Source organism: Phytoactinopolyspora mesophila (assembly GCF_010122465.1).
Classification (GTDB): Bacteria; Actinomycetota; Actinomycetes; order Jiangellales; family Jiangellaceae; genus Phytoactinopolyspora; species Phytoactinopolyspora mesophila.
Genome location: NZ_WLZY01000007.1, coordinates 57,672 through 100,923 on the forward strand (window position 1 = coordinate 57,672; position 43,252 = coordinate 100,923).

The window sequence follows — 43,252 nt, forward strand, 5'->3', positions numbered from 1 at the left end:
GATGTTCGCTTGGGGCGGCAGCCATAGAGCGAGCGAGTCGACGTCTCCGCCTTCGCCACCGCCGCAGGCCGTCAGCCCGACAGTGCCGATGACGGCGGCGCTAAGCATCGTTGATCGGCTGCGCTTCATTGTTTCCTCCTAGTCGCGGGCAACCGCTTGCAGCGAGGGCGCTTCTCTTCATCTTTTCGTTGCACCCTACAACGACTATCGGGTCTTGACGCCTATTTCTGATCGAAATTTGCAGTCCGGCATCAGCTTTGAGCAGTCCCGACTCGGCCCTAGCGACATGTTGGCGTTTCGCCGAAAGCTAATCTGCGCTGCCCATTTGCCCACATGGACAGGGGACCGCGCGCGACAATGCCTGTTACTTGATGATTTAGCCGTCAATCAGTCAACTACCGTCATGTAGTGTGATCGAGCGTGGAGGAGATGGAGAACCTTGGCCACACGCCGCCTGAGGCGTCGGCACTCAGGCTCAGGACGCGCAGGGCACCCCCGCGGCTCACGCCTAAGCCGTCCAGCCTCTCCGGAGGGCCACTCCCAGCTTCTTTCCCAGCCACGTCAGATGTGACCACGAGTGGCAAGCACTAGCCGGCAACGGCGGATGAGGCCGCGCGGGCGAGACTGGATGCCTCGGTTACCGCGCGGCCTCATCACCAGCGGACGCGTCAGGGGGTCTTATTCGGAGCCGGGGCCTGGTTTCTGCCAGGCCCCGGGTGTCTATTCGCTAGCTGCAGCCGCTAGTGGAACCGCAGCCTTCGCAGACGTAGCAGCTTCCCGCCGGGCGCATCTTCGTGCCACAGGTGACGCAGAGCGGCGCGTCGGTGCTGGTGCCCTGGAGGACTTCCAGCAACTCAGCTGACGTGTGGGCCTGGGCCGGAGCGGGTTTCGCGGCTTTCTCCTCGACCCTGCCAAGCGTTTCCACCGCTTCCGTCTCCGCAGCTGGCACCACGGGTGCGGACTGACGGAATGACTCGACCTCGACGTCGTCTTCGTCCACCGGCGCGTACTCGCCGGTCTGAAGTTGCTGCGTCCGCTCGGCAGCAGTGTGTATGCCGAGCGCGGACCTGGTCTCGAACGGCATGTGATCCAGCGCGAGACGGCGGAAGATGTAGTCCACCACACTCTGAGCCATTCGCACGTCTGGATCATCGGTGACGCCGGACGGCTCGAACCGCATGTTGGTGAACTTCTGCACGTACGTTTCGAGTGGGACGCCGTACTGCAGCGCTATGGAGATGGCGATGGAGAACGCATCCATCACACCGGCCAACGTGGAACCCTGCTTGCCGAGCTTGAGGAAGACTTCGCCCAGGCCGTCGTCCGGATACGAACCGGCCGTCACGTACCCCTCAGCACCTCCGACGGTGAACGACGTCGTGCGACTCGGACGCGATTTGGGCAGCCGCTTACGGATCGGCCGGTATTCAACCACGACTTCCCGCTCGGCTTCCTTACCCGACTTACGGGTGCTGCCGTCGGACAACGGCTGGCCCACCTTGCAGTTGTCACGATAGACGGCCAGCGCCTTCAGGCCGAGTTTCCAGCCCTGCAGATAGACGTTCTCGATCTCGTCGATCGTGGCCGATTCCGGCATGTTCACCGTCTTGCTGATGGCCCCGCTCAAGAAAGGCTGCACAGCGGCCATCATCTTGACATGGCCCATCGGCTCGATGGCTCGGGGCTGACCAGCCGCGCAGTCGAAGACCGAATAGTGCTCCGGCTTCAGGCCAGGGGCATCAACAACATTGCCGTGCTCGGCGATGTACTCGACGACCGCCTCGACGGTCTCCTCCGCGTAGCCGAGCTTGCGCAAGGCCTCAGGCACCGTGTGGTTGACGATCTGCATCGAGCCGCCACCCACCAGCTTCTTGAACTTCACCAGGGAGAAGTCAGGCTCGATGCCCGTGGTGTCGCAGTCCATCATGAAACCGATGGTGCCGGTAGGCGCCAGCAGACTCGCTTGGGCGTTCCGCCAGCCGTTCTTCTCACCGATCTTGTTGCCCTCTTGCCAGTATCGTGTCGCGACCTTCTGCACATCCCCGTCGAGTGCGAAGTAGGTCCGCAAGGCATCGTTGGCAGCGGCGTGCTTTCGCATCACCCTGGCGTGTGCATCGGCGTTGCGGGCATACCCCTCGTAGGGTCCCACCACACCGGCCAGTTCAGCCGAACGCTTGTAGGCGGCGCCAGTCATCAACGACGTGATCGCCGCGGCCAGGGCCCGGCCGGCGTCGGAGTCGTAAGCCAGGCCCGACGCCATGAGGAGCGCGCCGAGATTGGCATAACCGATGCCGAGCTGGCGGTAGGCCCGGGTGGTCTCGGTGATCTTCTCCGTCGGGAAATCGGCGAAGCTGATGGAGATGTCCATCGCGGTGATGATCAGCTCGACCGCGCGCGCGAACGTCTCTCCGTCGAAGCTGCCGTCGTCCTTCAGGAACTTCAGCAGGTTGAGGCTTGCCAGGTTGCAGCTGGAGTTGTCCAGGCTCATGTACTCCGAGCACGGATTGGACGCTGTGATCCGGCCGGTCTCAGGATTGGTGTGCCAGTCGTTGATGATGTCGTCGTACTGGATGCCGGGATCGGCGCACTCCCAGGCGGCCTTCGCCATCTTGCGGAAGAGCTCACGCGCATCAACGGTCTCGACGGTTTCACCGGTCATCCGCGCCCGAAGGTCGAACGGAGTGCCGTCCTCGACGGCGCGCATGAACTCGTCGGATACCCGAACTGAGTTGTTCGCGTTCTGGTACTGCACCGACACGATGTCTTTGCCGCCGAGGTCCATCTCGAATCCGGCATCACGCAACGCACGGATCTTGTCTTCCTCGCGAGACTTCGTTTCGATGAATTCCTCGATGTCGGGATGGTCCACGTCCAGCACGACCATCTTCGCCGCCCGTCGGGTGGCACCGCCGGACTTGATGGTTCCCGCCGACGCGTCAGCTCCGCGCATGAAGCTGACAGGTCCCGAAGCGGTGCCCCCCGAAGAGAGCAACTCCTTGCTGGAGCGGATCCTGGACAGGTTGAGACCAGCCCCGGAGCCACCCTTGAAGATCATTCCTTCTTCGCGATACCAGTTCAGGATGGACTCCATCGAGTCATCCACCGAGAGAATGAAGCAGGCGCTCACCTGCTGAGGCGATGCGGTACCGACGTTGAACCACACTGGGGAGTTGAAGCTGAATACCTGGTGGAGGAGCATCCAGGTCAGCTCGTGTTCGAACACCTCCGCGTCATCCGGGGTGGCAAAGTACCCGAATTTCTCCCCGGCCTGACGGTACGACTTGACCACACGGTCGATGAGCTGACGCAGGCTCCACTCACGGGCATCGGTCCCGACCGCGCCACGGAAGTACTTCGTCGTCACGATGGTCGAAGCGTTCAGGGTCCAGAAGTCCGGGAACTCAACGCCCTTCTGCTCGAAGAACGTCTCCCCCGTCTGCCAGTTCTGCTGGCTGACGTCACGGCGTTCCCAGGCCACCTCGTCGTAGGGGTGCACACCAGCCGTCGTGAACATCCGCTCGATGGTGATTCCCCGTGCGGCGCCCTTGGCCTTGGCCTTCCCGGCGCCCCTGGCTCCGGTACCGCCACGACTAGTGCCGCTCACCGTCTCTGTCATGTATCTCTCCCGTTTGTGTCTTGTTCCCCCGTGGCCGCTGCCGAGTCAATGACTCCCGTCAGCGGATGGAGAGCCCGCTCTTCGGTTCCTGCTGTATCCACAGCGATGGCATCTAGTGCAATTGGGAAGCATCCTCGACCCGGCCGCCCCGCAACACCGCGATCTCAGCCTCGAAGTCGGCCAGCGTGTCGAAACTGCGGTACACACTGGCGAACCTCAGATAGGCGACCTCGTCTAGCTCACGTAGCGGTTCGAGAATGGCCAAGCCGACCTCATGGCTCGGGATCTCGGCGCACCCGGCAGCTCGAAAATGCTCTTCAACCTGCTGAGCCAGCCGGGCCAGTGAGTCATCCCCGACGCCGCGCCCCTGACACGCTTTCCGGACTCCGAGGATGACCTTGTCCCGGCTGAACGGCTCGGTAGCGCCTGATCTCTTCACCACGGCCAGCGTCAGCTGTTCAACCGTGGTAAACCGCCGCTCACAAGACGGACATTGCCGACGCCGCCGGATGGCCGCGCCGTCGTCAGCTGTTCTGCTGTCAACCACACGACTGTCCGGGTGACGACAGAAGGGACAGTTCACGCGCGCTCCCCCTTCCAGCGGGTCCGGGGCTGTGGAATAGCTGGGGACAACCTGTGCATGGCCAACCACAACCTGTGGACTACTTACACATATGTAACTACTAGATATAGGGGTAACCGTACGTCGCGGTCGCGACGTTCGCAACCACAATGGTCGGATACGGGCCACGCAGCTTGTCTCTGCAGGTCACGGCACGTCATGAGGCCACCTCTCGGCGAGTCGCCTCGCACGCGCCAGCTGCCCGAAAATCAGACCGGAAGGTCCGCCGTCAGCCCAGCCCTAGCGGAACCAGCAGCGTATCCCCAGGATGGATGTCGCTACCGGATCGGAGGCCGTTCAGCTCGATGATCGCGTCGACCAGTGGGCGTGGATCTGCATCCGGGTTGACCGCCCGGGCAACGTGCCACAGCGTATCTCCGGCTTCGACCGGGACCGAAACCGTCTGGGCATCGGAGCCGGCGCCGTTGCCCTGCTGCGCGAACGGCAGGGCCGCCGCAGCGATCAGCACAACCCAGATGAGCGCCACGACGATCCGGCCCCGCCTGGTGAGCCTGGAGCCGTGCATACTGGGCGCTGCCGCCGACGAACACGAGCGCACCGCCGCCCTGCCGGGCGACACGCGCCGGACACCGACGGGCTGACGGTCACCAAGCTGACGGTCACCAATCGGAGCCGGCCGGACACGTCGCACGCGCACTGGAGCCTCGCTGGCAGCCTCCTCCACAGGCGCCGCACCCGGGCCGGCGACACGCCCGGACGCCCGGCCGAGCATCACGACACGCCGGCCGTGCTCACGCGTGGCCCCGCGGGACTCCCCGGCTGCCTGGGCCTCCGTCTTCCGCACAGTGGCTGCTGTGATGATCGCCATTACCTCTACCTCCGGTTCTTCGCGATCAGACTGCCCGAGGACCGAACAGCCGTTCGATAGAACATCCGTGCGAATAGTTCTACACGGAGGCACTGACAATGTCGAGAAAATCTCGAACAGATGTTTGATCGTGTCGCTGTTTCGGGCTAACCTGACACCGTCAGCACATGACGCACGGAGGGCCGGTCCGCAGCTTTGAGCATCCATCGCCGGCCGTGCGGTACAAGTAATCGGAGGTAGCGTCGTGGCCAGGCAAGGCAGCAAGGAACAAGGGTCGGGCAAACAGACCACTGCGCGGGGCGCCTCTATTCATCAGTTTCCGGACCCCACCACGGGCGGCAGGCCCATCCTCACGCCGCGCCAGTGGAAGGTGCTCGAGGTCATCCGTGACTCGGTCGAGCGACGGGGTTACCCGCCGAGCATGCGAGAGATCGGCGAGGCAGCCGGCCTGGCCAGTCCGTCCAGCGTCTCGCACCAACTCACCGTCTTGGAAGCCAAGGGGTACATCCGCAGAGATCCGCACCGGCCCCGCGCGCTCGAGGTACTCGCCCCGCCGCCCGCGGAGGACGGCGGTGTTGATGCCGAAGCACCGATCGCCGCAGATGAGCCGTCGCTTCCAACCCCGTCGTACGTGCCGCTCGTCGGCCGCATCGCCGCCGGAGGTCCGGTCCTCGCCGAGCAAGCTGTTGAAGACGTCTTCCCGCTCCCCCGTGAGCTGGTCGGTGAAGGCAACCTGTTCATGCTGAACGTCACCGGCGATTCGATGCTCGATGCCGCCATTTGTGATGGCGACTGGGTCGTCGTACGTCAGCAAGATGTGGCAGAGAACGGCGAGATCGTCGCAGCCATGCTCGACGGAGAAGCCACGGTGAAAACGTACAAGCAACGTGATGGCCACGTTTGGCTACTGCCTCACAATGACTCGTACGAGCCGATTCCTGGTGACTCTGCCACCATCCTCGGTCGCGTCGTAGCCGTAATGCGCCGCATCTAGCTACTCCGAGACCGCCGGTCAGGGCTCGGGCGGGCATCGGCGAGCGAGGAACAAGCGAGTCCGCGGGCAGACCCTTGCTCCCCCAGCCGAGCCGACGAACCACCCACACAGCGTGCATCCAGCACCACCGGTCAGGGCTCGGGCGGGCATCGGCGAGCGAGGAACAAGCGAGTCCGCGGGCGGGACCGGTGGTGCTGGATGCACGCTGTGTTCTAACCGGAGTTCAAGCGGCTCAGCGCCCCTGTCACGACACTACGATCCGCCGTGAACCACATGGGGGGCAACGATGCCCGTAGGTAGCTGCCGTAGCGCGCGGTCACCAGTCGTGGGTCGAGTACGGCAACGACACCACGGTCCGTTGATCGGCGGATCAGGCGCCCCGATCCCTGTGCGAGAAGCAACGCGGCGTGGTTGGCCGCCACGGTCATGAACCCGTTGCCTCCATTCTTCTCCACCCACCGTTGGCGGGCTGAGCTGAGCGGTTCGTCGGGTCGTGGGAACGGTATGCGGTCGATCACGACCAGATGGCACGCATCGCCCGGCACGTCAACGCCTTGCCACAGCGACAACGTGCCGAACAGGCTGGAGCTGGTGTCCTCGGTGAACTGACGGATCAGCGTCGGCACAATGTCCTCGCCTTGGCACAGGATGGACATCTTCGGCAGACGTTCGCGCACCGCGGCCGCTGCTTCCTCCGCCGCCCGGCGTGAGGAGAACAATCCCAGAGTTCGCCCTCCGGCCGCTGACACCAGCTCGACGAGCGCGTCCACCGCTTCTGGCCGAAGCCCGTCCCGGCCTGGTGGTGGAAGGTCGCGTGCGACGTAGAGGATGGCCTGCTGGGCGTAGTCGAACGGCGAGCCAACGTCCAGTCCCCGCCATCGTGGTGCCTTCTCACCGGTCAGTCCGAACGCTCCGGCGGCGGCGTCGAACGACCCGCCGAGTTCGAGTGTCGCGGATGTCGCCACGACCGTTGTCTCGCCGAAGAGCTTCTCCCGCAGAAGTCCAGCCACTGACAACGGCGCCACTCGAAGTATCCGCCCGCCTCGCTCGCGTTCTTCGATCCACACCACGTCATGTTCGTTGTCGGCCACCATCCGCTCTGCGGTGGCGAAGATGTCGTCCACCATCGTCTTCGCAGCTCGACGGGCCGCCTCGACGTCTGGCTCACGGTCCTGGCCGGATCCGCTGCCGGTGAACCCCGAGGCGACGGCTCGCGCGGCGTCGCGCACGTCGACCAGCGCGGCCCGGAGACGGTCGGGCAGCTCGTCCACCCGGCCAGGTGGTGCCTCGTCGAGCGCTTGGCGCAGCCGCTCCCCGGTCAGTCTCAGCTCTCCCGCATCCCCTTCACCGACGTGCGACCTGCTGCGGGTCGCAGCCCGATCTATCACGCCCGGCCACAAGTCGGCGGCCGCGACGCTGGTCACGCGGGCAGCAAGCTCGTGCCCCTCGTCGACGATGGCGACATCGTGTTCGGGAAGCACCGGCACGCCTTCAAGAGCGTTGATCGCCAGCAACGCGTGGTTTGTCACGACGATGTCGGCGTCGCTGGCCCGATGCCGCGCCCGTTCGGCGAAGCACTCCGTGCCGTACGGACAACGGGTCGCGCCCAGGCATTCGCGCGCGTTGACCGAAACCTGTGCCCAGGCACGGTCGCTGACGCCCGGTTCGAGGCGGTCGCGGTCACCGGTAGCACCCAGTTCGGCCTGTTCTTCAGCCCATTCCCGGACCCGGACGACGTCGGCGCCGAGCGAGCCGCTGACCATGTCCTCGGCCGCGACCAGCTCACCTTGGTCGTCCGGCGCTCCGTCGCGAACGCGGTGCAGACACGCGTAGTTGGCACGGCCCTTCAACGTGGCCCACTTCGGCTTTCGCCCGATCACCGGCTCGGCCGCGTCGGCCAGCAGTGGAAGATCACGGTCGACCAGTTGAGCTTGGAGCGCCAGCGTGGCGGTGGCGACGATCACCGGCTCATCAGTCGTGACCGAATGCAGCAGAGCCGGCACCAGATACGCCAACGACTTCCCGGTGCCGGTGCCGGCCTGGACCAACAGGTGTTCCCGGGTTCCGATGGCCGAATCGACGGCCTCGGCCATCTCGAGCTGTCCTGGGCGATGCGTACCGCCGAGGTGTTCGACAACTGCGGTGAGCAGTTCCTTCGGACTCATGTCGGCCACGGAAGACTGCTCGCTCATCCTGGCGAGGCTACACCGCCGCCGCGCCCGCTCTCGAGCATGGCAGGCGCACATGATGGAATCGAGTCATGAGCTATGACGCCGTACCGTTGATCCCCCGCGATGTCTTGTTCGGCAACCCCGAACGGATGTCTCCGAGCTTGTCCCCAGACGGCACCCGGCTTGGATTCGTGGCACCACTCGACGGCGTTCTCAACGTCTGGGTTGGACCCGCCGATGACCCCGCCGCGGCCCGGCCGGTGACGTTCGACCAGGACCGCGGCATCCGGGTCTACGATTTCTGCCACGACGACAAAACCCTCGTCTATTTGCAAGACACCGACGGTGACGAAGACTGGCGGCTCTACGCGCTGGATCTGGAAAGCGGTGAGTCGCAGCTCGTCACACCCCAGACGGGCGTGACAGCTGGGATTCTGGCTCACAATAGGTGGCACCCGAACACCATGCTGGTTGCGCTCAACGCCGACAATCCCGCGCTGCACGACATCTACCGTCTCGATCTTGCCACCCGCCAGATCGAGAAGATCGAGACGAATCCCGGATACGCCGCGTGGATGGTCGACTCCGACCTGCAAGTCCGTGGCGGCATCGCCATGACAGAAGACGGCGGCGCTGTAACCTATCTTCGCAACCTGGAGACAGGCGCCGACGAGCCGTGGATGGAGATCGGCCCAGACGACGTCGCCTCCACCGGCGTCTTCAGTTTCAGCCGCGACGGCAAGTCCGCGTTGGTGCTCTCCAGCATCGGTGTCAACGCCTCCCGCCTGCTTCGCGTCGATCTCTCGACAGGCGAGCAATCCGTGCTGGCCGAAGATGAGTCCTACGACGTAGGCGGCATAGCCCTGAACCCTGAGACACTCGAGCCACAGGGCGTCACGTTCATCAAGGAGCGCAAAGTCTGGGTCCATCTCGACCCCGAGTTCGGCGCGGAAGTGGACCATCTCCGCTCTCAGCTGCGAGGCGAGATCGGAATCAGCCGGGCCGTGCGGGACGACCGACGTTGGATGGTGCACGACGTGCTGTCCGACGGCCCGGTCCGGTACTACGTGTACGACCTCGACACCCGCGAACTGACGTACTTGTTCTCGCACCGGCCCGAGCTCGAGGAGTACGAGCTCTCCGAGATGGAGCCGTTCAGCTACACGACGCGGGACGGCCTGACGGTCCATGGCTACTTGAGCTTCCCGGCCGGAGTCGAGCGCAAAGACCTGCCAGCGGTCCTCAACGTGCACGGCGGCCCGTGGGCGCGAGACACCTGGGGGTACCACCCGGAGGCGCAATGGCTGACCAACCGCGGTTATGTCTGCGTCCAGATCAACTTCCGCGGTTCCACCGGATACGGCAAGGCCTTCGGCAACGCCGGCAACAAACAGTGGGCCAAGGCGATGCACACCGACCTGCTCGACGCCATCGATTACCTCGTAGGCAAGGGGTGGATCGACCGCCAGCGCGTGGGCATCTACGGCGGCTCCTACGGCGGGTACGCAGCGCTGGTCGGAGCCGCGTTCACTCCGGATGTGTTCCGTTGCGCGGTCGACCTCGTCGGCCCGTCCAACCTGCTGACGCTCCTGACCTCTATTCCCGAGTACTGGAAGCCGCAGATCGCCTTCATGTACTCGCGAGTGGGAAATCCCGAGACCGAGAAGGACTTTCTCTGGGAAGCGTCGCCGCTCTCCCGGGTGGATGACATCCGCATTCCGATCTTGGTCGCGCAAGGTAAGAACGATCCCCGGGTGAAAGAGGCCGAGGCCGAGCAGATTGTCAACGCGCTGATCGACAAAGGTATCGACCACGAGTACCTGCTATTCGAGGACGAAGGCCACGGTTTGGCCAAGCCGGAGAACCGGGAGCGCTTCTACGCCGTTGCCGAGGCTTTCCTCGCCCAACACCTCGGCGGCCGCTCGGCAAACTAGTGTCACGGACCGGGAGCCCGCGACACTGGGTGTCGCGGGCTCCCGCAATCCGGCACACGAGCTCGGTCCGCTGTGTCACCTGATCGTCGGCCGTGGAAAGGCTCACCCGACAACCGGCTTTCAGGTGACGACCGGACAGCCAAACGTCAGCGCGAGAACGGGGCCAATGCCGCGGCGAGGCTCTGCGAGACGCGGGCGCGCACGCGTGTCCCTTCGGCTTCGTGCTCGAGCGACATCACATCGCCAGCGGTGTGCAGCTTGGACAGCAGCTCACCACGTTCATACGGAACCAGCGCGTCCACCTCGACAGGTGGCCTGGGTAGTTCGTCCTCGATGCGGGCTCGTAACTCGTCGATGCCTAGCCCCGTACGGGCGGAGACGGCTACCGAACGCGCTTCGGCGCGCAATATCCGGGTGACGTCGAGCGAGTCGGCGTCGTCGATCTTGTTGACCGCGATCAGTTCCGGCACGGAGCTGGCACCGATCTCGGCAAGTACTTCGCGCACCGCTGTGATCTGGCCCTCCGGATCCGGGTGTGAACCGTCGACCACGTGTAGCAGGAGATCGGCGTCGCCGGCTTCTTCCAGCGTGGAACGGAACGACTCCACGAGCTCGTGTGGCAGATGCCGGACGAACCCAACGGTGTCGGTGAAGGTGTACTCCCGGCCGTCGGACGTCTGCGCACGCCGCACGGTGGGGTCCAGGGTGGCGAACAACGCGTCCTCGACGAGAACCCCAGCACCGGTCAGCCGGTTCAGTAGCGAGGACTTCCCGGCGTTGGTATAGCCGACGATGGCCACCGAGGGAACGGCGTTGCGCCGCCGGTTGGCTCGCTTGGTCTCGCGGGCGGTGCGCATGCCATCCAGCTCGCGGCGGAGCTTGGCCATCCGGGTACGGATACGGCGGCGATCGGTCTCAAGCTTGGTTTCACCGGGGCCACGTGTTCCGACGCCTCCACCGGCGCCACCCGCACGCCCACCGGCCTGCCTGGACAAGCTGTCACCCCAGCCGCGCAGCCGCTGCGAGAGGTAGTCGAGCTGGGCGAGCTCGACCTGGGCCTTTCCCTCGCGGCTCTTGGCATGCTGGGCAAAGATGTCGAGGATGAGCATGGTCCGGTCGACGACCTTGACCTTGACCCGGTCTTCCAGGTTCCGCAGCTGGGAGGCGGTCAGCTCGCCGTCACAGATGACGGTGTCGGCCCCGGTGGCGGTGACCACCTCACGTAGCTCTTCCACCTTGCCAGAGCCGATGTAGGTGGCCGGATCCGGATGGTTACGGCGCTGGACCAGACCTTCGAGAACCACCGAGCCGGCTGTCTTGGCCAGCGCTGCCAGTTCGACGATGGAGTTCTCGGCATCGGCAGAGTTTCCGCCGGACCAGACTCCCGCCAGCACCACCCGCTCGAGGCGCAACTTGCGGTATTCGACCTCGGTGACTTCTTCGAGCTCAGTGGACAAACCCGCCACTCGGCGCAACGAATGCCGATCTTCAAGATCAAAGTCACCCGTGGTGCCGTCGAGGCCGGGCCGTTGGCTCGTTTCCGCGGCGCTGTCTTCTTCACCAACCGGCCGGCCAGTTTCGTTGCCGGCCCACGATGGGTCAACGGCTTCGGACGGCGCAGCATACGGTTCGAACGTGGTAGCCGATTCTGGTGTGGTCGTCATGCTCCTTCTTCCGCCCCGTGACCGGGGCTGTCTCTCAACCAGCTTACTCGTGGTTCAACACAGAAACGGCGCCCGCGCATCCCCGGTTTCAAGGATGCCACGGGCGCCGCCGGGGATCATCTGAGTTTTGAAGGTCTTGCGACCACTCACCTCATAGCTCCCGTCAAGCCGGATCTTCAACCACGGAGGTGAATTCTCATCGTGTTCTGTGACCCGCCGACGCGGCCAGGCGAAGCGCGGACACACTTCGAGCGGACACGGCCCGTCTGCCCCTCCGCCCGGCCGCACGCCGGCGGGAGCGCAAGGCCGCCGCCCTCAGCACAAGTTCACGACGCTCGGTTTCGATGCTCGCCATCCCGTCACCTCTCCAACCATGGTGGCCGTCCCCCGCGGATGGCCACCACTGACGACGATATGTGGCGATCACGAGCATGTAGTCAGCCCGTAGTCGCCCTTCGCCGTCGTTCTATAGGAGGAGACGTCCCGGACACCCATCAGGATTCTGTGACGTGCGTCACACGCTCTTGCTCGAGCGTCATTCGGGGTTCCAGCGCCTGGTCACAGCACAATCGAGCCGCGTGCACCCAGCTCGGCCGGACCAGTCAGCAACAGCTCACCGTCCGCGCGCTCGGTCACCCTCAACCGGCCACCTGGCACGTCGACGGTGTATGCGGCCCCGGTAGCACCGTCGCGGCGCATCGCCGCCCACGCGGCCGCGCACACCCCGGTGCCGCACGACCGCGTCTCCCCCACACCCCGCTCCCAGACGCGTAGCGCAATGTGCCGTTCGGCGCGATCAACCACGAACTCCACGTTGGCTCCGTCGGGGAAAACCGGCTCCGGGCTCAACGTCGGGACGGTGGTCAGCATGCCCAGATCGGCAAGGGCACCGATCTCGGTGACCGGGAGGCCCGGCGCCGCCGGATCCGGCACGTCGGCACGGTCCGCGTCCTCGCCACTGCCAGTGCGGTTCACACCGTCGAGGTGATCGAGGAACACGACGGCGTGCGGGTTCGGCACCGCCACCGCCGTCGCCGGCCAGCTGCGATCATTCATGCCGACGGTGACCTCCGGCCAGCGGTGGCCGCTGTCGAGTTCCGGTGCCCCGGCACCAGTCATCTCCCTCGCCGTGCCCATCTCGACGGTGTACTGCCCGTCAGGTTCCGCGTGCACGATCCGGGCGCCTCCGCGGGTTGCCAGAGTCAGCGAGCTGCCGTCGGCGAAACCGTGCTCGAAGAGGTACTTCGCCATGACCCGCACCCCGTTGCCACACATTTCCGCCACGGTGCCGTCGGCGTTGCGGTAATCCATGAACCACTCGGCGGCATCGGCTTGATCCTCGGCCTCCGGGACGTCAACCGTACGGACGATCCGGATCAGGCCGTCCCCGCCGATCCCGGAGTATCGGTCGGTCAGGCGCCGGACCGTCTGCCCGCCCAGATACTGCCCCACGGTGCCGTCCGGGTCGGGCAGCAAGATGAAGTCGTTCTCGGTGCCATGCCCTTTGATGAACTCAGCTCGCGTACTCATCTCATCCATTCTCAGCGGGTGCCGCCACCGACGGCACCGCACCCCGCTCGGGATCCCCTATACGCCGCCGCGACGCGCTCAACGGCCATGTACATCATGTACCCGATCCGCGGCCGTTGAGCACACAGATCCGGTCTCGGCGATCGCGCGTTCGGTGCGGTCCTCGGCGTCAAAGGGAACCCAGCTGATCCGCTCGTCCTTCCGGAACCACGAGTCTTGTCGCCGCGCGAAGCGGCGAGTGGCTCGGATGACCTCTTCGCGGGCCTCGTCCTCGCTGCGTTCACCGGCCAGGAATTCGAGCACCTGCGCGTATCCGAGCGCGCGGCTGGCAGTACGGCCGGCTTCCAACCCTTGCGCCCGAAGTGCCCGCACCTCATCCACCAGCCCCGCCGCCCACATCGCGTGTACTCGCTGCTCGATGCGCTGGTCCAATACCGGTCTCGGCACATCCAGCCCGATCTGCGCCACGTGGTCGAACGCATAGCGACGAGGTGGGAGCGCCGCCGCGAACGGACGGCCGGTGAGTTCGATGACCTCCAGCGCACGCACTATCCGCCGGCCGTTGCTCGGCAGGATGGCCTCTGCCGCAGCCGGATCGCGTTCCGCCAGGCGGGCGTGCATGCGCGCCGGACCGAGCGTGGCGAGCTCGCCCTCGAGCCGTGCCCGAATCTCGTGGTCAGTGCCCGGGAACTCGAATTGGTCGAGGATCGCGCGGATGTAGAGTGCGCTGCCGCCGACGACGACCGGCACGGCACCACGCTCCCGGCAGTCGGCGATGGCCGAACGCGCCATGGACTGGAACTCGGCGACCGTAGCCGGTTCAGTGACGTCGAGCACGTCGAGCAGGTGATGCCTGACACCACGTCGCTGGTCCGGAGGGACTTTGGCGGTGCCGATGTCCATTCCGCGATAGACCTGCATCGAATCGGCGTTGATCACCTCGCCGCCGAGATGGACAGCCAGGTCGATCGCCGTCTCACTCTTACCCGCGGCCGTGGGCCCCACGACCGCGAGGATCGGCACCTCTTCCGTTCCGTTCACCTCTCCAGTCTCACATGCAACCACATGTGGCCTGGCCAGCAATACGCTGGCCAGGCCACACATCGTGAACTCAGGCTGCGCGCGGAAGTCTTCCGCGCGCAACCAGCGTCAGCAACCTCTGACGCATGCCGCTAGCTCAGTAGCGGTAGTGATCCGGCTTGTACGGGCCCTCCACGTCAACGCCGATGTACTCGGCCTGGTCCTTGCGGAGCTTGGTGAGCTTGCCGCCAAGCGCCTCGAGGTGCACCCGCGCAACCTTCTCGTCCAGGTGCTTCGGCAGCAGGTACACCTGGTCGGTGCCGTATTCGCCCTGCTTGGTGAAGAGCTCGATCTGCGCGATCGTCTGGTCCGAGAAGGAGTTGGACATGACGAACGACGGGTGCCCGGTGGCGTTGCCGAGGTTCAGCAGCCGGCCCTCGGACAGCACGATAATCGAGTGGCCGTCGGGGAAGGTCCACTCGTCGACCTGCGGCTTGATGGTGACCCGCTTGACGCCGGGGTAACGCTCCAGCTCCGCGATCTGGATCTCGTTGTCGAAGTGGCCGATGTTACCGACGATGGCCTGGTGCTTCATCTTCTCCATGTGCTCAATGGTGATCACGTCTTTGTTGCCCGTGGTCGTGATGATGATGTCAGCCTGGTCGAGCACGTCCTCCAGAACGGCGACCTGGTAGCCGTCCATGGCCGCCTGCAGCGCGCAGATGGGGTCGATCTCGGTGACGATCACCCGGGCGCCCTGGCCGCGCAGCGACTCCGCGCTGCCCTTGCCGACGTCGCCGTAGCCGCAGATGACCGCGGTCTTGCCGCCGATGAGCACGTCGGTGGCGCGGTTGATGCCGTCGACCAGGGAGTGCCGGCAGCCGTACTTGTTGTCGAACTTCGACTTGGTGACGGCGTCGTTGACATTGATGGCCGGGAAGAGCAGCTCGCCGGCCTCAGCCAGCTGGTACAGGCGATGGACACCCGTGGTGGTCTCTTCGGTGACACCCTTGATCTCCGCCGCGAGACTCGTCCACTTCGACGGGTTGGTTCCCACCGAGGCGGCCAGCCGCCCGAGGAAGACCTTCCACTCTTCGGGGTCGTTCTCGTCCGGCGACGGCACGGCGCCGGCCTTCTCGAACTCGACGCCCTTGTGCACCATCAGGGTGGCGTCGCCGCCGTCGTCGAGGATCATGTTCGCCTGCTTGCCCCCAGGCCAGGTCAGCATCTCCTCGGTGCACCACCAGTACTCCTCCAGCGACTCACCCTTCCAGGCGTACACCGGGGTGCCGGACGGCGCCTCAGGCGTGCCCTTCGGCCCGACGACGACGGCCGCGGCCGCGTGGTCCTGCGTGGAGAAGATGTTGCAGCTGGCCCAGCGGACCTCAGCGCCCAGTGCCACCAGCGTCTCGATCAGCACTGCCGTCTGGATCGTCATGTGCAGCGAACCGGCGATCCGCGCACCCTTCAGCGGCTGCGACTGGCCATATTCTTCGCGCAGCGCCATCAGGCCTGGCATCTCGTGCTCGGCCAGCCGGATCTCGTTGCGACCGTACTCGGCCAGCGAAAGGTCGGCTACGGCGAAGTCGATGCCGTTGATCGTCTGCTTCGGTACGGACGGACTGAATGTCGCGGCGGTCATATGCTCTTGCTCCTTTTAACGCGTTGGTCAGTTCCAGCTTATTCGCGGGTGAGGCAGCGAATAAGTATCGGCGTGGCACCCGGGGCGAGCGCACCCGCGAGGGCGCGGCAGAGATGCCGTTCATGGTGTGGCGGGCATCAGCGAGGAGGAGCCCCTGGGCGACGACGAGTCTGCTGGGCGAGAACGGCATCTCTGCCGGGCCCGCCAACGGAACTCGCTTCCCCGCTGCCGCGTCGCTTTCATCAGGTGTTGAAGTATTTTCCCTCCGGGTGGTGTACGACAAATGCATCGGTCGATTGCTCGGGGTGGAGCTGATGCTCGTCCGAGAGTTTGACGCCGATCCGGTCCGGCTCGAGCAGATCGACGATCTTGGTCCGGTCTTCGAGGTCGGGGCACGCGCCGTAGCCCAGCGAGAACCGCGCACCGCGGTAGCCGAGCTTGAAGAACTCGGTGATGTCCTCAGCGTCCTCCGCAGCCACCGGCTTGTCGCCGTCGAACAGCAGCTCCTCACGGACCCGTCGATGCCAGTACTCCGCCAGCGCCTCGGTCAGCTGCACTCCGAGACCGTGGACCTCGAGGTAGTCCCGGTAGGAGTCCTTCGCGAACAGTTCGTTCGCGAAGTCGGCGATCGGCTGGCCCATCGTGACCAGCTGCATCGGGATCACGTCGACCTGACCCGTCTGCTCGGCACGCTCACGCGAGCGGAAGAAGTCGGCCAGGCAGAGCCGGCGGTCGCGGCGCTGTCGCGGGAAGGAGAACCGGTGGCGCTCGGCAGCGCCTGGTTCGGGCGACTCGAGCACGACGACGTCGTCACCCTCGGAGACACACGGGAAGTACCCGTAGACGACGGCCGCGTGCGCCAGCACACCTTCGGTGGTCAGCTGATCAAGCCAGGCGCGCAACCGGGGCCGGCCCTCGGTCTCGACCAGTTCTTCGTACGACGGGCCCTCGCCGCCCTTGGCGCCGCGCAGGCCCCATTGCCCGAGGAACGTGGCCCGCTCGTCCAGCATGGCTGAGTAATCGGCCAACGGAACCCCGCGGACCACCCTGCTGCCCCAGAACGGCGGGGATGGCACCGGGACGTCCTCGGCCACGTCCGAGCGCGCGGGCACGTCGGTTTCGTCGTCCCCACCACCTGCGGCCGCGCGGGCCGCCATGATCTTCTTGGAGCGTTCACGGCGCGCCTTGCGCTCGGCACGCTTCTTCTCCACTTCGTCGTCGACCTCGACGACGCCGCCCTTTTTCTTGGTCATGATCGAGTCCATCAGCCGCAGCCCTTCGAAGGCATCGCGTGCGTAGCTGACTTCACCTTCGAAAATGTCGGCGAGGTCGTCCTCGACGTAAGCGCGGTTCAGCGCTGCTCCCCCCAGGACGACAGGCCAGGTCTGGGCCACGCCACGGGAGTTCATCTCTTCCAGGTTCTCTTTCATGATCACCGTGGACTTGACGAGCAGGCCCGACATGCCGATGACGTCGGCGTCATGCTCGCCGGCGGCATCGAGAATCGCGTTGATCGGTTGTTTGATGCCGATGTTCACGACGTCGTAGCCGTTGTTGGTCAGGATGATGTCGACCAGATTCTTGCCGATGTCGTGGACATCGCCCTTGACGGTGGCGAGCACGATGCGGCCCTTGCCGCCGCTGTCGTCTTTGTCCATGTGCGGTTCGAGATGCGCGACGGCGGTTTTCATCACCTCGGCCGACTGCAACACGAACGGCAGCTGCATCTGGCCCGAGCCGAACAATTCACCGACGGTCTTCATCCCGGACAGCAGGGTGTCGTTGATGATGTCCAGGGGTGAGCGTTCTGTCATCGCCTCGTCGAGGTCGGCCTCGAGACCGTTGCGCTCGCCGTCGACGATCCGCCGTTCGAGCCTTTCGGCCAGCGGCAACCCGGCGAGCTCTTCGGCCCGGCTCTGCCGGTTGGACGCGGCGGTGGCGCCCTCGAACAGCTCCATGAACTTCTGCAGGGGGTCGTAGCCCTCACGACGGCGGTCGTAGATCAGATCGAGAGCGGCCTCGCGCTGTTCGTCCGGGATACGTGCCATCGGCAAGATCTTCGACGCGTGCACAATGGCGGTGCTCAGACCGGCCTCGACGCACTCGTGCAGGAAGACCGAGTTGAGCACCTGCCGCGCGGCGGCGTTCAGACCGAACGAGACGTTCGAGATGCCCAGGGTGGTCTGCACGGTCGGGAACTCGGTAGTCAGCTGCCGGATCGCCTCGATGGTCTCGATCGCATCACGCCTGACCTCCTCCTGTCCCGTGGAGATCGGAAAGGTCAAAGTATCGACGACGATATCCTCGACGGCGACACCCCAGTTGGCGGTGAGGTCCTCGATCAGGCGCCGCGCCACCCGCATCTTCCACTCGGCGGTGCGGGCCTGTCCTTCTTCGTCGATACACAGGGCCACCACGGACGCGCCGTGTTCCGATGCGATCCGCATCGCTTTCTGGAACCGGGAGTCGGGACCGGACCCGTCCTCGTAGTTGACCGAGTTGATCACACAGCGCCCGCCGATGCGCTCCAGTCCGGCGCGGATCACTTCGGGCTCGGTGGAGTCCAGCATGATCGGCAGCGTCGAGGCGGTCGCCAACCTGCTGGCCAGCACGTCCATGTCGGCTACGCCATCGCGGCCGACGAAGTCGACACAGAGATCGATCAGGTGCGCCCCCTCGCGGGTTTGCGCCCGCGCGATCTCGACGCAGTCGTCCCAGCGCTCCTCCGCCATCGCCTCCCGGAACGCCTTGGAACCATTGGCGTTGGTACGTTCACCGATCATCAGCACGCTGGCGTCCTGGCGATACGGCACCGACTGGTACACCGAGGACACCGCGGCCTCGCGCTGCGGCTCCCGGCGCGGCACCGATAGTTCGGACACCGCTTCGACGACCTTGCGCAGATGTTCCGGCGTGGTGCCACAGCAGCCACCCACCATCTGGGTGCCGAACTCGGTGACGAACCCGCTCAGAGCTTCGGCCAAGGCATCCGGGCCGAGCGGGTAGACAGCGCCGTTGGGACCGATCTCCGGAAGGCCCGCATTGGGCATCACCGACAGCGGCACCTGGGCGTTCTGCGACAAATAGCGCAGATGCTCGCCCATCTCCGCCGGCCCGGTGGCGCAGTTCATCCCGATCATGTCGATGCCCAGCGGCTCGAGCGCGGTCAGCGCCGCACCGATCTCGCTGCCCACCAGCATGGTGCCGGTCAGCTCGACGGTTACCTGCGCGACGATCGGCACCGTGCGTCCCTCGGCCTCCATAGCCCGCTTGGCGCCGAGAATCGAAGCCTTGGTCTGCAGTAGGTCCTGGCTGGTCTCGACCAGGACGACGTCGATGCCTCCAGCCAGCATGCCGCGGACCTGTTCGATGTAGGCATCGCGGATCTCGGCATAAGTGATGTGACCGAGAGTGGGCAATTTGGTCCCCGGCCCCACCGAGCCGAGCACGAAACGAGGTTTGTCCGGGGTGGAGTACTCGTCAGCGCTCTCCCGCGCCAGCCGCGCTCCCGCCTCGGCAAGCTCACGAATGCGCTCCGGGATGTCGTACTCCATGAGGTTCGGCAGGTTGGTGCCGAACGTGTTGGTCTCGATCAGGTCGGAGCCGACCTCGAGAAAACCCCGGTGCACCTGTTTGACGGCATCAGGACGGGTCACGTTGAGGATCTCGTTACAGCCCTCCAGCCCGTCGAAATCGTCCAGCGTGAGGTCTTGAGCCTGCAGTTGGGTGCCCATCGCGCCGTCGGCGACGAGAACGCGCTGACTCAACGCGCTCAGGAACGCATTCTCAGCCACGATGCTCACCTCCTTGTCTGCAACGTCCGTCCGACACCATTGTGTTCCAGATCACTGATGACGCTCGGGCGTACACACGTCCTCCTGTCGTTCTCCCGTCTCCTAATGCGCCGCGTTCATCAGTTGTGTACTAGGTCAACGGAGCCAAGACCGGTGCGATCTCGGCCGCGGCATCCTGGCCGTACGCGTCGGCGAATCGTTTGGCGAAGGCGTCCGCCTTCAGCTCGTAGTCCTGACCACCGAGCGTTTCGAGGACGATGGTGGCCAGCACGCCGCCCACCTGCATGGCCCGCTCGGTGGAGATCCCGTGCGCGAGACCGGAGAAGAAGCCGACCCGGAAAGCGTCACCGATACCGGTCGGATCGACTTCCTGCTTGGCAGGGACGCTGGGCACCGAAACGGTCTCGCCGCTGTTGGAACGCAACCTGGCCCCCGCAGGGCCGAGCGTCGTCATCCACGAGTCGACCCGGCCGAGCACGTCAGCCTCCGACCAGCCCGTCTTCTCCAGTAGCAGGCTGTGTTCGTACTCGTTGGTGAACAGGTAAGCGGCACCGTCAACCAGGCCGCGGAGCTCCTCACCGGTCATCCGGGCCACCTGCTGGCCGATATCGGCGACGAAGCGGTAATCACGCTCCCGGCACTCCTGTGTGTGGCGCAACATCGCCATCGGATCGTTCGGGCAGATCAGCACCAGGTCGAGTCCGCCGACGCGGTCGGCGATCGGTGTGAGCTCGATGTTACGAGCGTCTGCCATCGCCCCGGTGTAGAAGGATGCGATCTGGCTCTGGGTCTCGTCGGTGGTGCAGACGAATCGAGCAGTGTGTTTGTCGTCCGAGACCAGCACCGAGGCGGTATCCACCCCGTGCTGGTCCAGGAACTCCTGGTACTCGTTGAAGTCACGCCCGACGGCCCCGACGAGCAGTGGAGTCAACCCCATCTTGGCGAATCCGAGCGCGATGTTGCCCGCCGTTCCACCTCGACGGATGTCGAGGCGGTCGATCAGGAAGGACAACGACACCTGATCGAGTTGGTCGGTCACGAACTGGTCGGCGAACTTACCGGGAAAGACCATCAGATGGTCGGTGGCGATAGATCCGGTCACTGCAATGCGCACGGGTTTCTCCTCGTCGTCGGGGCGGTGGCCGCCGGCGTTGATGAATAGCGGGGGTCGTGGACCGGCGGCATCGTCTGCCGCCGAGCCCACCAGGGCACGTACTAGACCCTGGCCGCTGCCCTCAGCTGGTCCACCCGGTCTGTGCGCTCCCAGGGCAGGTCGACGTCCGTGCGGCCAAAGTGGCCATAGGCAGCCGTCGGGGCGTAGATCGGCCGCAAGAGGTCCAGATCGCGCACGATCGCCGCGGGGCGCAGGTCAAAGACCTCTTCGATGGCCATCTGAATCTTGGCGGGGTCGACCTTCTCGCTGCCGAAGGTCTCGATGAACAGACCGACGGGCGCGGCCTTGCCGATGGCGTAGGCGACCTGCACCTCGATCTTGTCGGCCAGGCCGGCGGCGACGGCATTCTTGGCCACCCAGCGCAGCGCGTAAGCGGCCGAGCGGTCCACCTTGGACGGGTCCTTGCCGGAGAACGCGCCGCCGCCGTGACGTGCGTAGCCGCCGTAGGTGTCCACGATGATCTTCCGGCCGGTCAAGCCGGCGTCACCCACCGGGCCGCCGATGACGAACCGGCCGGTCGGGTTGACCAGCAACCGGGTGTTGGAAGTGTCCAGGCCGAGCGCCTCGATCTCCGGCTTCATGACCTGGTCACGAACGTCGACGGTCAGCATCTCTTCGAGGTCGATGTCAGCGGCGTGCTGGCTCGACACGACGACGGTCTCCAGCCGCACCGGCTTGCCGTCCTCGTACTCCACGGTGACCTGAGTCTTGCCGTCCGGACGCAGATACGGCAGAGCGCCGTTCTTACGGACCTCCGTCAAGCGGCGCGACAGCCGGTGCGCCAGCGCGATCGGCAACGGCATCAATTCCGGCGTCTCGGTGCACGCGAAGCCGAACATCAAGCCTTGGTCACCGGCGCCCTGAGCGGCGATCTCGTCCTTGTCGCCCTCGACTCGGGCCTCGAACGCGGTGTCCACACCCTGCGCGATGTCCGGGGACTGCGCATCGATGGCAACGTTGACGCCACAGGATGCGCCGTCGAAGCCCTTCGCGGAGGAGTCATAGCCGATCTCCAGGATGCGCTCGCGCACCACGGACGGGATGTCCACATAACCCGCGGTGGTGACTTCACCGGCCACGTGGACCTGGCCGGTGGTGATCAGTGTCTCGCACGCTACCCGGGACTTCGGATCCTGTTCGAGCATCGCGTCCAGGATCGAGTCGCTGATCGCGTCGCTCATCTTGTCGGGATGCCCCTCGGTAACCGACTCGCTGGTGAACAAACGTCGATGTGCCATAACTGTTAACTCTCTTCTCTGTCTTGACGGTCGCGCTGTGCCGCGCCGGTCAGGGAACACGTCTTTTGGGGCCCGGAGCCGAATAGGCTCCGGGCCTCCGAAGGTCTTACCGGCGCGCGACGAAGACGCCCCATGCGAGGTTCCCGGCGTTCCCGCCGTTGACCCAATTCTTCAAGCCCGCCTTCATTCGCTCCTGGTACTCCGAGCTCACCCGGCCGTCCAGGTCGCTTGTCCGCTTCTCGAGCTCATTCAGCACGCGGCCATAGTGTTGCGGCAATTGCGCGCTTTCGTCGTGGAACTCCACCTGGCCGAGGCCGAGTCGCCAAAGCTCACGGCGGTAGTAATCGGGCGAGCCCATGGTCTCGAGTTGCAGCCTGGCCAGAATCGGCTCCAGCGCTCCCCGCGGGCAATCGTCGGCGGCCATCGGGTCGGTGAAGATGAACGTCCCGCTCGGCCGCAGAACACGGGTCGCTTCCTCGAGCACCCGGCTGCGATCGCCGCTGTGCAAGAACGCGTCCTGCGACCAGATGACGTCGTAGGAATTGTCTTCGAACGGCAGGTCCTCGAATGAACCGTCGACGACAGTGATCAGGTCGTCGAGATTCTGCTCACGGTTGAGCTTGCGGTTTCGCTCGTTCTCGACCTCACTGAGGTTGAGACAGGTGACTTTGCAGCCGAATGTCTTCGCCAGGTAACGAGCCGATCCTCCGTAGCCAGCACCGAGGTCGAGAATCTTCGTGTCTTCATCCAGCTTGAGTGCCGCTGCCATCTGCTCGACGGTTCGGCGGCTCGCGGTGGCGATGTCTTCGTCGGGCGAGGCGTAGAGGCCGACGTGGATGTCTTCGCCGCCCCACACGATCGCGTAGAAGTTGTCCGCGTCATCAGAGTTGTAGTAGTCACGCGCCACGTTGACGGTGGACGAGTACACGTCGGTCAACTCCTCATCCGGCCGGTAACGCTTCTCTGCCACGTGGATGAAGAAATCTGGCTCGTCCTCGCGGTACGTCTGCTGGAAATCGCCATAAGTCTCGATGCGCTGGAATCCAACCTCGCGCATGAGCCGCCGCACATAGTTCTTCCGCAACGGGTACATATTGAGGTGGTATTCAGAGCCATCCGCGAAGTTATAGCGGAAACGCGCCAACCCGTCGTCGACATGTTCCGGCACAGCGGAGACATCTTCACCGCAATAGTAATATGTATGCTTCGACGAAAAGCCTTGATCGAGGATCGAGTCGTAATTACGCTGATCTAGAATCAAGATTCCGTCATGCTTGAGCATTGCATAAAATTCAGCGAGCGCCTTACGCCGGTCGCGCTCGGTGAACAGGTGGGTAAATGAATTACCAAGACACACGATTGCGTCATATTCACCATGCACGTCACGGTTGAGCCAGCGCCAGTCGGCGTTTACCACGCGAAGGATGTGACCACCGTGCTTGACGCCGTTCTCGAAGGCCTTGGCCAGCATCTGCGGACTGCCGTCGGCGCTGACCGTCTCGAACCCCTCTTCGAGGAGCCGCACGGAATGAAATCCGGTACCGGTGGCCACGTCCAGCACCTTGCGCACGCCGTGCTTCTTCAATTGCTCGACGAAGAAGGTGCCCTCGCTCTCCGAGCGCGCCTTCCAGTCGATCAGCTCGTCCCACTTGTCGACGAAGCCCGTGACGTATTCTTCGGTGTAGTGATCGGTGGTGCGAACTTCTAGCGGATCGTCACCGAAGTCCTGGTGAACATCGGGGTTACCGGATGACTCCGGCTCCGGCTCCTTGGCTCTGCCTGCAACTTCAACGGCTTCGCTGTTCTTTCTCGCCATGCACAACTCCCAGTGTTCACGCAGCCCGCCGGACATGCGGTGGCCGAAGCATCGTTGGGTCAGCCGCCAGCAGCCCTCGTAAGCCGGATCTGGTCGCAGGCGGCGTGCGCCTTGGCACAGACGCTTTCCGCCCGCCTCTCGTCCGACACCCGTCGGTATTTCACAGGACCGGTCCCAGCGTCACGACGCGGCCTGCTGCTCGGCCGCGTCGCACGCTTAATACGCTAAAGGATGCGATCGGACATATCAACTCTCGCCCCAAGAATGCGCCCTGACCTGGGCATTTTCCGAGAATTCAGATGGAAGATCAACACAAGTCCCGGAAGCCTTCCCGGGGCACTAGATCAGCCCAGATTCAATGCCGTAAAGTAGTGACGTTATCCCACCTTGTTTGCATGATCATTGCTGGTGGACCGCACATTGCGGAGAATGCTCGGAGCGCTGATCGGATCCTCACAACGCGATGGAACTGACATTATCAGCTTGTCTAGAAATGTTCCCATCAGCGCAACCGTTTCAAATAGCGCAACTTTTTCGCCTTTTCTTTACTGTCGCCTAGTCAGTGAGAATGTCGCCATTTGCCTAGGTCAGGGCCGTGTTTCAGGCCCTCCCGGGCGGATCCCGCCGGTCCACCATGTGGTACAAGGGACCATCCTCAGCGGCACCCGCTGACTCGCCGGGGACCCCGCGGCTGTCGCGACGACGCTCGAACGTGGTCGAATACGAGCATGGTCTCCACCGACGACGCACTGCCGATCGTGTCCGCTGGTGTCGTTCTGCTGATCGGTCTGTGCCTGACCATCGCCTGGATACCCGCTCGCGGCCGGTATCCAGGGGGACTCCCCGCCCGAGTCGCCATCTCGCTAGGGGTGGCCGCGATCGCCTGGGAGCCGGTGGGGCTAGGTGTGCTCGGCGCGGTCTTGAGCGCCATGGGGGTGGCCATCTGGTGGGCCGGCCGGCCGGAACCTGAGCTGCCACGTCCCCGTCGACGAGGTCTCGTCATAGCTGCCGTCGTGAGCGGCCTGCTGGTGCTCGCCTCTCTGGATGGGTGGGGTCCCTTCGCCCGCGTACACGAAGACATCCGCGCCATCGCCACGGTGTTCGTCGTCGCTGTGTGCCTTCTCGGCACCCTTGCCGTCGCCGACCGCGCACGTGTCACGTTCCGGGATGCGCTACGCAGGCGAATCGAACAGAGCAGCCAGCACCCGACGATGTCCGCCTGATCACGCCAGCTCGTAGCGCACGGCCAGCGCGAACAGGCAGTCGCCGGGCGGCGTGCCCATTTGCCCCGCGTTCTAAGGTGCTGCGCAGCCGGGCGCGGCCACCGGTTCCGGCGGCGGAGCGCCCAGAGCCGGCATGCCCAGCAGCACCCGCCCCTGGCCGTCGTCAGCCTGCGAGGCACGCGTGGCTCGCTCATAGGCGTCACCAGCCCGGGTGGGGCGAACCTCGTACCGCCCTCCGGCGAGTGCCGAGTCAGCGACCAGGTGGTGCGGCGCAGCACGCGTGACCTCGACGGTCACGATGTCGCCCGGCCGGGGCAACGGCGTGTTGGCGGGCACGGCGAAGTGCACGAGACGGTTGTCCCGCGCCCGGCCTGAGAGCCGCTGGTACTTCTCATCCTTGCGGCCTTCGCCGTCGGCCACCAGGACCTCGACCTCTGCTCCGACCAGCCCGCCGGCCTCGCTCCACGCGACCTCGTCGACCAGAGCGGCCAACCGCTGATACCGCTCTTTGACGACGTCTGGCGGCACCTGCTCCTCCATCTCGGCGGCAGGAGTCCCCGGCCGCTTGGAGTACTGGAACGTGAAAGCCGAGGCGAACCGGGCCTCGCGCACCACGTGCAGCGTCTGTTCGAAGTCCGCGTCCGTCTCACCTGGGAAACCAACGATGATGTCGGTAGTGATGGCCGCGTGTGGCATCGCTTCCCGGACCCGGCCCACAATGTCCAGGTAACGCTGCTGCCGATACGACCTGCGCATTGCCCGCAGGATCCGGTCTGAGCCGGACTGCAGTGGCATGTGCAGTTGCGGCATCACCGTGGGTGTCTCCGCCATGGCGGCGATGACGTCGTCGGTGAAGTCACGCGGATGCGGGCTGGTGAACCGCACCCGTTCCAGGCCGTCGACGGCGCCCACGGCTCTGAGCAGCTTGCCGAACGCGTAACGGTCGCCGAACTCGACACCGTACGCGTTGACGTTCTGCCCTAACAGCGTGACCTCGATGACGCCGTCGGACACGAGCGCCTCGACCTCGGCGAGAACGTCGCCCGGGCGGCGGTCCTTCTCGCGTCCGCGCAACGCGGGCACGATGCAGAAGGTACAGGTGTTGTTGCACCCTACGCTGACGGCTACCCAGGCAGAGTACGGACTCTCCCGTCGCGAAGGTAGCGAGGACGGAAAGACCTCCAGCGCCTCGACGATCTCGACCTGCGCCTCCTGCTCTATCCGCGCACGCTCCAGCAGCGCCGGTAGTGAACCGACGTTGTGGGTCCCGAAGACGACATCGACCCACGGCGCGCGTCGGACGATCTCGTCCCGGTCTTTCTGCGCCAGACAACCGCCCACGGCGATCTGCATACCCTCCCGGCCGGCCTTCACCGAGGCCAGGTGGCCGAGGTTGCCGTAGAGCTTGTTGTCCGCGTTCTCCCGGACGGCACAGGTGTTGAGCACGACGACGTCCGCCCGCCGGACGTCGTCGGCCTTGGTCAAACCGGCATCGTCAAGCAACCCGGCCAGCCGCTCGGAGTCGTGGACGTTCATCTGGCACCCGAAGGTGCGGACATGGTAAGTACGCTCGCTCATCTCAGTACCAAGGCTACGCTGTCATCGCGGCCTGCCGCCGCCGAGCATGGGGTCCGGTCCACCACTGCCAGAAGAAGATCGCCAGCCCGCCGGCCAGACCGATGGCATCAGCGGCGATCGAACCGTGCAGCAGCAATAGCCCGGAAGCCGCCAAGCACACCCGCAAAGCAGGGTTGATCTTGCGATCGACGTACCCTACGACGGCCACCCCGAGGCACAGGATCCCGAACAGTGCGCTGAGGAAGGCGAGTATCCCGGTGACCCAGGTCGCGTCCTGCAGCAACAACTCCGGCGACAGCAGGAACATGTAGGGCACCACAAAACCACCGAGTGCGATACGCGCCGATTGCACACCCGTGCGCATCGGATTGCTACGAGCAATACCCGATGCAGCATATGAAGCGAGACAGACAGGCGGCGTGATGTCGGCCAACACACCGAAGTAGTAGACGAACATGTGAGCGATGAGGATCTGTTCGGGACCGAACCCTCCCGCGATCATGATGGCCGGTGCGGCCAGGGTGGCGGTGATCACGTAGTTCGCCGTGGTCGGCACCCCGATCCCCAGGATGAGACAGGCGACCATCGCCAGTACCGCCGTCGGCAGCAGGTAGCCTCCGGCGAGGTTCACCAGCTCACGGCCCAGCTGCAGCCCAACGCCCGTCAACGTGATGACGCCGGCGATGAGCCCCGCGGCGGCACACGCCACGATGATCGGCAGCGCCAGCCGGGCGGCGTCGACCAGTCCGTCCAGGAACGTCAACGGCGAGAGCTTGTCCTCCATCGCCCGCCATCGCCGGAAGGCCAACATGATGAGCTGCGCGAGCACGTTGATCCCGATCGCGACGACGATCGCCGTCGTGGCCGCCCGCATCGGCGTCTGCCCCTGAAGCAGGACAACGAAGATCACGATGATCGGGATCAGCAAGTATCCCTTACGAAGGATCAGCTTTCGCACGTTAGGCAGCTGGTCACGCGGGAGGCCGCCGATCCCCAGACGCTTCGAGTCGTAGTGAATGATCACGTACTGCGCGACGAAGAAGAGGATGGCCGGGATGATCGCGGCCTTCATGATCTCCGAGTACGGCTGCCCGGTGATGTCGATCATGATGAACGCCGCCGCGCCCATGATCGGAGGCGCGAGCTGGCCACCGGTGGACGACGCCGCCTCGACCGCGCCGGCATACTCGCCCTTGTATCCCGACTTCTTCATCATCGGAATAGTGAAAGCGCCGTTGCCCACCGTGTTGGCGACCGAGCTCCCGGTGATGGTCCCGGAGAATGCGCTGGTCATAACCCCGACTTTGGCTGTCCCACCGGTCATCCATCCGGTGGCGCCGAAAGCCGCCTCGGTGAAGAACTTCTCCATGCCGGTGCGCTGCAGCATCGCGGCAAAAATCATGAACAGATAAATGAATGTGGACGATACCGCGATCGGTGTCCCGAAGACCCCTTCGGTGCCGAGGAACTGCGTGGAGACAATCCGGTCGATCGAGTAGCCGCCGTGCTGCAGGAAACCCGGCATCTGCTCACCCAGATAGGCATAAGCCAGCATGACCACCGCCACCGCCACCAGCGGTGTACCGATGACGCGCTGGGCGGCCACCAGGATCAGCATGATGCCGATCGTGCCAACGGCGAGATGGACGTCATCATGTCGGCCCGCCTGGCTGAGAATCTCCCTGGAGTTGAAGAACAGATACAGCCCGCTGAAGAACCCGAGGAGCGAAAGCACGACGTCAGCCACGGGCATACCGGCCAGCGCCCACGGGGCGTGTCTGGCGGCCTGGACAAGCAGTACTATGCCGACCGCCGGCAACGCCGCGTGCAGGCCCGCGTCGCCTATGGCAACGAGGTACAGCAGACCTGCCAGGATCATTCCGGTGATAATCCAGCTGCGGCGGATCTCTCGCTTCTGAAACTCCATCTTGGCCGGGTACAGCAGAAACGTCAGTCCCAGACCGAACGCCAGATGGAATGTCCGCTGCTGGTGGCTCGGTAGCTGCCCGAAGATGGCCGTATACAGATGGAAGACACTCAGCGACAGCGCCAGGATGAAGAACGCCCACCGCCACCACACCTGCATATGCGCACGCGTCTTGACCGTCGCCTCGGTGAAGCCGGCTTCCTCGAGCTGAGCTACATCCTTCTCGATCTCCTTGATGATCTCGTCGGGCAGCTCAGCGGGAACCTGCGCCGAAGCTCGGCTCACGTATCCCTCATGGGGAACCGGCCCGGGCTGTCTGTCGTCAGCCATCGCCTCCGCCTTGTCTATCGTTCGTGAACAGCGAGTTCGACATACTCGCCCGCGCGGGCGACATCCAGCAACCGCACCCGGTCACCGTCGGAGAAAACCAGCACGTGATCAACCGCCTCGCTGCCGACCCGGACCGGGACCGTGCCGATCGGGAAACCGTGATGCAGGACACGATACGCGCCGTCTTCGTGAAGGAACGTCGTCGTCCGATCACCGCTCTCTTCCGCGCCCGCGGGAAGGTTGGGACCGAACTCGTCGAACCAAAGCTCGTCGAGCAGGATCTGTGGGGCCTCATCGATCGAGAACGACTCGACCACCAGCCTCTTGGTCACTGAATGAGTGTGTTCCAAGTCGAACCCCTCACCAGGCGCGACGGGCCGACTGAAGGCCACCGTTTCCGCACCGTGGTCGTAGATCTCAAGCCGGAGCTCGCCGGAACCGGCCAGCCGCATCCACCCGGCGCCCGCCAGCGACAGCAGAAGGGCGACCAGCAACGTGCCCACGACATATCTGGCCCGACGCTGCCGCGAAGGTGGTGCGGCTTCGGATTCCAGCCGCACCACCCGGTTCGAAGCAGTCCTGCTCACCTCGAGGCTCGCCTTTCTGATCAGCGCCCGCCAACGGTCACCACGCGCCAGTTCGAGCGGGTTCACCCGCCGACGGGTTCATCGCCCCTCGTGAGACCTCAGTCCAACGCGCCGACCTCTTCGTAGTACCGCTCGGCGCCCGGATGCAGCGGAATGTCACCACGGCCGTCCAGCGCGGTCTCGATGTCGATCTCTTCCGCCGTGGCGTGCGCGGCGATAATCGCCTCGGTCTCCTGGTACATCACCCTGGTGAGCTCGTAGGCGGTGTCGTCGTCGAGATCCGACCGGGCATAGAGCGTCGCCCAGTTGGTCACCAGTGTGGCCGGCTCGTCAATGTTGGTGTAGGTGCCGGGCTCGTACGGGACCTCGGTCAATGATGGATCATCGGTCAGCGTCTGCTCCAGCAGCTCACCTTCGAGCGAGACCAGAGTCAGGTCGATGGCCGTCGCGACCTCCTCGAGGCTACCGGCCGGCAGCGCCAGGATGCCGAACGTCGCGTCGATGGAACCGTCTCGGAGCCGGTCGGCGGCGTCACCGAAGGTGTCCTGGAACTCCTCGACCTGAATGCCGGCCCGCTCCATGAGGTCACGAGCGAACGCTTCTGTCCCGCTGCCAGGCGGGCCGATCGCCACGCGCATGCCGTCCAGGTCCTCAACCGTCTCGATACCGGCATCGGCACGCGCGACGATCTGGTTGACCTCCCGGTAGACGTTGCCGATGAAGGTGATGTCGTGATCTTCGCCGTCGAACGGATCAGCGCCGGCATGGGCGAGCGCGGCCCGTCCGTTCACCGCCATGATCAGGTCGACCTCTTCGTCGTGCAGGAGCGCGAGGTTCTCGTCCGATGCACCACTGGATTGGGTACTCACCCGCACGTCTTCGACGTTGTCGTTCCACACGCCGGCGATAGCACCACCAAGCGGGAAGTACGTGCCGCCGGTGGAACCCGTAGCGATGGTGAGGGACTCCGTACCGTCCCCACACGCCGCCAGGAATAACGCGGGAGCCGCCAGCAACGCGGCAATCCGTCCCGCTTTAGTGCGCTCCGCCCTTGTCATGTTCATTGTCCTCCTCGAGATCAGAAAACCCATAGCCGCATCGCGAGGCGTTGACCAGAGGCCGCGGCCGCGATCCGGCGGTGCTACGGGGTGTTGTCCTCGTTCGTGGTAGATCGGAGTTTCATGGTCGACTCCACGGATCACTAGGACAAACAGGTGACTTTGCGTTGACGTTAAGGCCGCCTGGAAGCCACGGGCAAGGAGATCAGCACTCCGGCGTGTCTGGGACGCGGAACCGAGTCGGATTCGTGTCACGTTCGTGACACATCGCGCCTGGCCGCCCGCTCGCGGCGAACGACTCGTGGTCCCTGCGGGGGAACTAGCGAGCGAACTCCGTGGAGCGAGATTCCCGAACCACCGTGATCCGGATCTGACCCGGGTAGGTGAGTTCCTCCTCGACCTGTTTGGCGATATCCCGCGCCAGCACCTGCGCCTGGAGGTCGTCCACGACGTCGGGCAGCACCATGACCCGGACTTCTCGCCCGGCCTGCATGGCGAAGACCTTCTCGACGCCCTCCTGCGACATCGCGATCTCTTCCAGCCGCTCGAGCCGCTTCACATAGGCCTCGAGGGACTCCCGCCGGGCTCCCGGACGACTGCCGGAGATCGCATCGGCCGCCTGCGTCAGAACGGCCTCCACGGTGCGGACCTCGACCTCGTTGTGGTGCGCCTCGATGGCGTGCACGACGTCTTCGCTCTCGCCGTAGCGACGCGCGATCTCGGCCCCGATCAGAGCGTGGCTGCCGTCAACCTCATGAGTGAGTGCCTTGCCGATGTCGTGCAGGAGCGCACAACGCTTGGCCAGCGCGACGTCGAGACCGAGCTCCGCGGCCATCACCCCGGCCAGATGCGCGGACTCCAGCAGATGCTGAAGCACGTTCTGACCGTACGACGTGCGATACCGCAACCGGCCGAGCAACACGACCAGATCGGGGTGCACGTCGGCAACACCGACCTCGACCAAGGCGTCTTCGCCGGCGCGCACACAAAGGTTCTCGACCTCGGCCTTACTGCGGTGGTACTGCTCCTCGATTCGGTGCGGGTGAATCCGGCCGTCGAGGACGAGCTGTTCCAGTGTCAACCGCGCGATCTCACGGCGCACCGGATCGAAGCACGAGAGAAGCACCGCCTCCGGGGTGTCGTCGATGATGACGTTCACGCCGGTGATTTGCTCGAAAGCCCTGATGTTGCGGCCTTCGCGGCCGATGATGCGCCCTTTCATCTCATCGCCGGGCAGATTCAGCACCGACACCACGGCTTCGGCCGTTTGCTCCGACGCAAGGCGCTGAATGGCCAGTGTGATGATTTCCCGCGCGCGCTTCTTGGCGTCCTCGTTCGCCTCGCGTTCGATTTCCCGCGCTCTGATGGCCGCTTCTCGCTTGGCCTGGTTCTCTATCACTTCGACGAGTTCGTTCTTCGCCTCGTCGGCGCTCAGGCCGGCGACTCGTGCCAACTCGGCCTGCCGAGCATTCTCGAGTTCTTCGAGTTCGACGAATTTGGCCGCGATAGCCGCCTCTTGGCGAGATAGCTCGTACTCGCGGCCCTCCAGGGCACGGTTCTCAATATGAAGCCGAGCTTCGCGTTGGCCGAGCCGCGCCTCTCGCTGTTCTAGATCGAGCCGTTTTTCCCGAATCTGCGCATTCGTTTCGTCTGCGTGCTGCTCGAATTGTTCTGCCTCGGCACGCGCACGCTGAAGAATCTCGGTGGCTTCATTCTGTGCCGCCTCGGTGATACCGGCGGCTTGAGCCTGCGCTGCTTCTTGTTCGGCAGAAATAGCTGCCTGCTGCTCGTCAGCGGAACGCTGACTGGCGCGACGAACAAGGAAGAAGGCAACAACTGTAGCGGCGACAACCGCGACAATGCCGACGATGAGGATCGCAGTACCAGTCTCCATCGTCGGCTCCTCACATCAGCGCCCTCGCGGGCGAAGCTTCGGCGGAAACCGTCCGCAACCGCGATGGTCGTCATGCACAAGAGCCTCGTGCCCTGCCCACCATACTGAGCTAGCCATATATGGCCAACCACATCCCACAGCCCACGCATCGTATGCGCGCCGTCGAATACTAACCCCTTCGCGCCGCCTGGTGAGACGGAGGTCCGGCGTTTAGGTGCCCCGATGTCGTGCTGCTATGTCGATCCGCGGTGCGGAGTACTTTCCACCTTTAGCATCGAGGCTACGTAAGGGCGAACACAAGGTCAAGGCAGGGTAACCTTACTGCGCCCTGCAGGCGACATGGCCGCGGGCGTCCTCATACGTTCCAGCGGAACAAGACCGGCCTGCGCGGGAACATCCTCGCACAGTAATGAACGTCGCGAAAGATCATTCTTCAAGTGGTTCCGGCGGCATGCTGGACTCGTCCACGCCCTCGGATTCGAGCATTTCGCGCACCACGCGATAGGCCAGACCCGCCGGGTAACCCTTCCGCCCCAACATGCTGATCAACCTCCTACTGCGAGCCGCGGGATCGAGCCTCCGGGTGCCGGCCAATCGTTTGACGACAAGATCTCTGGCCATTTGCTCTTCCTGCTCGGCAGGCACTGCCTCGACGGCTTGCTCCACCACCCCCGGCGATACCCCCCGCTGACGCAGCTCGTGACTCAAGGCTCGCCTGGCCAGCCCGCGCCCGGTATGGCGGGACTCTACCCATGCGGCGGCAAACGCGGCGTCGTCGACCAGCTTGACCTCGCTGAATCGATCCAACACCCGGTCTCGCACATCTTCGGGCACGCCCTTTTTCTTCATCGCCTGATCAAGCTGGGCACGTGTCTGCGGCGCTGCTGCCAAGCGGCGCAGCGCGACAGACCGAGCCACGCTCTCCGGGTCAGCGAGCTCAGACCCTTCGTCCAACTGGCTTTCCGGGTTCTCAGCAGTGTCTGAGAACCCGTGTTCGCCGTTACTCATCGAACGCTGCCACCACAAAGATTTCAGAAATCAACCGGCGCTTCTTCTACCGCCGTGTCAATCTTTGGGCCTACGCCGAGCTTCTCCTTGATCTTCTTCTCGATCTCGTCGGCGAGGTCCGGATTCTCTTTCAGGAAATTACGAGCATTCTCTTTACCTTGTCCCAGTTGGTCACCTTCGTAGGTGTACCAAGCACCGGATTTCCGGACGATACTCTGCTCAACCCCGAGGTCGATCAAACCACCCTCGCGGCTGATCCCCTCGCCGTAGAGGATGTCGAACTCGGCCTGCTTGAACGGCGGCGCCACCTTGTTCTTGACGACCTTGACACGAGTACGGTTTCCCACCGCGTCAGTGCCGTCCTTCAACGTCTCGATCCGGCGGATGTCGAGACGGACAGAAGCGTAGAACTTCAGCGCCTTTCCACCCGATGTGGTCTCGGGCGACCCGAAGAAGACGCCGACCTTCTCACGGAGCTGGTTGATGAAAATGGCGGTGGTCTTGGACTGGCTCAGAGCACCGGCAAGTTTACGTAGCGCCTGGCTCATCAGCCGCGCTTGCAACCCCACATGACTGTCCCCCATCTCACCCTCGATCTCCGCCCGTGGCACCAGTGCGGCCACTGAGTCGACGACGATGATGTCCAGAGCACCCGAGCGAATCAGCGTGTCCGCGATCTCCAGCGCCTGCTCACCGGTGTCAGGCTGGGACACCAGCAGCGCATCGGTATCAACGCCCAGCGCCTTGGCATACTCCGGGTCCAGCGCGTGCTCGGCGTCGATGAAGCCGGCTACCCCGCCGGCCTTCTGAGCATTAGCCACCGCGTGCAGAGCGACGGTGGTCTTACCGCTGCTCTCCGGGCCGTACATCTCCACCACCCGGCCACGGGGCAACCCACCGATGCCGAGTGCCACGTCCAACGAGATCGCCCCCGTGGGGATGATCTCGACGGGTGCGCGGGCTTCCTCGCCCAAGCGCATCACCGATCCCTTGCCATACGCTCGCTCAATCTGCGCGAGCGCAGTGTCAAGGGCCTTCTCGCGATCTGCGGGAGCTGCCATGGATACCACCTGAGATTGACGGGCCGCCCCGCGGCCCTGAGTTCGTTTAGCCATCGATCGAGACACTACGCCGTGCCACTGACAGGGTCGAGATCAAAACTGGCCCTGTGGATAACATTCGCTGTCTCGACATGTTCCACACGCTATACCGAACCTCTGTTCGAACGCGAGCGACACGCCGTCGCAGCCACTCCCGCCCGCCCACCCACCCACCCCAGGTGATCGTCAGTGCGTTGTGGTCGCTCTGAGGTGATCAAGAGTGGGTTGAGGCTGCGCGTCAGCGACCACAACGCACTGACGATCACCGCAAAGGGGTGCCCTCACGGGGAGCCGTGGACCAGTTCGCCGTCGAGGAAAGTGGCGACCACCGGCACGTCGGCCAACGACGCGGCCTCGACGTGGCGCGGATCGTCACCCAGCACGACGAGATCTGCACACATCCCCGGTTTGAGGACGCCCACCTGGTCCTCCATCCGGCACGCGTACGCACTCCCCGTGGTGTAGGCCGCGAGCGCTTCGTCCACGGTGACGGATTCGTCCGCACCGATCGGAACACCCCCTGAACTAGTGCGCTGCACCATCTGCTGGATCGCCCGCAACGGCGCGCCGTCGGAGACCGGACGGTCTGAACTGCCCGCAAGGCCGATGCCGTGGTCGAGGAACGAGCGCCCCCGGTAGAGCCACTTGCTACGCCGCTCCCCCACCAGCCGGTGGTAGTCGTCGCCGAAGACGCGCAGGAAGGTCGGCTGCACGACCGCGGTCAGCCCGGCCGCGGCCATCCGTTGCAGCTGGTCCGGACGGACCAGCCCGGCGTGCTCGATCCGGTGCCGGGCATCCGGGCGTGGATCGGCCGTCTGCGCCGCCATCACCGCGTTGATCGCCTGGTCGATGGCCCGGTCGCCGATGGCGTGCAGCGCCAGTTGCCAGCCGGCCCGGTGGGCATCGCTCACCAGCGACGTCAGTTCGGCGTCGGAGTAGGTGAGCTGACCGAGCCCGGCATCGCCCGCGTAGGGCTCGCTCACCGCGGCGGTACGGGCCGACATGCCGCCGTCGAGCCAGAGCTTGGTCGCGCCGATCGCCAGGCGCGCACTTCCCAGTCCGGTCCGCATCCCCAAGTCGATCGACCGGGCGATACCGTCCTCGGGCGCTGCCCCTGACTCCCGCAGCATCGTGGCCGGCGGCATCACCTGCACCCGGACCGGAAGCCGGCCCTGCTCCAATGCGTACTGATAAGCAGCGAGCTCCACCGGTGAGAAGCCGGCCAGGCCGGTGGCGATACCTGCGTCGGCACACGTGGTCACGCCTTGCGCCAGACACTGCCGCCCCGCCGTCTCGATCGCGTCGACGATCTCCTGGACACTGAGCGGCAGCCGCACCGCGCGAGGCAAAGCCATGGCGTCCTCGGTGAACAGGCCGGTAGGCCGCCCGTCACCCGCTGTCTCGACACCAGGCGCGGCGCCAGCGTACTCGTCGTCAGAAATGAGATCGAGAACCGCACGGGAGACCAGGCACGCGTGTCCGGAGACGTGGGTGATGAACACCTTACGGCCGGGAACCACCGTCTCCAGGTCCTGCCACGTGAGATGTCCGCCCAGCGGCCGCTGGTCGTATCCCGCCAGATCCACCCACCGGCCGTCCGGCGTCGCCGCTGCCGCCCCGGCTACCGCCTCGAGCACCGCGTCCTTGCTCCGGCATGCCGAAAGATCGACGAGCTGACTGGCGACGCCGGTCCACGTCAGGTGGGTATGGGCATCGACGAAGCCCGGCAGCACCGTAGCGCCTCCGAGGTCGATGGTGCGCGCCGCCGGCAGCCCGGCTACGTCCTCGTCCAGGCCGACGATCCGGCCCGCCCAGACGCCGATGACCGATGCGGTCGGCCGCTCCGGGTCCATCGTCAGCGCCTGGCACCCGGTGATCCGCAGGTCGAGCTGCATACTTCTCCTCTCCGGGCCCCTGCCGACGGCAGGTCGATCCCGGTCCTACGCCTGCAAAGGCGGTCCGCTCAGTACGTCGAGAACAGTATCGGCGGGAGTCCACGCCGGGGTCCTGATCGGCACGAACTCCGCAGCGGGCCGCCCGGCCGACGGTGCCGGTGATCCGTTCACCGTCCTGCGCATCACACAGCTACTCGGTAGTGCCGCGGACACTAACGCTCGGCGGGAGTGAGGTTCAGCGCCTCACATACCGCGCGCCAGACCACCCTCGTGTCTTCACCGGCTTCGAGGGCTTGGTGAACGGTGCGCTCCCCCAGGGTGTCGAGCACGTAGTCCCGCGCCCAGGAGTCGGCGTACGCCGACCCGAGGTGGTGTTCCATCCGCAACCAGAAGTCCGTCAACCGCACGCACCCAGTATGTGCCATCTCCGTGGCGCTGAGGACCGCCGGCCCGCGCAGGGCACTAGTAACGGCTGCGATCGTGCGTGATCTCTACGTCACCGGCGGAGGGTGGCCCCAGGGCCGAACCGTCCCAGCCATAGTGCGCAGGCGAGGTGTTGACCCAGTAGCTCGGCGTGCGTCCGGTGAACTTGCGGGACTCACGGATGTAATGAGACTGGTCGGCGTACTTGCCCAACGGCGTGTGCTCGCGCGCCACGATATCGGCGCCCAGCTGAGCGGAGAGGCGTATCTGCTGGATGATCGGGGTGGGAGGCTGCCCGGCATAGCGGCGGAAGATCCGTTCTTCCTGGCGCTGGCTCACCGTCGCCCGGGCGGCCCCGTCTCCGGCCACTATGCCCTGCCACCGCTCGAGGAATATCTCTTCGTCGAAATGCAGCGGCACCGATTCCCGCACGTCTCGTAGCAGCTCCGGCCAGCGCCGCGGATCGAACTCCTGGAACGGCGTCAGCAGCGGCATCTCGACGGCGGAGAAGCCCTTGTTCACGAAAAGACGAGGGTGTCCCAGCAGGACCTTGATCAGATTGGGGGTGCACAGTGCGAGCACTCCCTGTCGCACACCGTGCAGATGCCAAACCCGCGAGTGCGGGCCGAACAGCCGCACGCGCGGGCCGTCGCGGAGGAGTGTGACGAAAGGTGAGGGCAGGAGCAGAAGGCTCCCGGCGGGGCTGTGCTGAATCCGGTGCAGGAACTCACCCACAGCTGCGCGCCCCTTCGATCCGTCTCGAAGCCATCGTAGCTTCAAAACATGTCGGTTTCGTTCTATCGACCTCGATGACCCGCCGCATAACGTCAAGCTGTACGAAATCGGCGATAGGGGAATCGATGGCGCTGGGACCGAAAGCCATGGGCGAGGCGATCGCCGCCAACCTCAAGGTGAAGACGGGAAAGCCGCTGGAGGACTGGCTGGCGTCGCTCGACGCCGAGCAGCCCAGCGACGCCAAGGCGGCGGCCACCTGGCTCAGGCAGCAGGGTCTCGGCCATTTCCAGGCGCAACTGGTGGTTCAGAAATGGAATGGCGAGCCGTTGTACGACGACCCCGCTCAGATCGTGGCTGATCTGTTCGAGGGCTTCGACGAGCAAGAACGCCTGTACAACCGAGTCGTCGACGACGTGAGCGCCCGCTACGAAGTGGTGGTCAATCCCTGCAAGGGATATGTCCCGCTGTACTCGAAGCGCAACCGGATCTTCGCCTCGTTCAAGCCGACCGCTGAAGGGCTGTACATCGGGCTGATCGGCAGCAGCTTCGATTTCCCGACAGTGCCGCACGCCAGATCGCTCGGTGGCTCTGAGCGGATGGTCCGCGGCCGGTTCGTCGCCGACGCAGAGGCCGGTGTGGAGGCCGTCTGCCAGTCCTATGAGAACGAAGAGAACGGAGACTGATGTGATTCAGAAGATCGGCGTGATTTCGGTGCCGGTACACGACCAGCAGCGGGCCAAGGAGTTCTTCACCGGCGTCCTCGGCTTCGCCGAGGTGCGCGACGAGCCGTACACCAGCGAAGCGCGGTGGATCGAGCTCGCGCCTGAAGGCGCCGAGACCGCCATCACCCTGGTGACCTGGTTTCCCGCCATGCCACCGGGCGGGCTGGCCGGCATGGTGCTGAAGAGCGACGATGTGACCCGGGTCCACAAGTCCGTGGCCGAGTCGGCGGCCAGCGACGTCACCGACCCGGTCAGCGCGCCGTGGGGCACGTCATTCACCTTCACCGACACCGAAGGCAACGGCTGGATCGTGCAACAGGACTGAGGTTGGTGGACCAGGCCGACCAGCCGCCCACCGGTGCCTTCGACGAGATCGCTCTGGGCTGTCGGTGCGGCACGGCAGGATAGGTGGCATGGAGAACGTCCTCGAGATGTTCGGCCCGGCCACCCGTGCCTGGTTCACGAACTCGTTCGGCCGGCCGACGGCGGCGCAAGAGCATGCGTGGCGTGCAGTCGCGGCCGGCCGCAGCTCCCTGGTGGTGGCGCCCACCGGCTCGGGTAAAACGCTCGCCGCCTTCCTCTGGGCGCTGGACCGGCTCGTCTCCGGCCCCGTGCCGGCCGATCCGCTCCAGCGCTGCCGCGTGCTGTATGTGTCCCCGCTCAAGGCACTCACCGTCGATGTGGACCGCAACCTGCGGGCACCGCTGGAGGGGATCCGCCGGTCAGCCGCTGAGTTCGGACTCCCGGCGCCCGAGGTCACCACCACGGTCCGTACCGGAGACACCCCGGCCGACGAAAGACGACGCTTCGCCCGGCGGCCGGCCGACATCCTGATCACCACTCCCGAGTCCTTGTTTCTCCTGCTGACGTCCCAGGCCCGGGAATCCCTTCGAGGCGTGCACACGGTCATCGTCGACGAGGTCCACGCCGTGGCCGGCACCAAACGCGGTTCCCACCTGGCCTTGTCCTTGGAACGGCTCGACGCGCTACTGCCCGCCCCCGCTCAGCGCATCGGCCTGTCAGCCACGGTGCGCCCGGTGGACGAGGTCGCCGGGTTCCTCGGCGGCGCCCGTCCGGTCGACGTCGTGGCTCCGGCCAGCGAGAAGGCATGGGATCTGCGTGTCGTGGTCCCCGTGCCGACGCTGTCCGAGCTGGACGCCACGGACCGCGGGCCGGCCAAACCCGGCGAGGCCGGATCGCAGGCATCAGCCGACGGCTCCAGCGAGGGCTCGATCTGGCCGCATGTCGAGCAACGTGTCGCGGGTCTTATCGGCCAGCACAATTCCACCCTCGTGTTCGCCAACTCCCGGCGCCTGGCCGAACGTCTGACCAGCCGGTTGAACGAGATCGCCGAGGAGACACCCGAGCCACGGCATTCGCCGGCCGAGGTCATCGCTCAGTCCGGCGCCGCGCGCGGCGCCGGCGGAACGCTGGCCCGCGCTCACCACGGCTCGGTCAGCAAGGAACAGCGGGCACTCATCGAGGACGACCTCAAGTCCGGCCGGCTGCCCGCGGTGGTCGCTACCAGCAGTCTCGAACTAGGCATCGACATGGGCGCCGTGGACCTCGTCGTTCAGGTCGAGTCCCCGCCCTCCGTGGCCAGCGGGCTCCAGCGGGTCGGCCGGGCCGGGCATCAGGTCGGCGCCACCTCCCATGGTGTGCTCTTTCCCAAGTACCGGGGTGATCTGATCCAGACGGCCGTGGTGTGCGAACGGATGCGCCAGGGTCTCATCGAAGAGTTGGTGGTCCCCCGCAATCCGCTCGACGTGCTCGCCCAGCAGATCGTCGCCATGGTGGCTATGGATGATTGGCACGTCGACCAACTGCTGGAGCTCGTCCGCCGGGCTTACCCGTTCCGCGAGCTACCGGAGTCCTCCTTCCAGGCGGTGCTGGACATGCTCGCCGGGCGCTACCCCTCCGACGAGTTCGCCGAGCTACGTCCCCGGCTGGTGTGGAACCGGGACGACGGCACGCTGCACGGCAGGCCCGGTAGCCAGCGGCTCGCCGTCACCAGCGGCGGCACCATTCCCGATCGTGGGCTGTTCGGCGTCTATCTCGCCGGCGCCGACACCCGGCGCACCAATTCGCGAGTGGGCGAACTGGACGAGGAGATGGTCTACGAGTCCCGCGTCGGCGACGTCTTCTCTCTCGGCGCCACCAGCTGGCGGATCGAGGAGATCACTCACGACCGCGTCATCGTCTCCCCCGCCCCCGGACATGCGGGCCGGTTGCCGTTCTGGAAAGGCGACACCCTCGGCCGGCCGGCCGAGCTGGGCGCGGCGGTCGGAGCGTTCGTCCGGGAGATCGCGGCCGCTGACGAGCCCGACGCCCGGCAGCGCGCCACCCATGCCGGTCTGGACGAATGGGCCACGGACAACCTCCTCGAGTACGTGCACGAGCAACGCGCCGCCACCGGTCAGGTGCCGGATGACCAGACCATTCTCGTCGAGCGATTCCGGGACGAACTGGGCGACTGGCGCCTCGTCGTGCACTCTCCCTACGGGGCCCAGGTGCATGCCCCGTGGGCATTGGCGCTGGGGGCCCGCCTGCGGGAACGCTACGGCGTCGACGTACAGGCGGTCTACGCCGACGACGGCGTGGTACTGCGCATCCCGGACACATGGGACAGCGCCAGCAACGCCGCCGTGCGCCGCGGATCGGACGTCGAGCTGGTCGTCCTGGCCCCGGACGAGGTGGACGATCTCGTCACCGCGGAGGTCGGAGCGTCGGCGCTGTTCGCCTCGCGGTTCCGCGAATGCGCGGCGCGGGCTCTGCTCCTGCCCCGGCGCCAGCCCGGACGGCGTTCGCCACTCTGGCAGCAGCGGCAACGCTCGTCACAGCTGCTGTCCGTTGCTTCCAAGTACGGCTCGTTTCCCATGTTGCTGGAGACGATGCGCGAGTGCCTGCAGGACGTCTATGACCTACCTGGGCTGAACCAGCTGATGCGCGATATCGACGCCGGCCGGATCCGCGTCGTCGAGGTCGAGACCCCGCAGCCTTCCCCGTTCGCCCGCTCGCTGCTGTTCGGCTACGTCGAGGCATTCCTCTACGAGAACGACGCGCCACTGGCCGAGCGCCGTGCCCAGGCACTGACCCTCGATTCGGCGCTCTTGTCCGAGCTATTGGGGCACACCGAACTACGCGAGCTGCTCGATCTGTCGGTCATCGAGCGCACCGAGGCCGAGCTTCAGCGTCTCGTCGACGACCGCAAAGCCCGCGATTCCGAGGCTGTGGCCGATCTTCTGCGGCTGCTCGGGCCACTGAGCACCCCGGAGGTCGCGAAACGCTGTGCCGAGCCCGATGAGGCTCCGGTTTATCTAGAGAGCCTGGCCGGCCAGCGTCGGATCGCCGCGGTCCGGGTCGCGGGCGACGAGCGCTGGGCCGCCGTCGAAGACGTCGCCCGTCTCCGTGACGCGCTCGGTGTCGCGCCGCCGGAGGGAATCCATCCCGATTTCACCGAAACGGTAGCTGACCCACTCGGTGATCTTGTGGCCAGATACGCCCGCACACACGGCCCGTTCCAGGCCGAGGCAGTGGCCGAACGGTTGGGCCTGGGGCGAGCCGTGGTCGCGGGCGCACTGCGGCAACTGGTGGCCGATGGTCGTCTCGTCGAAGGACACTTGCGCCCGGGGACATCCGGCGTGGACTGGTGCGACGCCGAGGTACTGCGCCTGTTGCGCCGCCGTTCTCTTGCGTCGTTACGCCAGGAAGCCGAGCCCGTCGATCCCCCCACCCTCGCCCGGTTCCTCCCGGCCTGGCAGTCGGTGAACGGTTCGTTGCACGGCCCCGACGGCGTGCTGCGCGTGGTGGAACAGCTGGACGGGGTCCCGGTGCCGGCCAGCGCTCTAGAGCGGCTGATCCTCACCGCCCGAATGCCGGAATACAACCCAGTGTGGCTCGACGAGCTCACTACCGCGGGTGAAATCCTCTGGGCCGGCCGTGGCGTCATCCCGGGAGGTGACGGATGGGTTTCTTTGCACCTGGCCGATACCGCCGATCTGACGCTACCTGAGCCGGACGAGATCCCGGGCAGTATCGTGCACCAGGAGCTGGTCGGTGCGCTGGAGGCCGGCGGGGCGTTCTTCTTCCGACAGCTCAGCGACGTCGTCTCCGCAGCCGTCAGCGCGCAGGACAAGATCCGCGGTGCCACCGCGACCCTCGCCGAGGTCGCTGATTCCCTGGCTACGCCGCCCAAGATCACCGATCAGGAACTCACCTCGGCCCTGTGGGACCTGGTGTGGGCCGGGTTGATCACCAATGACTCCCTCGCGCCCTTGCGCTCGCTGCTGGCCGGACGCCGAGCCAGCCACCGGCAGCGCCCGGCGCCGACGCGCTCCCGGCCCCGCCGTGCCAGAACCCATCCGCCGGCCAGATCGGGGCCGCCGTCGGCGGCCGGACGGTGGTCACTGCTTCCCGAACGCGACCTCGATCCGACGCGCCGGGCGCATACCACCGCCGAGACATTGCTGGAGCGTCACGGCGTCGTCACTCGCGGCGCCGTCGTGGCCGAGCGTGTTCCCGGCGGATTCGCCGCCGCGTACAAAGTGCTCGCCGCCTTCGAAGACTCCGGGCGGGCCAGGCGCGGGTACTTCGTCGCCGGGCTGGGCGCGGCGCAGTTCGCGACGGTCGGCGCCGTCGACCGGCTCCGCACGTTCGCCTCGCACACCGGCGGCGGGGGCGGGGGGGGCGGCGCAACCCGCAGAACACACCGCCCAAAACCACACCCAC

General features: G+C 65.4%; 29 protein-coding genes (1 of these 29 running past the window's edge). 6 read left to right on the plus strand and 23 right to left on the minus strand.

Annotation, left to right across the window (positions count from 1 at the left end):
* From F7O44_RS19295 to F7O44_RS19310, 4 genes are all read right to left on the minus strand, one after another.
* Positions 1-129, minus strand: partial view of an extracellular solute-binding protein gene (locus F7O44_RS19295; protein WP_162451928.1) — the start only. It extends 1,107 nt beyond the left edge of the window; the window shows 129 of its 1,236 coding nt (coding positions 1-129); its start codon is at positions 127-129; its stop codon lies off the left edge, out of view.
* A 598-nt stretch (positions 130-727) separates the two neighbouring features.
* Positions 728-3,616 carry a vitamin B12-dependent ribonucleotide reductase gene (locus F7O44_RS19300; RefSeq protein ID WP_162451929.1) on the minus strand — a complete coding sequence of 963 codons (2,889 nt, stop codon included), beginning with the start codon at positions 3,614-3,616 and terminating at the stop codon, positions 728-730.
* Positions 3,617-3,728: 112 nt separating this feature from the next.
* Entirely contained in the window at positions 3,729-4,199 is a 471-nt protein-coding gene (gene nrdR, locus F7O44_RS19305) for a transcriptional regulator NrdR (RefSeq protein WP_162451930.1), read from the minus strand.
* A 268-nt stretch (positions 4,200-4,467) separates the two neighbouring features.
* Positions 4,468-5,067: a LysM peptidoglycan-binding domain-containing protein gene (locus F7O44_RS19310; protein ID WP_162451931.1), complete on the minus strand. Its 600-nt coding sequence runs from the start codon at positions 5,065-5,067 to the stop codon at positions 4,468-4,470.
* Positions 5,068-5,311: 244 nt separating this feature from the next.
* On the opposite strand from F7O44_RS19310, the gene lexA reads away from it, so the two are divergent.
* A complete protein-coding gene (gene lexA, locus F7O44_RS19315) occupies positions 5,312-6,061 on the plus strand; it encodes a transcriptional repressor LexA (protein WP_425501399.1) in 750 nt (249 codons plus the stop codon).
* Positions 6,062-6,273: 212 nt separating this feature from the next.
* Here the strand turns inward: lexA and F7O44_RS19320 are convergent, their stop codons facing one another.
* Positions 6,274-8,253, minus strand: a complete 1,980-nt coding sequence (locus F7O44_RS19320) for an ATP-dependent DNA helicase (protein ID WP_162451932.1) — start codon at positions 8,251-8,253, stop codon at positions 6,274-6,276.
* A 68-nt stretch (positions 8,254-8,321) separates the two neighbouring features.
* Here F7O44_RS19320 and F7O44_RS19325 point away from each other — a divergent pair, with 68 nt between their 5' ends.
* Positions 8,322-10,166 carry a S9 family peptidase gene (locus tag F7O44_RS19325; protein WP_162451933.1) on the plus strand — a complete coding sequence of 615 codons (1,845 nt, stop codon included), beginning with the start codon at positions 8,322-8,324 and terminating at the stop codon, positions 10,164-10,166.
* A 146-nt stretch (positions 10,167-10,312) separates the two neighbouring features.
* Here F7O44_RS19325 and hflX read toward each other — a convergent pair whose 3' ends face one another.
* The 8 genes from hflX to F7O44_RS19365 all read right to left on the minus strand — a co-directional run bounded on the left by hflX (position 10,313) and on the right by F7O44_RS19365 (position 24,080).
* Positions 10,313-11,830, minus strand: a complete 1,518-nt coding sequence (gene hflX / locus F7O44_RS19330; protein ID WP_162451934.1) for a GTPase HflX — start codon at positions 11,828-11,830, stop codon at positions 10,313-10,315.
* A gap of 558 nt (positions 11,831-12,388) precedes the next feature.
* A complete protein-coding gene (locus F7O44_RS19335) occupies positions 12,389-13,360 on the minus strand; it encodes a diaminopimelate epimerase (RefSeq protein ID WP_162451935.1) in 972 nt (323 codons plus the stop codon).
* Positions 13,361-13,438: 78 nt separating this feature from the next.
* On the minus strand, positions 13,439-14,377 hold the full coding sequence (gene miaA / locus F7O44_RS19340; RefSeq protein WP_425501407.1) for a tRNA (adenosine(37)-N6)-dimethylallyltransferase MiaA: 939 nt from the start codon (positions 14,375-14,377) through the stop codon (positions 13,439-13,441).
* Positions 14,378-14,537: 160 nt separating this feature from the next.
* Positions 14,538-16,022 (minus strand): adenosylhomocysteinase, encoded by a 1,485-nt coding sequence (gene ahcY / locus F7O44_RS19345; RefSeq protein ID WP_162451936.1) that lies wholly within the window; start codon positions 16,020-16,022, stop codon positions 14,538-14,540.
* Between the two features lie 242 nt (positions 16,023-16,264).
* On the minus strand, positions 16,265-19,816 hold the full coding sequence (gene metH / locus F7O44_RS19350; RefSeq protein WP_222851507.1) for a methionine synthase: 3,552 nt from the start codon (positions 19,814-19,816) through the stop codon (positions 16,265-16,267).
* A gap of 130 nt (positions 19,817-19,946) precedes the next feature.
* The gene (locus tag F7O44_RS19355; RefSeq protein WP_162451937.1) at positions 19,947-20,930 is read right to left on the minus strand and encodes a PfkB family carbohydrate kinase; all 984 of its coding nucleotides are present in this window, start codon (positions 20,928-20,930) and stop codon (positions 19,947-19,949) included.
* A 101-nt stretch (positions 20,931-21,031) separates the two neighbouring features.
* The gene (gene metK, locus F7O44_RS19360) at positions 21,032-22,228 is read right to left on the minus strand and encodes a methionine adenosyltransferase (protein ID WP_162451938.1); all 1,197 of its coding nucleotides are present in this window, start codon (positions 22,226-22,228) and stop codon (positions 21,032-21,034) included.
* Between the two features lie 106 nt (positions 22,229-22,334).
* Positions 22,335-24,080, minus strand: coding sequence for a glycine/sarcosine N-methyltransferase (locus F7O44_RS19365; protein WP_222851508.1), 1,746 nt, complete (start codon positions 24,078-24,080; stop codon positions 22,335-22,337).
* 692 nt (positions 24,081-24,772) lie between these two features.
* Here F7O44_RS19365 and F7O44_RS19370 point away from each other — a divergent pair.
* Complete coding sequence (locus F7O44_RS19370) at positions 24,773-25,267, plus strand: hypothetical protein (RefSeq protein WP_162451939.1); 495 nt, start codon at positions 24,773-24,775, stop codon at positions 25,265-25,267.
* 72 nt (positions 25,268-25,339) lie between these two features.
* Here F7O44_RS19370 and miaB read toward each other — a convergent pair whose 3' ends face one another.
* From miaB to F7O44_RS19420, 10 genes are all read right to left on the minus strand, one after another.
* A complete protein-coding gene (miaB, locus tag F7O44_RS19375; protein ID WP_162451940.1) occupies positions 25,340-26,845 on the minus strand; it encodes a tRNA (N6-isopentenyl adenosine(37)-C2)-methylthiotransferase MiaB in 1,506 nt (501 codons plus the stop codon).
* 13 nt (positions 26,846-26,858) lie between these two features.
* Positions 26,859-29,102, minus strand: coding sequence for a TRAP transporter permease (locus tag F7O44_RS19380; RefSeq protein ID WP_162451941.1), 2,244 nt, complete (start codon positions 29,100-29,102; stop codon positions 26,859-26,861).
* A gap of 14 nt (positions 29,103-29,116) precedes the next feature.
* Positions 29,117-29,689, minus strand: a complete 573-nt coding sequence (locus tag F7O44_RS19385) for a DUF1850 domain-containing protein (protein WP_162451942.1) — start codon at positions 29,687-29,689, stop codon at positions 29,117-29,119.
* Between the two features lie 98 nt (positions 29,690-29,787).
* Positions 29,788-30,753, minus strand: coding sequence for a TAXI family TRAP transporter solute-binding subunit (locus F7O44_RS19390; RefSeq protein ID WP_222851509.1), 966 nt, complete (start codon positions 30,751-30,753; stop codon positions 29,788-29,790).
* Positions 30,754-31,066: 313 nt separating this feature from the next.
* A complete protein-coding gene (gene rny / locus F7O44_RS19395) occupies positions 31,067-32,641 on the minus strand; it encodes a ribonuclease Y (RefSeq protein WP_162451943.1) in 1,575 nt (524 codons plus the stop codon).
* 426 nt (positions 32,642-33,067) lie between these two features.
* Positions 33,068-33,649, minus strand: coding sequence for a regulatory protein RecX (locus tag F7O44_RS19400; RefSeq protein WP_162451944.1), 582 nt, complete (start codon positions 33,647-33,649; stop codon positions 33,068-33,070).
* A 23-nt stretch (positions 33,650-33,672) separates the two neighbouring features.
* A complete protein-coding gene (gene recA / locus F7O44_RS19405) occupies positions 33,673-34,710 on the minus strand; it encodes a recombinase RecA (RefSeq protein WP_162451945.1) in 1,038 nt (345 codons plus the stop codon).
* A 320-nt stretch (positions 34,711-35,030) separates the two neighbouring features.
* The gene (locus F7O44_RS19410) at positions 35,031-36,644 is read right to left on the minus strand and encodes an amidohydrolase (protein WP_162451946.1); all 1,614 of its coding nucleotides are present in this window, start codon (positions 36,642-36,644) and stop codon (positions 35,031-35,033) included.
* 212 nt (positions 36,645-36,856) lie between these two features.
* Positions 36,857-37,051: a DUF3046 domain-containing protein gene (locus F7O44_RS19415; protein WP_162451947.1), complete on the minus strand. Its 195-nt coding sequence runs from the start codon at positions 37,049-37,051 to the stop codon at positions 36,857-36,859.
* A 55-nt stretch (positions 37,052-37,106) separates the two neighbouring features.
* Positions 37,107-37,802: a helix-turn-helix domain-containing protein gene (locus tag F7O44_RS19420; RefSeq protein ID WP_162451948.1), complete on the minus strand. Its 696-nt coding sequence runs from the start codon at positions 37,800-37,802 to the stop codon at positions 37,107-37,109.
* A gap of 125 nt (positions 37,803-37,927) precedes the next feature.
* Between F7O44_RS19420 and F7O44_RS19425 the strand changes: the two genes are divergently transcribed.
* The 3 genes from F7O44_RS19425 to F7O44_RS19435 all read left to right on the plus strand — a co-directional run.
* A complete protein-coding gene (locus tag F7O44_RS19425) occupies positions 37,928-38,485 on the plus strand; it encodes a DUF4287 domain-containing protein (RefSeq protein ID WP_162451949.1) in 558 nt (185 codons plus the stop codon).
* A gap of 1 nt (position 38,486) precedes the next feature.
* Positions 38,487-38,849 (plus strand): VOC family protein, encoded by a 363-nt coding sequence (locus F7O44_RS19430; RefSeq protein WP_162451950.1) that lies wholly within the window; start codon positions 38,487-38,489, stop codon positions 38,847-38,849.
* 88 nt (positions 38,850-38,937) lie between these two features.
* Positions 38,938-43,252 (plus strand): ATP-dependent helicase (locus tag F7O44_RS19435; protein WP_222851510.1); only part of this gene is annotated, 4,315 nt, incomplete at its 3' end.

Coding starts and splice junctions, on each gene's coding strand:
- F7O44_RS19300 (WP_162451929.1), bottom strand. CDS start 3,616: ATGACAGAGACGGTGAGCGGCACTAGTCGTGGCGGTACCGGAGCCAGG.
- F7O44_RS19310 (WP_162451931.1), bottom strand. CDS start 5,067: ATGGCGATCATCACAGCAGCCACTGTGCGGAAGACGGAGGCCCAGGCA.
- F7O44_RS19320 (WP_162451932.1), bottom strand. CDS start 8,253: ATGAGCGAGCAGTCTTCCGTGGCCGACATGAGTCCGAAGGAACTGCTC.
- F7O44_RS19325 (WP_162451933.1), top strand. CDS start 8,322: ATGAGCTATGACGCCGTACCGTTGATCCCCCGCGATGTCTTGTTCGGC.
- hflX (WP_162451934.1), bottom strand. CDS start 11,830: ATGACGACCACACCAGAATCGGCTACCACGTTCGAACCGTATGCTGCG.
- F7O44_RS19335 (WP_162451935.1), bottom strand. CDS start 13,360: ATGAGTACGCGAGCTGAGTTCATCAAAGGGCATGGCACCGAGAACGAC.
- ahcY (WP_162451936.1), bottom strand. CDS start 16,022: ATGACCGCCGCGACATTCAGTCCGTCCGTACCGAAGCAGACGATCAAC.
- metK (WP_162451938.1), bottom strand. CDS start 22,228: ATGGCACATCGACGTTTGTTCACCAGCGAGTCGGTTACCGAGGGGCAT.
- F7O44_RS19365 (WP_222851508.1), bottom strand. CDS start 24,080: ATGTCCGGCGGGCTGCGTGAACACTGGGAGTTGTGCATGGCGAGAAAG.
- F7O44_RS19370 (WP_162451939.1), top strand. CDS start 24,773: ATGGTCTCCACCGACGACGCACTGCCGATCGTGTCCGCTGGTGTCGTT.
- miaB (WP_162451940.1), bottom strand. CDS start 26,845: ATGAGCGAGCGTACTTACCATGTCCGCACCTTCGGGTGCCAGATGAAC.
- F7O44_RS19380 (WP_162451941.1), bottom strand. CDS start 29,102: ATGGCTGACGACAGACAGCCCGGGCCGGTTCCCCATGAGGGATACGTG.
- F7O44_RS19390 (WP_222851509.1), bottom strand. CDS start 30,753: ATGAACATGACAAGGGCGGAGCGCACTAAAGCGGGACGGATTGCCGCG.
- rny (WP_162451943.1), bottom strand. CDS start 32,641: ATGGAGACTGGTACTGCGATCCTCATCGTCGGCATTGTCGCGGTTGTC.
- F7O44_RS19400 (WP_162451944.1), bottom strand. CDS start 33,649: ATGAGTAACGGCGAACACGGGTTCTCAGACACTGCTGAGAACCCGGAA.
- recA (WP_162451945.1), bottom strand. CDS start 34,710: ATGGCAGCTCCCGCAGATCGCGAGAAGGCCCTTGACACTGCGCTCGCG.
- F7O44_RS19410 (WP_162451946.1), bottom strand. CDS start 36,644: ATGCAGCTCGACCTGCGGATCACCGGGTGCCAGGCGCTGACGATGGAC.
- F7O44_RS19425 (WP_162451949.1), top strand. CDS start 37,928: ATGGCGCTGGGACCGAAAGCCATGGGCGAGGCGATCGCCGCCAACCTC.